Raw genomic sequence first — 57671 nt, 5'->3', positions numbered from 1 at the left:
CCCGGACACCGGTGTGATCATCAACAACGTCGTGATCGGCGCACTGGCCCTCCTCCTCGGAATCGTCTGCGCCGCGACGTCGGCGAAGGCCACCAAGGCCACGAAGAGCACGCCCAGGCCCTAGCGGGGAAGGAAGCACGACGAGGACGCACGAGGAAGGAGCGGATCGTCGAGAACGAGAAAGGGAAGAAGAACACGGAAGGAAGAAGGACGGAGGGCCGGTGCGCCCAGCGGACCGGTCCTCCCTCCTTGCCCCGCGCGGCCTTCTCGTCCGATGACCCGCGGCTCAGCGGCTCAGCAGCTCACGGTGAAGCTCAGCCACAGGTCGGCGGGCAGCGACGGCCGCCCCGGCACCGCCCGCTCGGTACGGCTCCACTCCCCCGGCGCGACCTCCTCCGCGACCCGGTGCCAGAAGGCCGCCCCGCCCGCGTTGTCCCGCTGGAAGGCCACCTCCCACCGGCCCGGATGCCGCCGCAGCACCTCCTGTACGGCGCGGAGCCCCACTCCCCCGCGCCGGGCGCCCCGCACCACGAAGAAGCTGTTCAGCACGCGCACCGGTCCGTCGAGCCCCCGTACGAAGGCGAACCCGGCGAGATGGTCCCCGCGGGTCAGCAGATACGGTGCCCAGCCGTCGCCGGTGAACGCGGACTCCAGCCGCTCGCTGCGGAACGTGCCGTCGGCCGCGGGCAGTCCGCCCTGGTACTCGGACATGTCATGACGGAACATCAGCCACAGCCGCTCCACGGCGGGCCGGTCGTCGATGGTCGCGAGGCGGACACGCAGGTCCACGGTCCCGGTCTCGTTCATGGTCTCGTTCATGTTTTCGCTCACGTCGGTCATGAACGAGAGCCTCCCCGGGCGGACTCTCGTCCGGCCGGGGAGGCTCATCACGCTGCTCGGATCATAGACCCTTGAGGCTCACACGGTCTCGATGTCCCGTCCGGCCGGCCGTTCCTCTTCGGCCTCCTTCGGCCCGAACGGCCAGACCTTCTCCCAGCGCGCCCAGACCGAGAAGGCCGCACAGCCGAGGGCGAGCCAGGCCAGGGACCATTCGATGGGGTGACGGCCCGGTGAGTTGCGGTCAGCGTAGGCGTAGATCACGCACCAGCCGACGAAGGCCACGAGGGACGGCAGCGGGTAGAGCCACATGCGGTACGGGCGGCGCAGATCCGGCCGCCGGGCGCGCAGCACCGTCAGGGCGACGATCTGGGCCAGCGCCTGCACGATCACCATCACGGTGGTGAGCAGCTGGATCAGGGTCGCGAGATCGGTGTGCCGGCCGATCAGGAAGCCGACCGCGGTGATCACACCCATGGTCGCCAGGCCCAGCGTCGGAAAGCGGTGCCGGGGGTGCAGCCTGGCGTACGGCCGGAAGAAGACCCGGTCGCGCGCGGCGTCGTACGGCACCCGGGAACCGCCGAGCAGTCCGGTGAACACGGAGGCGAAGGCGGTGATCAGGATGAGCACGGTGACCGTGTCGGCGGCGCCCCTGCCCCAGGTCCGCTCCAGGACCGCGGAGGCCACCGAGGTGGACGCGATGTCACCGGGGTCGCTCATGCGGTGCCAGTCGACCACGCCGAGCGTGCCGATCTGGAGCAGCAGGTAGATCGCCATGATGCCGAGGATCGAGTAGATGACGGAGCGCGGCAGGACGCGGCCGGGGTCCTTGATCTCGGCGCCCATGTAGGCGGTGGTGTTGTAGCCGAGGTAGTCGTAGACGCCGATGGTCAGGCCCGCCGCGAAGCCGGCCCAGAAGTGGCCGCCGGTCAGATCGAAGGCGCCCGCCGGGTAGGTGAAGGCGAGATGGGGGCTGAAGTCGGTCGCGGCGGCGGCGATCACCAGGAGCACCGAGGCGATCATCACCGTCCACATCACGGCCGTGATCCGCGCGATGTGCTCGATGCCGCGCCACAGCAGCAGCACGACCAGGGCGATGACGCCGAGGCCGGTCAGATCACCGGCCGGGCCGCCGAGGCCGGGGGCGAGATAGCCGAGGTACTGCACGAAGCCGACCACGCCCGTGGACATGATCAGCGGCACGAACAGCATCGCCGTCCACACGAACAGGAACGGCATCAGTCTCCCGGTGCGGTAGCGGAACGCCTGGCGCAGATAGACGTAACTGCCGCCGGAGCCGGGCAGCGCGGCGCCCAGTTCGGCCCAGACCAGCCCGTCGCACAACGCCAGCAGCGCGCCCGCGACGAATCCGATGACCGCCTGGGGCCCGCCGAACGCGGCGACCATCAGCGGGATGGTGACGAACGGGCCGATGCCGCACATCTGGCTCATGTTGATGGCCGTGGCCTGGAACAGCCCGACCCGGCGGACGAAGCCGCCCGGGGGCGGCGGGCTACCGGACATGGGGACTCCTGGAGGCGTCGGGGAGGGGACCCTATGAGAATCCGCGCGCCGGGTGAAGGCGGTTGACGGATATTCAGCGGGCGCTGTGGCGACGGTCGTTGACAGCCCTGGGACGGCGACCTAGCTTAAGCCCGGTTAGTAAAGTTTCCTAACTTTACGAGCCTGGAGACCGTCTGTGTTCCCTCGCCCCGCCCCCGGCCATCGGCTCGCCACGGCCACCGGACTCCTCGCCCTGCTGGGCTACCTCACCACCGGCGCGTGGGCCGACCCCCATGTCCCCGCGCCCCCGCTGCGCCCGGTCGCGGAGCTGAAGGCGCCCACCCGGATCACCCCGGTGCCCTCGGCCGCCGGCACCGCCACCCCGCTCGCCGCCTTCGCCGTCCAGTCCACGGCGAAGGTGGGCGACTCCCCCGTAGCCGTCTCCTCCCCCGGCTACCCGGCACGCGGCTGGTACCCGGCGGGCCCGCGCTCCACGGTGCTGGCCGCGCTGCTGGCCGCCGGGGTGTACGACGACCCGTTCCGCTCCACCAATCTGGCGAAGATCCCGAAGGCCGACTTCGAGGTGCCCTGGTGGTACCGCTCCGACTTCACCGTCGCCGACACCGCGCGGCGCACCCTGCTCGACTTCAGCGGGGTCGTCTCCGCCGCCGACGTCTACGTCAACGGCCGCCGGGTGGCCGCCGCACGGGAGGTGACCGGCGCCTACACCCACCACGAGCTGGATGTCACCGCCCTGGTCCGCCCCGGCGTCAACACGGTCGCCTTCCGCATCCGGCCCAACGAGCCGAGCAAGGAACTGACCATCGGCTGGCTGGACTGGCTGCAGCCGCCGCCCGACCGGAACATGGGCATCGTCCGGGACGTCCTGGTGCGCCGGGGCGGCCCGGTGGCGCTGCGCGACGCGCACGTGGTCACGAAGCTGGCCGTGCCGTCCCTCGCCACCGCCGACCTCACGGTCCGGGCGCGGGCCCGCAACGACTCCGACGCGCCGGTCACCGCCGAGATCACCGGCGCCATCGGCCAGGCGCGCTTCGGCAAGGCGGTCCGGCTCGCCGCGCACGAGACACGGACCGTCACCTTCTCCCCCGCCGAGGTGCCCCGACTGCGCCTGGCCGCGCCGAGGGTGTGGTGGCCGGCCGGGATGGGCGGACAGCCGCTGTACGACCTCGACCTGACCGCGCGGGTCTCGGGCACGGCCTCCGACACCGCGCACGAGTCCTTCGGCATCCGTGACGTCCGGGCACCGCTGAACGCGGCCGGGGCGCGCCAGTACCGGATCAACGGCCAGCCGCTGCTGATCAAGGGCGGCGGCTGGTCCCCGGACGAGTTCCTGCGCTGGGACCGCGGCTACGCCGAGGACCGGCTGCGGTACGCCATCGACCTCGGTCTGAACACCCTGCGCCTGGAAGGCCACTTGGAGCCGGACGAGTTCTTCGGACTGGCCGACCGGTACGGGGTGCTCACGCTGCCGGGCTGGGAGTGCTGCACCAAGTGGGAGGGGCAGGTCAACGGCACGGAGAACGGGGAGAAGTGGACCCCGGCCGACTATCCGGTGGCCAAGGCGTCCATGGCCGCCGAGGCCGCCCGGCTGCGGGACCACCCGAGCGTGATCTCCTTCCTGATCGGCAGCGACTTCGCGCCCGACGCGACGATCGAGAAGAACTACCTGGACGCGCTGCGGGCCGCCGACTGGAACCTCCCGGTCGTCTCCGCCGCCTCCGCCAAGTCCTCGCCGCAGCTGGGCAGTTCGGGCATGAAGATGACCGGGCCCTACGACTGGGTGCCGCCGGACTACTGGTACGCCAAGCGCGAGGGCGGGGCCACCGGCTTCAACTCCGAGACCAGCGCGGGCCCGAGCATCCCCACCCTGGACACCCTGCGCCGGATGCTCACCCCGGCCGAGCTGGACAGCCTCTGGCGGGATCCCGGGGCCAAGCAGTACCACCGCTCGCCGTCCGCCACCTTCGGCACGCTCTCGCTCTACGACGCCGCGCTCGCCGCCCGCTACGGCGCCCCCACCGGCCTGGCCGACTACGTCCGCAAGGCCCAGCTGGCCCAGTACGAGAACGTGCGGGCCCAGTTCGAGGCGTACGGCCGCAACGCGACGGACCCGCAGGAGCCGTCCACCGGGGTGATCCACTGGATGTTCAACAGCGGCTGGACGTCCCTGCACTGGCAGTTGACGGACCGCTATCTCGACCAGAACGGCGCCTACTTCGGCGCGAAGAAGGCCAACGAGCCGCTGCACATCCAGTACGGCTACGACGACCGCTCGGTGACGGTGGTGAACAACCGGCACACGACGCGGCGGGGCCTGTCCGCACGGGCCACGCTCTTCGACCCGGACGGCACCCTGCGCTACGACGGGACGGCCACCGGGCTCTCGGTGGCCGGGGACGGGGCCCACACGAACGCGCTGACCCTGCCGGACGCGGTGCCCGGACTGTCGCGGACGTATCTGCTGCGACTGGTGCTGACCGACGCGGACGGCCGGGAGGTGAGCCGGAACGTGTACTGGCTCTCCGGCAAGCAGGACACGCTCGACTGGCCGCGCACCACCTGGTGGTACACGCCGACGACCGGCTACGCCGACCTCACCGGTCTCGCCTCGATGGCGCCGGTGCCGGTGGCGGCGACGGCCACCACCCGTTCGGACGGCGGCACTTCGACCACCACGGTGACCCTGCGCAACACCACGGACGGGCGGACGCCCTCGCTGCTGACGGATGTGCATCTGGTCGACGGGCGCGGGGCGCCGGTGCTGCCGGTGCGCTGGTCGGACAACGAGGTCGGGCTGTGGCCGGGCGAGTCGGTGACGCTGACCGCCGTCTACCGGACGGCCGATCTGCACGGCGCGGCCCCGCGGGTGCGGGTCTCCGGGTGGAACACCCCGGAGCGGACCGTGCCGGGGGCATGACGAGGGGGGTGGGCCCCGCCGGACCCACCCCCCTCGCGTGCGGAGGCGCTCAGCTCACGTTGAGCGCGGTGTCGTCCACGACGAACGAGGTCTGGTACTTGGAGCCCTCGGTGCCGGTGAACTGAAGGGTGATGTTCTGCCCCGCGTAGCCGCTGAGGTCGAAGCTGCGCTGGGTGTAGCCGGAGCCCGCGTCGAGGTTCGAGTACGTCGCCAGGGTGCCGAGCACCGTGCCGGAGCCGTTCAGCACCTGCACCTTGAGGGTGTCGTAGGCGGTGGTGGTCGAGGTCTCGGCCGTGTCGACGTGCAGGTAGAAGCTCAGCTTGGCCGAGGTGCAGCCCGCCGGGACGGCCACCGACTGGGACAGCGTGTTGGTCGTCGCGGTGCCGTAGCCGTCGAGCCAGGCGTAGTACGAACCCGAGTGGGCCGACTCGGCCGCGGCGTTGCTGATGACCTTGCTGGACGCGCTCCAGGTCGTGTTGCCCGACTCGAAGCCGTTGTTGCCGAGCAGCTGGCCCGCGGTGCAGGTGCCGGTGCCGCCGCCACCCGTGCCACCGCCGCCGGTGCCGCCACCGCCGCCGCTGGTGCCGCCGTCACCGGCGAGCCACGCGGTGGCGTTCAGGGCGAGCGCCGCGTTGGTGGCGCCGGTGTCGTTCCAGCCGTCGTACAGGGTGTTGCCGGAGCTGCCGGTGCCGTCGTCGATCGGGGAGCTGTCGCCCCAGAACGCGATGCGGCCGGAGCCGAAGGTGCTGGTCAGGAAGAAGGCACCGGTGTTGCCCGAGTAACCGCTGCGGTAGACCAGGCCCTTGACGGCCGCGTTGTCGGCGGGCTTGAGGGTGGCGGTCGTACCGTCGGCGAACAGGCTCTTGGTGACCTTGCCGAACGAGCCGTTCAGCACCGGGTCGGTGCTGTCGCTGATCGCGGCCGGGTAACCGGAGCTGATGTCCAGCGAGTCGATGGAGAAGCCGAACGGGTCGGTGTTGTCGACGCCGTTGTTCGTCATCAGGTCGTTGAGGATCTTGACCGCGTCGTTGCCGTCGTTGTTGCGGTCGGCACCGGTGTGGTCGGAGATCATGAACAGACCGCCGCCGTTCTTCACGAAGTTCATGATCGCCGTCTTCTCGGCGGTCGTGAACAGCGTGTTGGGCTCCGGCAGGACCAGCGTGTCGAAGTTCGACAGGTCCTGCGCGGACGAGCCGCCGTAGGTCAGGCTCTGGCCCGAAGGCAGCGTCTTCAGGCTGTAGTCGCCGGTCTTCTGCAGCGCCACGCCCCAGGAGGAGAGCGCCCCGGTCCAGTCCGTCTCGGACTGCGGATTGGCGTTCTGGCCCAGCGGGTCGGGCTGGCTGGTGGAGATGACCCAGTCGGCGTTGCCGGCCGTCTCGGCGTGGGCGTTGTCGAACAGGACCCGGTGCGTGGTCGCCGCCCGGGCGGGGGCGCTCGCACCGACCTGGACGGCCGCTCCGGTCAGGAGCAGGCCGAAACCGGCGAGTGCGGTGGTGACTCTGCGTCGGGATCTCTTGGATCCGAGCATCCGGCGAACCTCCGTTGTGGGGTGTGGGGAGAAGGAGTTGCGGCGCGCCAAATCTGCGCGCGTAGAACCCGCTTGAGGGTTCTACACGCGTTGATGACTTGAAAGGTACATGGCATGAAGCGCCGATGAACAGAAAGTCCCGGCAATAAAGCGCGCCGGACTGTCCGCGCCCGCAGCGGGCACCTTCTCCCAAGACGGGATGTCGCCGTGCGGAGGGGTGGAGATGGAGATTTCAGGCATCATCAGCGCGATCGTCATCGGCCTGATCATCGGGGTGCTGGGCCGGCTGGTCGTACCGGGGAGGCAGCACATCGGGGTGCTGTGGACCATCGTCGTCGGCATCGTGGCCGCGCTGATCGGGTCCGCGATCGCGGCGGGGATCGGGGTCGCGGACACCAAGGGGCCCGACTGGATCGAGTGGCTCATCCAGATCGCCCTGGCGGCCGTGGGGATCAGCGCACTCGATCGGGCGAGGTCACGTCGTTGACGTACCGTCAACTTCCCTTGATCTCATAGAGGTACGGGGTCGTGATGCTCAGCGGGAGGAAGCCGAGCCGTTCCAGGATGGGGCGGCTCATGGGCGAGGCGTCGACCTGGAGGTAGCGGCAGCCGCGGGCGGCGGCGATCCGGGCGCGGTGGGCGACGAGGGCGCGGTACAGGCCCCGGCCCCGCCACGCCTCGGCGGTGCCGCCGCCCCACAGGCCGGCGAACGGGGTGCCGGGCACCAGTTCCATCCGGGCGGCGCTGACGGTCTCGCTCCCGGCCAGCGCGACGACGGCGACCAACGCGCCGGGATCGGTGGCCAGTTGGTCGAGGAGCCGCAGGCGCATCCGGGTGCCGTCGGTGCCGAACGCCTTCTCGTGCATCTCGATGAAGAGGTCGACGCCCGCCTCGTCCACGACCTCCACCAGCCGTACGCCCTCGGGGAGCCGGGCGTCCAGATCGAGCCGGTCGATCTCGCCGATCATCAGCGTCTCGGCCGGCTCGGCCCGGAATCCGGCCGCGGTGAGCCGGTCGCCGAGGTCGGCGGGCCGGTCGTGGCTGTAGAGCTTCCACTCGAAGTCATGGCCGAGGGCGGTGAAGGCGGCGATCTGCTCCTGGATCGCCGCGTCCGCGCCCGCCTCGTCGAGGCCGGTCCACAGCACGCCGTTCCAGCCGTGCGCGTCCGCGCGTTGCCGCACCACCTCCCCGACGCGTTCGATTCGGGCGCCGGGGCCGTCGGGGACGGCGTTCAGGCGCAGGTCACGGTCGTACCGGGCGAGGATCTCGTTCTTCTCCATGGCCGCCCACCCGATCACGCGGGAGGGGGCGCGGCAACGCAATTACCCGGTCAGCCCAGTTCGAGGGTGGTCACGCCGAAGACGCGGTCCTGGGCGTGGGCGCGGACCGGGCCGGTGTACATGCGGGCCGTCTCGAAGGAGGGGGCGAGTCCGGCGGCCTCGGCGAGGGCGATCCCGGCGGCGTTGGGTTCGGGTACGTCGACGGCGAGTTCCCGTCCGGCGGCCTCCCGGGCCAGCGCGGCGAACAGGGCGCGGGCGTCCTCGGCGCCGTCCGCGAACAGCGGGCCGATGCGCAGGCCCTCGCGGCCGGGGCGGATCACGCCGTACCCGGTGAGCCGCCCGTCCTGGTGGCGTACGACGGTGTGGTGGCCCGGGGCGGTGAGCCACTCGGCGAGGAAGCGGGGGCGCTCGGCGGGGTAGCAGGCGCTGTCGTAGGCGGTGATCGCGGCGAGGTCGGCGGGCCCGGCCGGGCGGACTCCGGCGGAGGTGTCCGTCTCGGGGGCGGTGCCGGTGAACCGGATCGTGCGGTAGGCGAGTTGAAAGCCGGACTGGCGGTAGTTGTCCTGCTGGGCGACGACTCCGTCGAGGCCGATGGTGCGGGTGCCGGCGTGGGCCAGGGCGGTCTTCCAGGTGGTGAGGCCGTGGCCGTGGCCGCGCAGGTCGGGGCGGACGAGGTAGCAGCCGAGGAAGGCGTAGTCGGCGCCGTAGTTGACGACGGAGACGGCCGAGACCGGCTCCCCGTCGATCCGGCCGAGGAAGAAGCCCTCGGGGTCCTGGGCGAAGAACGCGGGTCCGTCGGCGAGTCCGGGGTTCCAGCCCTCCGCCGCCGCCCACCCGCTGATCACCGGCCAGTCTTCGAGGCCGGCCCGGGTGACGACGAGGTCGTGGGGGGCGGGAGAAGTCATCGGTGCGCTCCATTGCGTCGAGGGCCGGCCGCCGTACCGGACGGCCCGTGTCCGCAGCATCCTCGCGGATCAACGGCCTTCGCACCACGGGGAGATCAGCCGACCGGCACCGGTCGCGGGGCGGTCGGCGCGCGCGCCGGTGGGATCGCCGAGGCAAGGACGAACAGGGCGAAGAGGGTGAGGGGGAGCATCCCCACCGGGTGCGGCGGCCGGGCCCGGTCGGCGCCCGGCCGGGACCGGTTGACGTACCGGTTGCCGAGGGCGTCGGCGGTCATCACGACGGCCGCGAGCGGAACGCCCACCGGGCGTGCGTACCGCGGCAGGACGGCGACCAGGGGGTCGAGGACGGACAGCGCGATGAAGAGGACCTGGAGCGAGGGCCCGAGGGGGCCGGGGCGCCGCTGTGAAGGTGTCGGCGCCGCGAAGGTGTCGCCGCTGTGCGCGCGTTCGCCGCGAGGCTCCACCGGGCCGGCGTCCGGTCGACTGCTGGACGGTGGGGGCCCGGTGGCCGGTGGAGGCCTGGGACAGGGTGGGGGGTCAGCGCATACGGGTCGGGCGGAAGCGGCGGTAGAGGATGGTGCCGGTGAGCAGCAGCGCCGCGCTGCCGACCGCCGCGGGGGCCGTCATGTCCGTACCGGTGTGGGCCAGCGAGGCGGTCACCGGCTCCGGCGCGGGCCGCGGGGTGTGCGGAACGGCCGGGTGGGACTTGATGGGGGCCGGCGGCTGCGGGGTGGGCGCCACCGGGTGGGTCGGGGTCTCACCGCCGCCGTTGACGGAGGTGTTGCCCATGGCCGGGTTGAGCAGCCCCACCACATTGACGCTGTTGCCGCTGACATTCACCGGCAGGTCGATGGGGAGCTGGATCCCGTTTCCTGAGATCACTCCCGGGGAGTGCTGGGCGGCGCCGTGGGCCGCGGCCCCGCCCGAGGTGGCCGAACCGCCCTGGGCGGCACCGGTCTCGTTGGCGCACCGGTTGCCCATGGCCGGGTTGAGCAGCCCGACCACGTCGACCGTGTTGCCGCACACGTTCACCGGGACGTCCACCGGCAGCTGGATGCCGTTGCCGGAGATCAGTCCGGGCGAGCCGGCCGCGACGCCGTCGGCACTCGCGCCGTCGGCCGCGAACGCGGCGGACACCGGCCACGCCAGGGCCATCGCACCGGAGGCGGCGACGGCGGCGATCACACCGTTTCGGGTAGCCCGTCTCATTGGTTCCTGCCTTCCAGACAAGTTCGCGGGCAGTCGCCCGCACCCGGTAAAACGCGGGCGAACCGGCCGAGTTATGGCCCATCGGGCTTTCACCCCATCGAGTGGCACGGTCGATAAACCGCTTGTAAGGCCGATGAATGATCACCAATCGGGCGCGGAGCATACGGCACCCGGGGCCGTTCCGCTCGCCCGGAGGCGGGCCGAACGGGGCCCACTTATGGTGAGCGAAAAGGCGCCGTCCCGGTCCGCTGCGGGCGCCTCGGGAGGCGATCGATGCTGGCCAAGCTGTGCACGCGGTCCGCGGTGCGGCGCTGTGCGGGTACCGGAGTCCTCGCCCTGGCGCTGCTCGGCTCCGTCCTGCCCACGCCCGCGGCCGCGGCCTTCGCACCGGCCGCGGCGGACCGCCCCGGCCTGTCCCGGTTCTACCGGCAGAAGGTGGCCTGGGGCGCCTGCGCGGGTCCGGGCATGCCGAGGGACATGCAGTGCGGGAAGGTGACGGTCCCGCTCGACTACGGCCGCCCCGCCACCGGCACGCTCGACCTCGCGCTGGCCCGCTATCGCGGCACCGGCAGGTCCCATCACTCGGTGCTGCTGAACTTCGGCGGTCCCGGTGGCGCGGGGGTGAACGAACTGGCGTACGACGGAAAGCAGTTCATGGAGCTGACCAACGGCTATGACGTGGTCAGCTTCGACCCGCGCGGGGTGGGCCGCTCCTCCCCCGTCAGCTGCGGCGACGGCGGCGACCAGGCCGCGGCCGTCACCGGCGCGGACGCCGACCTCGCCCATCCCCAGGCGCTGCTGCGGCAGTTGCGGCAGAGCGCGACCGCCTGCGCGCGCAGTTCCGGTGACGTGCTGCCGTACATAGGGACCGTGAACGCCGCCCGGGACCTGGACGTGATCCGCCAGGCCCTCGGCGAGCAAAAGCTCAACTACCTGGGGTTCTCCTACGGGACACGGCTCGGCTCGGTGTACGCGGCGCAGTTCCCGCACAACGTGGGGCGGATGGCGCTGGACGGCGTGGACACCCTGACCGAGTCGCTCGCCGAGCAGGGCATCGACGGGGCGCGCGGGCAGCAGACCGCGCTGGAGGACTTCCTGGACTGGTGCGCGAGGGACGCGGGCTGCCCGTTCGGGCGGGACCGGCGCACGGCAGGTGACGCGGTGGTCCGGCTGGTGCGTTCGCTGGACCGGCGGCCGGTCACGACGGACGGCGGCGATCCCTTCTCCGGGCAGGACCTGGTGGCCGCCATCGTGCAGGCCCTCTACAGCAAGGATCTGTGGCCGTCGCTGGAGCGGGCGCTGGGCTCGCTGACCCAGGACCGCGATCCCCGGGGGATCATGGGCTTCGCCACCGGCGGCGCCGGTCCTGTCCTGGGCCGTCCGGCGCCCGGGCACGACGGTCTGGTCGACCCCCAGGACGTGCCGGCCGACAACCTCCAGGCCGCCCTGATGGCGATCAACTGCGCGGACGACCCCGACCGGCCGTCCGCGGCCCGGATCGCCGGGGACCTGAAGCGGCTGCGGGCCGCGTACGACGAGGCGTCCCCCGTGTTCGGCCGCTACCGGCTCACCCAGGTGCTGATGTGCTACGGCCGCCCCAAGGGCACCGATTTCATCCGCGCCCGGGTGAAGGACGTCGACACGCCGCGGATGCTGCTCGTGGGCACGCGCGGCGACCCGGCGACGCCGTACCCGTGGGCCGTCAGGACCGCGCAGCGGCTCGGCCCCGCGGCCGTCGTCCTCGACAACAAGGGCGACGGGCACACCGGCTACGGCTCCTCCGTGTGCGTGCACCGCACGGTGGACGACTTCCTGCTCCACGGCTCCCTGCCCGCGTACGGCAGCTCCTGCCCGGCGGACGGGAAGGAGTGGAGCGTCTTCCCGAACCGCATCGACCGATGAAGGCACCGGCCGCCGACCGGCGTCCGTGACCGGAGGGACACCATCATGCGCATGCGCGCCGCCATCGCCGTACCCGCCGCCTCCGCCGCCGCGGCGGCCCTGCTGCTGACCGCGCCGCCGGGACAGGCGGCCCCCCGGGCCCCACGGGTGGCACCCTGCGTCCAGGGGGAGCTGACGCTGCGGGCGGCCACCGTGCCGCACCGGCCCACCGTGGTGCGCGTCAGCGTCACCAACCACAGCGGGCGCGCCTGCGCCATCGACAGGGTGCCGCTAGTGACGTTCGGCGGCCTGGACGGGGCCGCGCTGCCGGTGTCGGGGGACGGCACGGGCCGGCTGCGGCTCGCGGCGGGCGCGACCGTCCACGCCGATGTGCGCACCATCGTCCGCGCGGCGGACCCGCAGGCCCGCAAGGCGGCGTCGGTCACCGTCGGCGACTGGACGGGCCGCTGGGGCCGGGTCTTCGCCCCCGCCCGGCTCGGCACCGGATCCAAGGTGGCGGTCTGGGAGCCGGTGACGACGTCCTGGCAGTCCTCGGCGACGGCCGCGGACCGGGCGCTGGGGCTCGGACCGGCGCCTCGGACGAGCCCGAAGCCGAAGCCGACCAGGGCCACGCCGACCCCGACCAGTACGACACCGAGCCCGAGCCCGACCAGGCGGGCCCCGCACCGGCCGAGCCCGACGCCCCCGGCCAGCCCCAGCCCGGCGCCGACCAGCCCGAGCCCGACCGGCGCCACGCCGACGAGCCCGGTCAGCCCGGCCGTGGGCAGCCCCGGCCCCAGCTGATCGTGAGCAGCCTCGGCCCCTACTGAGAGGGCCGCTCAGCCGAGGACGAGTTCCGGCGCGTACAGGTCCAGCCACTGGGCGAGGTCCAGGGTGCGTTCCAGGCCGCGCCGGGCCGCCTGGTCGGACACCGGGGTCTCGCGTTCGGCGGCCTTGCGGACCCGGTCCCGGTCCACCAGGTCGAAGACGCGGTGCGAGGGCCGGGCGAGCAGGTCCTTGGCCTGGGCCTGGAGGGCGCGGGCGTAGCGCGGGTCCTGGGTGGACGGGTAGGGGCTCTTGACCCTGTCGTACACGCTCTGCGGCAGGACGTCCCTGGACGCCTCGCGCAGCAGGCTCTTCTCCCGGCCGTCGAAGGACTTCAGGGCCCAGGGCGCGTTGAACACGTACTCGACCAGGCGGTGGTCGCAGAACGGCACCCGCACCTCCAGGCCGGTGGCCATGCTCATCCGGTCCTTGCGGTCGAGCAGGATGCGCACGAACCGGGTCAGGTGCAGATGGCAGATCTGCCGCATCCGGAACTCGAAGTCGCTCTCCCCGGCGAGCCGTTCGATGCCCGCGACGGCCGTACGGTAGCCGTCGGCCGTGTACTTCTCCAGGTCGAGCTGCTTGACGAGGTCGGTGCGCAGCACGTCGGAGTCGTCGCCGAAGTCCCGGCCGAAGCGCACCAGCCAGGGGAAGGTGTCGGCGCTGCGGGCGTCCTCGTCGAAGAACTGGAGGTAGCCGCCGAAGACCTCGTCGGCGGACTCGCCGGACAGGGCGACCGTGGACTTCTGCCGGATGGCGCGGAAGAGCAGCAGCAGTGAGGCGTCCATGTCGCCGAAGCCGGCCGGGAGGTCCCGGGCCCGGATGACCTGCTCGCGCACGGCGGGGTCGGCGAGGGCCTCGGCGTCGAGCACGATGTCCTGGTGGTCGGTGCCGGAGCGCCGGGCGACGTCGTGCACGAAGGGGGTGTCGGGGGTGCCGCGCAGTTCGTCGGCGACGAAGTTCTCGGTCTGGCCGACGAAGTCGACGGCGAAGGAGCGCACCGTCTCGCCCTGTTCGGCGAGTTGCCGGGCGGCGATCGCGGTCATGGCGGAGGAGTCGAGGCCGCCGGAGAGCAGGGTGCAGCGGGGCACGTCGGCGACGAGCTGGCGGCGCACGATGTCGTCCAGGAGGGTGCGCACGGTGGCGATGGTGGTGTCGCGGTCGTCCTCGTGCGGACGGGTCTCCAGGCGCCAGTAGACGCGGGTGGACAGCCCGGAGCGGTCGACGGTGACGACGGTGCCGGGCTCCACCTCGCGCATGCCGTCCCAGACGGCGTGCCCCGGGGTCTTGATCATCACGAGCAGTTCGCGCAGTCCGTCGAGGGTCACCCGGGGGCGGGCCAGCGGGTTGGCGAGGATCGCCTTGGGTTCGGAGCCGAACAGGACGCCGTCGGGCGTGCGGTAGTAGTAGAACGGCTTGATGCCCATGCGGTCGCGGATCATCACCAGCTTGTCGCGGCGGCCGTCCCAGATGGCGAACGCGTACATGCCGTTGAGGCGTTCGGCGAACGCGTCGCCCCATTCGACGTAGGCGTGCAGGACCACCTCGGTGTCGGAGTCGGTGGTGAACCGGTGGCCGCGGTCGGTCAGTTCGCGGCGCAGCTCGGTGAAGTTGTAGGTCTCCCCGGAGTAGACCAGCGCGACGGTGCCCTCGGGGGTCGCGAGGGACATCGGCTGGCGGCCGCCGGGCAGGTCGATGATGGCGAGCCGGCGGTGGCCCAGGGCGGCGGGCCCCTCGGTCCAGGTGCCGCGGTCGTCCGGGCCGCGGCAGGCCATCGTCTCGGTCATCGCATGCAATGTGGTGGCCTCGGCGCTGAGGTCACGATCGAAGGACACCCATCCGGTGATGCCGCACATGCGCTGCCTCCTGCCTCCGGTCGGCCGCCGGTGCCGCGCTCACCTGTGCTTTCGCGGGGCCGCGGCACCGGCCGACGAACCAGTTGTATCCAGCACCTATATGACGAGGGTCCGCCTGCGCCCGGCGCCGGTCAACGCGGACGTAACACGGCCGACATCGTTCGCCCGATGGTTTCGGCCGCGTTTTGCCTCCGCGAGATCGGGAATCGCGACGCCGGGAGCGCCACAGGCGCCGGGAACCGGCCATGGGCAAAAAATTTCCCAAGCGGGGGCGCGCCGCATGGCGTCCCGGTCGGAAACCGTCCCGGGTGCCCGAGCGGCCCGGCCACCGGGGTACCCGCGGGCGCGTCCCGGCACACGGCCATAAGTCCGGAATACCCCGAATGCCGTACGTGTGAATCAGCCCTATGGTTCTGTCATGGAGCACGCACTGAGTCCCGCAACCCTTGCCGAACTGCGGCGTCCGCGGCCCTATCCGGCGGTGTCGGTGCTGACCCCGACGCACCGCAGGGGATCCGGCAGCGACCAGGATCCGGTCCGGCTGCGCAATGTGCTGGCCGAGGCCCGCAAGCGCCTGGAGGCCGATCCGGCCGTGACCCGGGAGCGGCGGGCGGACGTGGACGCCCAGCTCGACCGGGCGCTCGCCGAGGTGGATCTCGCGCATGCCGAGGACGGTCTGGTGATCTTCGCCGCGCCGGGTGAGCACCAGGTCTGGTCGCTGGCCCGCAGCGTCCCCGAGCGCGTGGTGCTCGCGGACACCTTCCTCACCCGCAATCTGGTCGCCGCGCAGGCGGCGGAGCGGCCCTTCTGGGTGCTGTCGGTCTCGGCCGACCAGGTCACCCTGTGGAGCGGCGGCACGGACCGGGTGGTGGAGGACCATTCCGGGGGCTTCCCGCTGACCCGCAGCCGGCCGAACTTCGACGCCGAGCGGCAGGAGCGCATCGGCGATCTGCCGAGCACCTTCCGTGACGAGGGCACCCGCCAGTTCCTGCGCGAGGCGGACAACGCGATGGCCGCGGTCCTGCGCGAGCAGCCCCGCCCGCTGTACGTCACCGGCGAACGCGCGGCGCTCTCCCTGCTGGACGAGGCCGGCACGGTCGCCAGGGGCGCGGTGCACGTCGGGCACGGCGGGCTCGCCCACTCCGGTCCCGAGGCGGTATGGGGGGCCATCCGGCCGGTCCTGGAGGCGGAGGAGTCCAAGGACGCCCACTCCGTCGTCGAGGAACTGACCTCGGCGCGCGGCCACCGCACCTTCGCGGCGGGCCTGGACGAGCTGTGGCTCAGCGCCCGGGAGGGCCGGGTGCGGCTGCTCGCCGTGGAGGACGGCTTCCGGGCCGTGGTCCGCGACGACGGCGACCACCTGGTACCGGCCGAGGCCGGCGACCTGGACGCCCGCGACGACATCGTGGACGAGATCGTGGAGCAGTGCCTGGAGACCGGCGCCGCCGTCCGCTTCGTGCCCGACGGCACGCTGGGCGAGGAGGACGGGATCGCGGGGGTGCTGCGATTCTGATCCGCGCCTCGCGCCTGCGGCCCGCGCGTGTCCGATCCCGCGGACCGTGAGCACTCGGCCCTGCGGACTCTGAGCGGCCCGTCCCCGCAGACCGTGAGCACTCGACCCAGCGGACCCTGAGCGACCCGTCCCCACGGCCCGTGAGCACTCGACCCAGCGGACCCTGAGCGACCCGTCCCCGCAGACCGTGAGCACTTGACTCTGCGGACCGTGTCTACGGGCCCCCGCGGCCCCTGAGTACGCGCTCCCCCGTCGACGTACGCTACGCGGGAATCGTCGACGTGAGGGAGCGCGCGCATGGGTGAGCCGCTGGGTGTGGCGGTGCTGGGGGCCGGGAGCATGGGGGCCGATCATGTGCGGCGCCTGGACCGGGTGGTCAGCGGCGCCCGGGTCGCGGCCGTCGCCGATCCCGACATCGAGCGGGCGCGGGCGGCCGGCGCGGGCATCACCGGGGTGCGCGTGCACACGGACCCCGAGGCCGCGCTGGACGCGCCGGGCGTGGCCGCCGTGCTGATCGCCTCCCCGGGGCCCGCGCACGAGGCCGCGCTGCTCGCCGCGTTCGCCCGGAATCTGCCGGTGCTGTGCGAGAAGCCGATGGTGCCGGACTCCGCCGGGGCGCTGCGGATCGTGGCGGCCGAGGCACGGCTCGGGCGGCGGCTGGCGCAGGTCGGGTTCATGCGCCGGTACGACGCCGAGTACCTGCGCCTGAAGGCGCTGCTGGACGGCGGTGGCCTGGGCCGGCCGCTGATGCTGCACTGCGTCCACCGCAATGTCTCCTCGCCGCCCGGCTTCACCAGCGCCCAGCTGATCAACAGCTCGGTCTCGCACGAGATCGACGCGGCCCGCTGGCTGCTGGGCGAGGAGCTGACGGCGGTGACGGTACGGCGCCCGGTGTCCTCCGGCGGCGCGCCCGAGGGGCTGATCGACCCGCAGTTCGTGCTCTTCGAGACCGAGCGGGGGGTCCTGGTGGACGTCGAGGTGTTCGTCAACTGCGGGTTCGGCTACCAGGTGCGCTGCGAGGCGGTGTGCGAGGCGGGCAGCGCGCGCATCGGCGAGGAGCACGCCATGGTGGTCACCCGCGCGGACGGCGCCCGGCGGGAGGTGGCGCCGGACTACCTCGTGCGGTTCGCCGACGCCTACGACCGCGAGGTGCAGGACTGGGTGGACGCCGTCCGGGCGGGCCGGGTGACCGGGCCGAGCGCCTGGGACGGCTATGCCGCCTCGGTCGTCGCCGAGGCGGGGGTCCGGGCGCTGGCGGGCGGTGGCCGGGTGGCCGTCGAACTCGCCCCGCGCCCGGACCTGTACGCGGCGGTCAGCCGCTGACGCTGGCGGCGCCCGTCTCCAGGTGCCCGGTGAACCGGCGCGACCAGGTCGAGTCGGAGTCCACGGTGATCGTGAAGTCGTACCAGCCGTTGTTGTACGCGACCGCGTTGAAGAAGTCCTCCGTGGAGGCGCCGGCGGCGACGGTGTACGTCCAGGGGCCGTCGGAGCGGTAGTGGTTGGAGGTGATGGTGAACTTCACCGACGACGCACCGGAGTTGGTCATCTTGAAGTAGAGGGCGAGCTTCCCGGTGCCCGGCTCGACCGCGTAACGGGTGCTCACCTCCGCGGACTTGCCCGCCTTGGTGGCGTCGCCCTGGAAGCGGCGCAGGAAGCGGTTGGGGCCGGCCATCGACAGGTCGTACTTGCCGTCGCCGTAGCCCGAGCCGATGTTGAAGTAGTCGGTGGCGGTGCCGCCCGCGGTCACGGTGTACTGCCAGGGGGTGGTGTCCCGGTAGGCGTTGGGGTGGATGGAGAAGTGGGCCGCGCGGGAGGCGGGGGCGCCCTGGTTGGTCATGACGAACCAGGCGAGCGTCTTGCCGCCCGCGTCGAACTCCAGGCGGTCCAGATAGCCGCCCGGCTGGTACGGCAGCGCGCGGGCCGGGCGGGTGCCGGACTCCTGGGCGGGCAGCGCGTTGTCGGTCGGCACCGGGTTGGGCAGCAGGGTGCAGTTGTCGATGCCGATGACGCTGGTCGCGGGCAGTGCGACGGCGCCCTTGACCGGGTGGGCGAAGTCGAACACACCGGTGAGGTCGCCGCTCACCGTGCGCCGCCAGTCGCTGATGTTGGGGCACTTCGCGGGCGTGCCGAGGGCGGCCGTCCAGGTCTCCAGGAAGCGCAGCACCGAGGTGTGTTCGAAGACCTCCGAGGAGACCCAACCGCCGCGTGTCCAGGGCGAGATGACGATCATCGGCACCCGGAAGCCGAAGCCGAACGGCACCCCGTTGAGGAACTCGCCGGCCGTTCCGGCGGGCGGGGACGGCGGGGGCACGTGGTCGAAGAAGCCGTCGTTCTCGTCGTAGTTGAGGAACATGACGGTGGAGTCGAAGACGTCCTCGTCGGCGGCCAGGGCCTGGTAGACGAGGTTGACGAAGTGGGCGCCGTCGCCGGGCGGGGCGTAGGGGTGCTCGGAGAACGCCTGGTTGGCCACCACCCAGGAGACCTGCGGGAGGGTGCCCGCCTGGACATCGGCCTTGATGGCGGCGGCGATGTCGTCCGGGGTGGAGCCAGTCGCCTTCGGCACCGAGGACATGCCCCGGTCGTACAGCGGGTCGCCCGCCTTGGCGTTCGCGAACGTGCTGAAGTACGCGCAGGCGTTGTCGCCGTAGTTGTCCGCGGCGTTCTGGTAGACCTTCCAGCTCACTCCCGCGGCCTGGAGCGACTCGGCGTAGGTCCCCCAGGTGAGGCCGGACTCGTCGCCGCCGTCGTTGCTGGAGGAGTCGACCTTGCCGCTCCACAGGTAGGTGCGGTTGGGGCCGGTGGCGCTCAGCGTGGAGCAGAAGTAGGCGTCGCAGATGGTGTAGTTGTCGGCGAGCGCGTAGTGGAAGGGGATGTCGGAGCGGTCCAGGTAGCCGAGCGAGCGGACGTTGCCGACGCCCAGGACCCAGTTGTCCAGGCGGCCCTTGTTCCAGGCGGAGTGCTGCGAGGACCAGGAGTGCGGCAGGTCGCCGTTGCACTGCGCGAGGGTCTCGCCGTCCTTGCCGGCCGCCGAGGGGGTGGAGCTGAGCTTCCACGGGTACTGGCGGGAGAGCAGGTTCGGCTGGTTGAAGACGGAGTAGTTGCCGCTGAGGGTGATGCCGCTGCGGTCGTCGAAGCCGCGCACGCCCTTGAGGCGGCCGAAGTAGTGGTCGAAGCTGCGGTTCTCCTGCATCAGGATCACCACATGCTTGACGTCCTTGATCGTGCCGGTCGCCGTGGTGGCGGCCGCCGCGGTGGTGCGCGTGGTGGCGCCCAGCGCCACTCCCGCCGCCACGGATGCGCCCAGCCCCACGAAGCCCCTTCGGCTGATCGGTGTCATTCGTCCGTCCTCGGTCACGGGAGTGCCCCTGCGGCACACCGCGGGCCAGGGTGCCCGCGCCGGTCGTCGGGGTCCATACCCGTGCGGTGAGGCGAAGGTGAACAATATTCAAAACCGGCCGGGGTGCACCGGGACAACTCCGGCGGACGCCTCACACCCCTCCGAACAGCGCGTTCAGCCCGCGCTCCACCACCGTCGCCATGTCCTCCTGGCCGGCCGCGACCACCTCGTAGCTGCGCATCAGGAAGCGGCGCAGGGTCGAGGTGGGGAACTGGAGCAGGGCGAGACCGAAGGGCGAGTGGAACTCCAGGACGGTCCGGGTGCGACCGTAGGGCCAGATCTGCACATCGCCGTGTCCGGCCGGGGTGCGCAGCCCCTGGTCGAGCAGGGAGCGCGCGAAGGTCCAGCTGACGTCCTCGCCCTCCAGCGCCGCCTCGGCCGGGAAGTCCACGAAGACGGCGAGCGGGTCGCCCGTGGTGTAGCGCAGGGTGGCCGTGAGCGGGATCTCCTGGTCCTCGGCGGTCACGAGCCGGGCGAGGGCGGGCAGTTCGATGGTGGTCTCCATGCCTTTATGGAGTCCGGAGAGGCCCTTCGCATGCCGCCAAATCCGGTCAGAGTTCGATGGGTACAGGCCGGTCCCGAACAGCCGGGAACGCGGGGCCGTCGAACAGACGGTTGACTGCCTGGTCCGGGGGTCTTGTCGAGGGACCGCCGGGTCCGTCAACTCCCGTAGATTGTCTACGACTTGATCGCCCCACCGGGCATTCCGGAGCGCTCGGGGATCGCTTCGGGAAGACTCTGGCATATGCCGGAAGCACCACCGTATCGTGTGTTGCCAAATCCCTTACGGCGCGCCCCGCGCTGTGCGAGAGTCGTTACGGTCCCCGTCCCGCCCGGCCCTGCCGTCCCCTTTTCGTTCGGAGTGCGAAATGCCGTCATCGGTCTCCGCGGACCGCCCAGCCGCCCAGCCACCCGGGCACGACCCGGTCGAGGCGCTGATCACGCAGGCGCGGCGGCTCAAGGGCGACGTGGACGCGGTACGGCGGGACGTCCGCTGCGACGACACGGACCCCGAGGAACGCTGGCAGCGCGCCCTGTACGATCTGGCGCTGCATCAACTGGACGATTTAGACGCCCACTTGGCCCAACTGCGCGACGGACCCGCGCCCCTGCCCCCGGCCGTCGAGCCCCCGGAGCCCGCCGAGGCCCCCGCCGTCCGCCCGGCCCCCGTCGGCGCCCCGCGCGGCGCGCTGCTCAGCCGGGTCGGCAGCGCGGAGTGGAACCTGCTCACCGACGAGGCGTCCTGGTCCGGGGAGCTGTACCGGATACTCGGCCGCGACCCCGCCCGGCCCGCCCTCACCCTGGACGAACTGCCCTCGCTGGTCGTGGAGGAGGACCGTCCGAAACTGACCTCGATGGTCACGGACTGTCTGATCGACGGCCGCCCGATCGACGGCGAGTTCCGGGTGTGCCGCCCCGACGGCTCCGTGCGCAGCGTGCACATGATGGGCGAGCCGGTGCTCGGCGCCGACGGCGGCACCGTCTCGATGTGGGCCGTGCTGCGCGATGTCAGCACGCTGCGGCGCAGCCGGCGCACGGTGCGCGAGACGCATGACTCGCTGCACCGGCACCGCCAGCGGGAGCAGACCGAGCACCGGGTCGCCACCGAACTCCAGGAGGCCGTGCTGCCGCCCTGGCGCGGCTCCCTGCGCCCCCCGCACCAGGGCCCGCGGACCCTGGACCTCGCCGCGCACCGGCTGCCCGCGGACGGCGGGGCACCGATCGGCGGGGACTGGTACGACGCGCTGGAGCTGGCCGACGGCGAGACGCTGCTCAGCGTCGGCGACCTCACCGGGCACGGGGTGGCCGTCGCCTCCGGCATGGCGACCCTGCTCGGCGCGGTGCGCGGCATGGCCATGACCGGCACCCAGCCCGGCCAACTCCTCTCCTTGCTCAACCAGTTGCTCGACGCCACGGTGCAGCCCGCCCTCGGCAGCGCCGTCTGCGCCCGCTACCGGCCCGCCACCCGGACCCTGGTCTGGGGGCAGGCAGGACACCCCGCCCCGCTGCTGTTCCGCGACGGGACGGGGTGCGCGCTCGACGCCCCCGCGGGAGTGCTGCTCGGCGCCACCTCGGGTGCCGTCTACGGGCAGGCCGAGGTGAACCTCGTACCGGGCGATCTGCTCCTGCTGCACACCGAGGGGCTGGTACCCGGGCAGGGCCGGGCGGCGGCCGTGGACCGGCTGCTGGGCCTCGCCCCACGGTTCGACGATGCCCGGGGCGCACAGGACTGCGTGCGGGCGCTCGTGGAGGAGTTCGGCGGGGCCGGGCGGGTGGACGACGCGTGTGTGCTCGTCGCCAGGGTCACCGCCTGAGCCGACACCGGTGGACAGTGGATACGACCGGACGCCGGATACGCCGACCGGTATGAGGGAATACGGTGCGCGGGCCCTTACGCCTGCGCGCTGTTCGCGCCCTTGCTCCTCGGCTTGGGCAGGGCGAGCCTGATCTCCTCCCGCAGTTCATGGATCCTCGGGTATCCGGCGTACTCGGCGGTGAGCCGGTACATCTGGCGCAGCCGGTCCCAGGTGCGGCGCGAGGAGTTCGCGCCCATCGACATCAGGGCGAGCCGTGCGTAGCGGTCGGCCTGTTCGGGGTCGTCGGCGATGAAGCAGGCCGACGCCATGGAGAGATGGTCGAAGATCTTCGAGCGTTCCCGGCCGTCGATGCGCAGTGCCAGGGCCCGGTCCGCGAAGTGCTGGGCGTGCACGGCCGCGTCCGGGTCGAACTCGGCCAGGGTGCGGTAGGCCAGGGCCTGCATGCCGTACAGGTCCTCGGCCTTGAAGGTCTGCATCCAGTCGAGGGGTTCGCCGTCGCCCCGGTCGGCCACGAACAGGTCCTCCGCCTGTCCGAGGGTGCGGCGCATCGCCTGGCCCTTGCCCATCGCCGCCTGCGCCCAGGCCTCGATGGTGTGGAACATCGCCTTCGTGCGCGGCTGGAGGCGCTCGCCCGCGCCGGACTGGGCGAGCTTCATCAGGTCCAGCGCGTCGTCGGGCCGGCCCAGATGGACCATCTGGCGGGCCGCCCGGGACAGCGCCTCCCCGGCGCGCGGCCGGTCACCGCCCTCTCTGGCGGCGTGCGCCGCGATGACGAAGTACTTCTGCGCCGTGGGCTCCAGGCCGACGTCATGGGACATCCAGCCCGCGAGGACGGCCAGATTGGCGGCGACGCCCCACAGGCGCCGCTGGAGGTGGGGTGGATGACGGTAGGCGAGCATGCCGCCCACCTCGTTGAGCTGACCCACCACCGCCTTGCGCTGGAGGCCGCCGCCGCGGGCCGCGTCCCAGGCCCGGAAGACCTCGACGGAGCGCTCCAGCTCCGCGACCTCCTCCGAGCCGATGGGGGCGGCCTCGTAGCGGTCGAAACCGGCGGGGTCGGCGTGCAGGGGGTCGTCCAGGGCGGGGCCGTCCGCCTTGAGGACCGGGTCGGTGTGCAGCCAGTCGTGCATGGCGCTGCTGAGTGTGGATCCCGCGGCGAGCGCGGCACCCGCGCCCACCAAGCCGCGTCGGTTGAGCATGAGGTCCATTCCCGTGAATTCGGTGAGGACCGCGGCGGTCCGCTCGGGCGCCCACGGCACTCCGTCGGGATGTTCCTCGATCCCGTCGCCCTGCCGTTTCCCTGCCCGCCCGTGGCGCACCAGACCGAGGTCCTCGATGGTCACGACACGGCCGAGACGCTCGGTGAACAGAGCCGCCAGCACCCGCGGCACGGGATCGCGCGGGATCTCTCCCATGTCGATCCAGCGCCGGACCCGGGAGGTGTCGGTCGCCAGTTGGGGGTGGCCCATGGCCGCCGCCTGCCTGTTGACCAGTCTCGCGAGTTCGCCCTTCGACCAGCCGGCCAGGCCGAACAGATCGGAAAGGCGGGTGTTGGGTCGTCCGCTCACGTCAAGCCCCCAGGTTCTCGGCTGAGTTGACAGTAGCCCGGTGAGAGTTGCCGGGCGACTATTCGCCAGGGTTCGCCAGGGTGCGCCAGATGGTGTGCCACGGGCCATCGGGTGTCAGGTAGGAAAGCGCCACCCCGACCCGGTCCCCCCGGGGACATTCCCCAGGGTGTACCCGGGGACCGGGCCGGGTTGACGCAAGGACCTCACAGGCAGGCACCGCAGGCAACGAAGGGATCTGTATCTCCCATGTACGCGGCATCGTCCTCCGTGTCCGCCCCGCTTCGGCCGTTGCGCCCCCGCCCGGCGGGCGGCGGACCGTACCTCGACCCGGCGGTGCGTCCGGGCGGCTCCGTGCTGGGCGCGCCCCGCTCCCGGCGGGTTCAGGGGCAGCCTTTCCCGCCGCTCAGCGGGAGACTGGACCTCTCCGGCCCCCAGGGCGCCCCGCTGCGCACCGCGCTCGCCGCGGTGCAGCGGATCTGCCCGGAGTTCGCGCCGGTCCAGGTGCTGCGGCGCAGCGCGCGCTCCGTGCTGTTCGTGGGCACCACCGGGCGCAGCACGGCCGTCGCCAAGTGCCTGCTGGACCACGCGCCGGCATGGGCGGAGCGGAGCCGCCACGAAATAGCCGTATACCGCTCGTTCGTCCGGCACCGGCCCCCGGTCCGGGCGCCCCGGCTGATCGCGGCGGATCCGGACAACTGCACCCTGGTGATCGAGCGGATGCCCGGCCGGGTGGCGGCACTTCAGCGGCATCCGATGGAGGCGCCGCCCCGCGCCGACATCCGCGCGGCGCTGGGCGCGATCTGCCGGGTGAACGCCTGGCGGCCGGCCGCCGGTCTGTTCGACATGCCCCTGGACTATGTCGAACAGATGTCCCGCTACCACGAGTTGGGGCTGCTCACCGACCGGGATCTCGGCGATCTCCAGAAGCTGCTGCACGGCATCGCGCAGGAGGTGGGCCGGGGCGCCATGCTCCAGTTCTGCCACGGCGACGCCCTGCTGTCGAACATCCTGGTGTCCCCGGCGGGTCCGGTGCTGGTGGACTGGGAGCACGCCGGCTGGTACCTGCCGGGCCATGACCTGGCCACGCTGTGGCTGGTGCTCGGTCAGGCCCCGGCGGCGCGGCGGCAGATCAGCCAGATCGCCCAGTCGGCGGGCCCGGCCTCCCGGGACGCCTTCCTGGTGAATCTGATGCTGCTGCTGACCCGGGAGATCCGCCGGTACGAGACGGCCGTCCAGCGCTCGATGCAGGACCCGCCCCCGGTGGCGCCCGGTATGCCCCACCCGGGCGCCGTGCCCTCCGGCGAGGAGCAGCGGCTGCTGCTGCGGCGGCTGCACGACGACTGCCAGATGGCCCGCAGGGCGGTGCGTGCGGCGGTCGGCACGCGCTGAAGAAGCGAGGGCCCGCGGTGCGCCAGGAGTGGCGGCGCACCGCGGGCCCTCGTGCGTACGGACGCCACTGCCCGGGGGAATCGTTTCGGCCGGGCGCCGGCGAGCACCTGGCGCCGTACGGCCCGCGCCGCACCACGACCGTACGGCCGCGACCAGCGACGCGGCCCATTGGTCTACGCCACTGACGCCCCGCAGGCCCGCCCACCGCCGTCGCGAAACTCGCCGAAACCCGTCGTGACGTGGGAAATCTCCTTGGCGACTGCATCATTGACGGATCGTCGGCCAGCCGATACCACTGACCCAGTTCGGCGCCGCACGCCCCGCCACGCCCGCCCGTCACAGGAGGCCGCATTGCGAGGTTCCGCCCCTGATTCCCCGTCCACGCCCGGCCACAGACATCTGAGGCGGGCCGCCGTACCGCTCGCCGCGGCGGCCCTGCTGCTGCCGCTGTTCGGCGCGGCCCCCGCCCAGAGCGCCCCGGACTCCTCCCCCGACCGGCTGCAGTCGGCGTTCGCCTCCGCGTCCGCCGAGTACCACGTGCCGGGGAGTGTGCTGCTGGCCGTCTCCTACCTCCAGTCCCGCTGGGACTACCACGGCGGCGCGCCCAGCGTGTCCGGCGGCTACGGCCCGATGCACCTCACGGACGCCCGTACGGCGATCGCCGCCACGGAGCACTTCGCCGACGGTACCGAGGACGCTCGCGGCGACAGCTCCCGCCCCGCCCTGCACCCCGAGGCGAAGCTGCCGGCCGACTCGGCGCTGCCGGACCGGCTGAAGACCCTGCCCCAGGCGGCGAAGCTGACCGGCATCCCGGCCGCGAAGCTGCGCACCGACCCGGCGGCGAACATCTCCGGCGGCGCCGCCCTGCTGGCCGCCGCGCAGCAGCGGCTGGGCGAGCCGCTGAGTGCCGACCCGGCCGACTGGTACGGCGCGGTGGCCCGCTTCTCCGGCGCCGACGACACGGCGACGGCGGCGGCGTACGCCAACGATGTGTACGACGTGCTGCACACGGGTGAGCGGCGCACCACGGACGCCGGGCAGCGGGTCGCCCTGGCCGCCGAGCCGGGGCTCGCCCCGGACACCGCGCAGCTGTCCCGGACCGGGCTGCGCACCGTCAAGGACGACGGCGCGGAGTGCCCGAAGTCGGTGTCCTGCGAGTGGCTCCCGGCGGCGTACGCGCAGTTCGGCGACGACGACTACGGCAACCACGACCTCGGCGACCGGCCCGCGTCGCAGGCGATCAAGTACATCGTCATCCATGACACCGAGGGCGCCTGGGACGGGGTCCTGAACCTGATCCAGGATCCGACCTATGTGTCCTGGAACTACACCATCCGCTCCACCGACGGGCTGATCGCCCAGCACGTCAAGGCGAAGGACGTGGCCTGGCACGCGGGCAACTGGGACGTCAACGCGCGCTCGATCGGCATCGAGCACGAGGGATTCCTGACCGACCCGGACGCCTGGTTCACCGAGGCGATGTACCGGTCCTCGGCGCGGCTGGTGAAGTACCTGTCCGCGCGGTACGGCATTCCGCTGGACCGGCAGCACATCCTGGGCCATGACAATGTGCCCGGACCGACCGCGTCCACCATCTCCGGGATGCACACCGACCCCGGGCCGTACTGGGACTGGGCGCACTACTTCCAGCTGCTCGGCCACCCGTTCAAGAAGACCGCGGGCAGGCAGGGCGGGCTGGTGACCATCCGGCCGGACTACGCCGCCAACCAGCCGGCCTACACGGGCTGCACCACGGCGGGCGAGCCCTGCGCGGCGCACGCCTCCAGCGAGGTGCGGCTGTACTCGGACCATGATGTGAACGCGCCGCTGATCAAGGACATCGGGCTCGGTACGACGCCGACGATCGATGTCAACGATGTGTCCTCGCGGGCCTCCACCGGCCAGCAGTACGCGGTCGCCGATCACTGGGGCGACTGGACGGCCATCTGGTACCTCGGCCAGAAGGCGTGGTTCCGGAACCCGGCGAAGCAGCCGACGGCCGTCTCCGCCAAGGGAATGGTGATCACTCCGAAGGAGGGGCTGACCAGCATTCCGGTCTACGGCCGCGCCTACCCGGAGAAGTCCGCCTACCCGGCGGGGGTGCCCGCCCAGTCGGTGGTGGCGCTGCCGTACACCGTTCCGGCCGGGCAGAAGTACGTGGTCGGTGACGAGATGCCGGGCGAGTACTACTACTCGGTCACCTTCACCCCGGACTCGCACCAGGTGGTGCGGGGCAACGATCTCTACTACGAGATCCAGTACGGCCACCGGGTCGAGTTCGTCCGTGCGGCGGACGTGACCGTGGAGAACTCGGCGAGCTGACCGCTGCCGGGCCTCAGCCCTGCTGGAAAAGCTCCGCCGGGAGCGGCTTCAGCAGGGCGTACAGGTCGTCGGTGATGGGTCGGTCCCAGGCGGCGATGGTCACGAGGACGCCGTCGCTGCGGTCGAACTGCACACAGGAGATCCGGCCCTCGGAGAGCTTCAGCCGGCGCACGATGAGGAGGTTGTCGCCCTGGAGCACCGGGGTGTCCTCGGTGCCGACGACGGTGACCTCCTCGTCGTTCTCCAGCGCCAGCAGCAGCTGGCCCACCTCGAAGGGGATCTCCTCCTCGGCCACCTCACGGGCCGGGGAGCCCTGCGGCAGATTGCCGATGATCATCGCGGGGCCGCGGCCGCCGAAGAGGTCGTAGCGCAGGAAGACACCCTGACAGGTGCCGTCGGGCGCGGGCAGCAGACCCGCACCGAGATTGCCCGGCCAGTCGCCCGGGTCCATGGCCAGCACGTCGAAGTCGGGTCCGGCGGGAGTGGCGCTGCGGCGGCGGAGGAACGACATGCCGCCATGGTACGTGCCCCGACAGAACTGAGTGACCTGCGGGCACCCGAGTGGTGGGGCGGCCAAAGGCGTGCCGGGGAGGGGCGGAAGGTGGTGTGCGGGGCAGCTGACGGGGAGGGCCGGACGGGGGTGACCGGCTGTGTGGGGCCGCGGGGTCGAGGGGGCCGCGACGCGGGGGCGGACAGAGGCACGAAGGCCGCGGGGGGGGGCGCCCTCATCGGGGGAGGCGGTCGGCTGTGCGGGGCCTGCGGGGTCGAGGGGGCCGGGGTGCGGGGGCCGCTGGGCGCCGTCGTATGGGGGGGCGGGCGCGGTGGCGGGGTGTGGGGAGGCGCCGGCCCGACGGGGCGTGGGGGCCGGGGTCGTACCGGCGCCTGCCGTACGAGGCGGACCGCCGACGGACCGGAAGCGGACCGGCGAACCGCGCGGGGCCTTCCCGGCGCCCTGCGCGGCCCGTGGCCCACGCTCACCGCACCGACCGGCGCACTCCTGAGCGCCCCGGCACGGGCCGGGTCGGCGATCGCGCGCCGCATGCCGGGCGACCGACCCCCGCAACCCACCGGCCCCGCACTCAAACACACGCACCCGAACGGCGAAACGGGTCGCTGCCGACAAGCAGCACGGCTCTTGCTGCGGCACCGCGCGGACCGCCCACGCTCGCCAGGCACCGCACCCACCGGCACGGGACGCGGACCGCACGCCGCACGTCCGCCAGCCCGCCCCCGCGACCCATCGCCCCCACGCACCCGAACGGCGACACGGGCCCCTGACGGCGAACAGCGCGGCGCTGCCCACCACCCGCGCGCACCACCACCGCACGGGCGACCCGCGCCGCCCCGGCGGACCGGCGCGTCTCCACCACCGCCCTCACCTCATCCGCTCATCCCTCCCCCGGCGTCGGCGGAAGGACCGCGACCGGGGCGGCCGCGTGCAGCAGGACGGCCTGGGTCACGGAGCCCATCATGCGGGCCGGGGCCAGCAGACGGCGGCGATGGCGGCCGACGACGACCAGTTCGGCGTCGCGGGAGGCGGCCACGAGGTTGCCCGCCGCGTCGCCCGGCAGCGCCTGCGAGTCCGCGCGGACGCCCGGGTGGCGCTCGCGGTGCGGGGCGAGGAAGCCCTCGGCGAGCGCCCGGGTCTCGTTCGCGATGGCCTCCTCGTCGGGCATGGGCGGCACCAGCTGGCCCGGCGCCGACCAGGTCTGCAGGGGCCATGGGTAGGCGGCGATCACCTGGACCCGGGCGCCGCGCAGGGCCGCCTCGGTGAAGGCGAAGGCGAGCGTGGCCTCGTCGGGGCTGTCGACGTTCACGCCGACCACCACCCGGGCTCCGGGCTCGGCCGCTCCCTCACCGTGCACCTCCCGGTCGGGCGGGGGTACGACGACCACCGGGCACTCGGCGTCCCGCGCGGCGGCGAGGCTGTTGGAGCCGAGCAGCAGGCTGGCGAAGCCGCCGCGCCCCCGGGAGCCGAGCACCATCAGCTGGGCGTCGACGCCCAGTTCGGGCAGCACCGCGCCGGGCGCCCCCTCCAGCGCGATGTACTCCACGGTCTCGGGCGCGTGACCCGCGAGCCGGGCGCGCACCTCGTCGAGGACGGGATCGCCCTCCTCCTCGGGCGGCCCGGCCACCAGGACGTCGGTCTGCCCCCAGGCGGCGTACTGGCGGACATGGACCACCCGCAGCGGTGCCGCACGGCGACGGGCGGCGTCCGCCGCCCACTCCATCGCGCGCAGACTGTCCTCGGAACCGTCCACCGCGGCGATGACCGGCGCAGCGCTCATGCTTCCTCACCTCCGGAACACGACCTTCTCCCTTGCTGGGGCCAGCCTCCATCAGGCATCGGCCCCGGCAGGGCGCTGTAGGTCGCGTGTCCGGAAATCGGCGCGCAACACCCCCGGTTCAGATCAGGCCCGCGGTCCGGCCCGTCCTCAGGTGAGGTCGAACTCCCCTTCCCGCGCGCCGGAGACGAAGGCGCCCCACTCCGCGGGGGTGAAGATCAGGGAGGGGCTCTCCGGTCGCTCGCTGTTGCGCATCGCGATGAAGCCCTCGACGAAGGCGATCTGGACATCGCCCCTGCCTCGGCTGCTGGACTGCCACTCGGCCTCGCTGAGGTCCAGGTCCGGCTTGTCCCATCCCTTGAGCGGCATGTGCTGGGTGGTGCTCTCGGCCACGTCCGTGCTCCTCCCGGTGTCGTCGTCCGCGGGTCAGCCTAGCGACCGCTCACGGTGCCCAACAGCCCACGTGGGGAGGACGTTCAGCGCTCCGGCGGTTCGGCGCCGACCAGCCACATGGCGAAGAACTGCGATCCGCCGCCGTACGCGTGCCCGAGCACCTTCCTGGCCCCCGGCACCTGGTGCTCCCCGGCCTGGCCGCGTACCTGGAGGGCGGCCTCGGCGAAGCGGAGCATGCCGGAGGCGCCGATGGGGTTGGTGGACAGCACCCCGCCCGACATGTTGACGGGGAGGTCGCCGTCGAGCGCGGTCACCCCGGCCTCGGTGAGCTTCCAGCCCTCGCCCTCCTCGGCGAAGCCCAGGTTCTCCAGCCACATGGGCTCGTACCAGGAGAACGGCACATACATCTCGACGGCGTCGATGTCCCGGCGCGGATCGGTGATCCCGGCCTGCCGGTAGACATCGGCGGCGCAGTCCCGGCCGGCCCGCGGGGAGACGAAGTCCTTGCCCGCGAACAGGGTGGGTTCGCTGCGCATGGCGCCGCCGAGCAGCCAGGCGGGCGGCCGGGGCGCGCGGGCCGCTCCGGCGCGGTCGGTGAGCACCATGGCGCAGGCGCCGTCGGAGGAGGGGCAGGTCTCGGAGTAGCGGACGGGGTCCCAGAGCATCGGCGCCGCCATCACCTTCTCCAGGGTGATGTCGTGTTCGTGCAGATGCGCGTACGGGTTCTTCAGCGCGTTGCGCCGGTCCTTGTGGGCGACCAGCGCGCCGACGGTGTCGGGGGCGCCGCTGCGCCGCATGTAGGCGCGCACATGCGGGGCGAAGAAGCCGCCCGCCCCGGCGAGCAGGGGCTGCTGGAAGGGGATGGGCAGGGACAGTCCCCACATGGCGTTGGACTCGGACTGCTTCTCGAAGGCGACGGTGAGGACGGTGCCGTGCAGCCGGGCGGCCACGAGGTTGGCGGCGACCAGCGCGGTGGAGCCGCCGACGGAGCCCGCGGTGTGCACGCGCAGCAGGGGTTTCCCCACGGCGCCGAGGGCGTCGGCGAGGTACAGCTCAGGCATCATCACGCCCTCGAAGAAGTCGGGCGCCTTGCCGATGACCACGGCGTCGATGTCGGCCCAGCCCAACTCGGCGTCGTCCAGCGCGCGTTGGGCCGCCTCGCGGACGAGCCCGGCGAGCGAGACATCGCGGCGGGCGGCCGCGTGCTTGCTCTGGCCGATGCCGGTGACGGCCACGGGCTCCTTGCTCATCGCGGATCCCCTTCGAGTACGGCGACCAGGTTCTGCTGGAGGCAGGGGCCGGAGGTGGCGTGCGCGAGGGCGCGGTCACAGGCGCCCCGGTGGATGCGGGCGGCGGCCTCGCCGATGCGGATGAGTCCGGCGGCCATGACGGGGTTGGCGGCGAGGGCCCCGCCGGAGGGGTTGACGCACACCTCCTCGCCGAGCCGCAGCGCCTTGCGCAGGACCACCTCCTGGGAGCTGAAGGGGGCGTGCAACTCGGCGGTGTCCACGGGCCGTTCGAAGGCGCCGGCTCGTTCGGCGGCGAGCCGCGTGGAGGGTGAGTCGGTGAGGTCGCGGGCGCCGAGCGAGTGGGGCTCGATGCGGTGGTCCAGGCCCCGGATCCAGGCGGGTCGCGGGCACAGCCGCCGGGCCCGGTCGCCGGCGGCGAGGATCACCGCGGCGGCGCCGTCGCCGATGGGCGGGCAGTCGCCGGTGCGCAGGGGCCGTACGAGGTGATCGCCCCGCGGTACCGGGCCGCGCAGCTGGGCGTGCGGGTTGGCGGTAGCGGCGGCGCGGCTGCGGGCGCCGATGGCGGCGAGCGCGGGTTCGTCGGTGTCCCCGGCGTCGAGCAGGGCCTGTGCCTGGAGCGCGGCGAGGGCCACGGAGTCGGGCCACAGCGGGGCGAGGTAGTAGGGGTCGAGCTGCCGGGTGAGCACATCGCGCAGCGAGCCGGGCGAGGACTTGCCGTAGGCGTAGACGAGGGCGGTGTCGGCGTCCCCGGTGAGCAGCTTGGACCAGGCCTCGTACAGGGCGAAGGCGCCGTCCATCTCCACATGGGACTCGGAGATCGGCGGCCAGGCGCCCACGCCGTCGAGGGTCATGGTGAAGGAGAAGGCGCGCCCGGCGAGGTAGTCGCTGGAGCCGGAGCAGGTGAAGCCGATGTCGGCGGTCTTCAGGCCGGTGCGCGCGAGGACCTCGTGCAGGACCGGCATCAGCATCTCGACCTCGGACAGTTCGTCCGTGCTGCGCCGGTGGTCGCTCTGCGCGAAGGCGACGACCGCGATCTGCCGGGTCACAGCAGCTCCCTGTAGGTGACGACCGCGATCTGCCGGGTCACAGCAGCTCCTTGTAGGTGTCGTAGTCGGCGTCGGGTTCGCCGGTGGGGCGGTAGTGGTCGGGGTGCGGGGCGCCCGCGGTCCACACCGGTTCCACCCGCAGGCCCATGCGCACCCGGTCGTAGGGGATGCCGCCGATCCGGGCGTGCAGGGCGAGGTCGGCGCCGTCGAGCGCGATGTGCGCGTAGACGTAGGGCACGTCGATGTCGAGGTTGCGCGCCTTGATGTTGACGACGCAGAAGGTGGTGACGGTGCCGCGCGGGCCCACCTCGACGTGTTCGGTGGTGGCGATGCCGCAGGTGGGGCAGGCGCCGCGGGGCGGGACGTAGACCTTGCGGCAGCCGGGGCAGCGCTCGCCGACGATCTTCCGCTCGGCCAGCGCGTCGAGGTGCTCGGACTGGGCGCGGCCGGGTGTGTAGGTGTAGTCGAGCCGGGCGGGGGCGACGATTCCGGTGACCGGGTTCTCGAACTCGCCCGGGTGCGGGGCGGGTTGCTCCGGGGGGCCGTCGTACGGCTCGAAGCAGGCGATGTCGGTGATGGCGCCGGTGCGTTCGGCGGCCCAGCGGACGCGTACCCGCATGCCGGTGCGTACGGCGTCGGGGCCGGGGGCGTCGAGGGCGCCCAGCAGGGCGGTGTCGGCGCCGTCGAGGCGGACCAGGGCCCAGGCGAAGGGGCCGGTGAGGGGCCGGCCGGGGCGGGGGGCGTGGTTCCAGGCCCAGGTGGTGACGGTGCCGGTGGCGGCGACGGGCACCAGGTCGTGGAGTTCCTCGGCGGTGTCGGGGTCGTACTCGGCGGGCGGCACGAGGACGCGTCCGGCGGTGGTGCGCACGCCGAGGACGACGCGTTCGCGCAGTCCGGTGAGGAAGGCGCGCTGGACGGGGCCGAGGGAGCGGGTGAAGGGGAATTCGAGGACGAGGGGCGCTTTGCGGACGTCGGGCATCGGGGGCTCCTCGGGTCAGGCGCGTTGTTCGAGGGCGTCGGGCATCGGGACTCCGCCGGTCAGGCGCGCCGGAAGTCGGGGGGCCGTTTCTCCGCGAAGGCGCGGGCGCCTTCCTTGGCGTCGGCAGTGGCGAAGACGGGCAGGCCGCGGGCGAGTTCGGCGGCGAGCCCCTCGGTCTCGGTCAGCTCGGCGCTCTCGTACACGCTCGCCTTCACGGCCTCGACGGCGAGCGGGCCGCACGCGTTGATCAGCTCGGCGATCTCCAGCGCCTTGCCGAGGGCGGTGCCGTCGGGCACGACATGGCCGATCAGTCCGATGTCCGCGGCCTCCCGGGCGCTGTAGGGGCGGCCGGTGAGCAGCATCTCCAGGGCATGGGTGCGCGGGATCTGGCGTGGCAGGCGGACGGTGGAGCCGCCGATCGGGAAGAGTCCGCGCCGGACCTCGAACAGGCCGAAGGTGGCGGACTCGGCCGCGACCCGGATGTCGGTGCCCTGGAGGATCTCGGTGCCGCCCGCGACGCAGGGGCCCTCGACGGCGGCGATCACCGGTTTGCGGGGGCGATGGTGGCGCAGCATCGCCTTCCAGTGCAGGTCGGGGTCGTCCTTGAGCCGGTCGTGGTGTGCCTGGTCGCGCATGCCGTCGCCGGCCAGTGCCTTCAGGTCCATGCCGGAGCAGAAGGAGCCGCCGGCCCCGGTGAGCACGATCGAGCGGACCGTGTCGTCCGCGTCGGCTTCCAGCCAGCCGTCGTAGAGGCCGACGAGCATCGGCAGCGACAGCGCGTTCCTGGCTTCGGGCCGGTCGAGCGTGAGCACCAGCGTGGCGCCCTCGCGTCGCACGGTGAGGTGTTCCGTCCCGCCCATGGGCCTCTCCCCTCGGTTCGGTGAGAACGAGAACAGGTTGCAGGAGTCGGGCGGGCACTTCAAGAGTTTTCTGACGCTCAGTCAGTTTCTTTTGTTCCGGGGCCTTCCCAGTTGCGGCGGGCTTTGCTCTGCTGATGTCCGGACGGACCGACGGGGTCAGGAGGAGCGGTGGAGTACAACCTTGCCGACCTGTTCGAGTCGGTGGTCGACGCGGTGCCGGACCGCGAGGCGCTCGTATATCTCGACCATCCCGGCACGGGGGCGGAACGCCGGTTGACGTACGCCGGGTTGGACGCGGCGGCCAACCGTCTCGCGCATCACCTCGCCGACAGCGGGATCCGTCCCGGGGAGCATCTGGGCCTGCATCTGTACAACGGCGTCGAGTACGTGCAGACGGTACTGGCCTGCCTGAAGGCCCGGATCGTCCCGGTGAACGTCAACTACCGCTATGTCGAAGAGGAGTTGGTGTACCTCTACCGGGACGCGGATCTGGTGGCGCTGGTCTATGACGCGGAGTTCGAGGACCGGGTGGGCGCGGCGGTCCCGCGCGCGCCGGGGCTGCGGCATCTGCTGCGGGTCGGGCCGGGCCCGGCCGGGATCGGTACGGCGCGGGACTTCGCGCGCGCCGAGGCGTCGGGTTCGCCGGAGCGCGGCTTCCAGGCCCGTTCCGGGGACGACCAGTTCATCATCTACACGGGCGGTACGACCGGTATGCCGAAGGGTGTGATGTGGCGCCAGGAGGACCTGTTCTTCGCGGGGCTCGGCGGTGGCGCGCCGACGGGTGAGCCGGTGAAGACGCCCGAGGAGCTGGCCGAGCGGGTCGCCGCGGGCGGCTCCGGCATCACCTTCTTCCCCACTCCCCCGCTGATGCACGGCACCTCGACGCTCACCGCCTTCATCGGCTTCAACTTCGGCCAACGCGTCGTGCTGCACCGCAGGTTCGTGCCCGAGGAGGTGCTGCGCACGGTCGAGCGGGAGAAGGTCACCAGCATGTCCCTGGTCGGCGACGCGATGCTGCGCCCGCTGATCGACGCGCTGAACGGGCCCATGAAGAACACCGACTGCTCGGCGCTGTTCAGCGTCTCCTCGTCCGGCGCGATCATGTCGGAGACGGTGCGCAGGCAGTTCGCCGCACTCGTCCCGAACGCCGTGCTGCTGAACAACTTCGGTTCCTCCGAGTCCGGCTTCAACGGCACGGCGACGGCGGACTCCGGGCCCGAGCGCGGCTTCCGCCTGCGGGTCAACTCCCGTACCCGGGTGGTCGATCCGGTATCCCATGAGCCGGTCGCCCCGGGGGATACCGGCCGGGTCGCGCAGTGCGGGCATGTCCCGCTCGGCTACTACAACGACCCCCGCAAGACCGCCGAGACCTTCTTCGAACGGGACGGGGTGCGCTGGGTGCTGCTCGGCGACATGGCCACCGTCGACGCGGACGGCGTCCTCACCGTGCTCGGCCGGGGCTCCCAGTGCATCAACACCGGCGGCGAGAAGGTCTACCCGGAGGAGGTCGAACAGGCCCTCAAGGCGCATCCGGACGTGTACGACGCGCTGGTCGCCGGGGTGCCGGACGCCGTCTGGGGCAACCATGTGGCGGCCGTGGTGCAGCTCCGCGCGGGCGCGCCCCGCCTCTCCCTGTCGGAGCTGCGGACCCACTGCCGTACCCGGCTGGCCGGCTACAAGATCCCCCGCCAGCTCGTCCTCACCGACACGATCCACCGCTCACCGAGCGGCAAGGCGGACTACCGGTGGGCACGGGAGGTGGCGACGGCGGACCACCCGGCGCGCTCCTGATCGAGGAACGCGGTCAGCGCTTGAACGACCGCGCCGGGCTGCTCGTCGGGAATGAAGTGGCCGGCCTCCGGGATGACGACACCGGTCGTGTTCTCCGCCCAGGGGCCGAGGGAGGCGGCCATGTCCGGGATCGAGCCGTGGGAGCCGGAGATGCCGAGGACCGGGACGGTCAGACGTCCCCGCTCAAGAGCGTCACGGTTCGCACGCGCCGACCTCGGGGCGTCACGGTAGTAGGCGAGCGAGGCACGAAGCCCGCCCTCGGCCGCGATGGCGGCGGCGTACTGGTCGACCTCGGCGTCGTCGAACGTGTCCGGGGACAGCGTCTTGGCCCGCAGGAACCAGTCCACGTAGGCGCGCTCGCGACCGGTGAGGAGTGTCTCGGGCAGTTCGGGTACCAGGTGGAACGCGAAGTGCCAGGTCTTCCAGGCTCGTTCGGGATCGAGCGGGACGGATTCCGGGAGGGTGATGCCGGGGATGCCGGCGTCGAGCAGCGCGACGCCGTGCAGGTGCTCCTCGTACTTCAGGGCCAGCGAGAAGGCGACCCAGGCCCCGATGTCATGGGCGACGAGCCAGTACGTCGGCACGTCGAGCGCGCTCAGCGCCGCCTGGACATGCGCGGCGACGGTGTGCGTGTCGTAACTGCCGTGCGGGCGCTCGGAGTGGCCCTGTCCGGGGAGGTCGACCGCGATCACATGGAAGCGCTCGGCGAGGGCGGGCATCACCGTGCGCCAGGCCCACCAGGTCTGCGGGAATCCGGCGAGCAGGACGACGGTGGGGCCCGCCGACCGGTCGCCTTCCACGACGTGCAGCCGGACGCCGTCCCCCTCGACCCAACGATGGGTGAAGCCCGCCAGGTCGTGCAGTGGCAACCCGGGGACCGGGTTCTGGCCGTCGAAGGAGTCGGTCATGTCCGGAGCGTATCAATCCTGAGATATTCGGCTCGGACAGCGGGACCGGGCCGGAGGTGGGGCCCGGCTCACCGCTCACCGGTCGAGGAACCCGGCGACCCGCCCCCGGAACTCCGCCGGATCGTCCAGCCACGGATAGTGCCCGGCACCCGGCTGGACGACGACCTCCGCGTTCGGGAAGCACTCCGCTGTCCGGCGGGCGAGGTCCGGGCGCGGCCCGCCGTCCAGTGCGCCCGCGTACACGAGGACCGGGGCCCCCAGGGCCGCGAGGGCGGCGCGGGTCGCGTCCGGGGTGAAGGCGCCCTCGGCGAAGTACCGGTCGGCGGCCTCCTCGTTGGTCTGCTCCAGCTCCGCGTCCGCGTGCGCCCGCGCGGTGTCGTCCCAGCGGCCGTGGAAGAAGGGCAGGAACACCTCGTCGAAGTCCGCCTCGCCCGCGAGCCAGGCACGAAGGGCGGGGTACGCCTCGGGGAACCACGGCTCGTGCGCCCGGGCCGCGGCCGCGGCGAGCCGGTCCTCGGGGGTGGCGCGCAGGCCGAGGGCGGACGGGTTCGGGGTGATCAGCAGCAGGCGCCTGATCCGGTGCGGGTGGCGGGCCGCGTAGAGCATGGCCAGGGCGGCGCCCGCGGAGTGGGCGAGCAGGTCGAAACGGTCCAGACCGAGATGGTCGCGCCAGGCCTCCACGTCCTCGGTCATCCGGTCGCAGCGGTACGTCGCCGGGTCGGCCGGAGCCGCCGAGTCACCGGTGCCCCGCAGATCCAGCAGGGCCAGGCGGCGGTGCGCGGTGAGCCCGCCGAGATCCTCCAGATAGGCGGAGGCGCGCAGGGGGCCGCCGGGCAGTACGGCGAGAGGTTCGCCCGCGCCCCGCAGATGGTGGGCGAGGCGGGTGCCGTCGGGCGTGGTGAAGGTCGGCATGGACATGATGCTGTCGGCCCGGCGCGCCCGGCCGCAAGGTATTTCCGCAGGCGGCACGACAAATCTCCGCAGCCCCCTTGTCCCGAACCCCTTCGGCCTGAATTACTGACCCCGAACAGTTCGACCGAATGATCGGTCGTCCGGATTGTCACGGTCCGGACCGACTTGGTGAGGAGACGTGCCGATGGCGGACGCGCGAGAGCTGCTGGACGCGGGCGAACGGCTCGGCCCCGAGGAACTGCGGACGCTCCAGCTGGAGCGGCTGCGCGCCTCGCTGCGGCACGCCTATGAGCGGGTGCCGTTCTACCGGGAGTCCTTCGACAAGGCGGGGATCCGCCCGGAGGACTGCCGTTCGCTGGAGGATCTCGCCCGCTTCCCCTTCACCACCAAGGCGGACCTGCGGGAGAACTACCCGTTCGGGATGTTCGCGGTGCCCAGGGAGCAAATCCGCCGGCTGCACGCCTCCAGCGGCACCACAGGGCGCCCCACGGTGGTCGGCTACACCGAGAACGATCTGTCCATGTGGGCCGACATGGTCGCGCGCTCCATCCGGGCGGCGGGCGGGCGCGCCGGTGACGTGGTGCATGTGGCGTACGGGTACGGGCTGTTCACCGGCGGGCTCGGCGCCCACTACGGCGCGGAGCGGCTCGGCTGTACGGTCGTCCCCGCGTCCGGTGGCATGACGGCGCGGCAGGTCCAGCTGATCCAGGACCTGGAACCGGCCGTGATCATGGTGACGCCCTCGTACATGCTGACGCTCCTCGACGAGTTCGAGCGGCAGGGCGTGGACCCCCGTACGACCTCGCTGCGGGTCGGGATCTTCGGGGCCGAGCCGTGGACCGAGCAGATGCGGCGGGAGATCGAGGAGCGGTTCGCGATCGACGCCGTGGACATCTACGGGCTGTCGGAGGTGGTCGGTCCCGGGGTGGCGCAGGAGTGCGTGGAGACCAAGGACGGGCTGACCGTGTGGGAGGACCACTTCTATCCGGAGGTGATCGATCCCCTCACCGGCGAGGTGCTGCCGGAGGGCGAGCGGGGCGAGCTGGTGTTCACCTCGCTGACCAAGGAGGCCATGCCGATCGTCCGGTACCGGACCCGGGATCTGACCCGGCTGCTGCCCGGCACGGCGCGGGTGTTCCGGCGGATGGAGAAGATCTCCGGGCGCAGCGACGATCTGGTGATCCTGCGCGGGGTGAATCTGTTTCCCACCCAGATCGAGGAGATCGTGCTGCGCACGCCGGGGGTGGCGCCGCACTTCCAGCTGCGGCTGACCCGTACGGGCCGGATGGACTCGCTCACCGTGCGCGCCGAGGCGCGCGCCGGTGCCACCCCGGAGGTGCGGGAGGCGGCGGCCCGGTCCATCGTGACCGCGGTGAAGAACGGCATCGGGGTGTCGGTGGACGTGGAGATCGTGGAGCCGGAGTCACTGGAGCGCTCGGTCGGCAAGATCCGCCGGATCGTGGACCTGCGCCCGCGCGACACCGGACAGGGCTGAGCGGCGAAGGTGCCGTACGTCATCGCCCGACGACCCGCGGGCGATGGCCTCACCCCTGTGTGAAGCGGTCCCGCAGTTCGCGCTTGAGGATCTTCCCGCTGGCGTTGCGCGGCAGCGTGTCCACGAACAGCACCCGCTTGGGTGCCTTGAAGGACGGCAGCTTCTCCCGTACGTGCGCGACGAGTTGCTCCTCGGTCACCTCGCCGCGCCGTACGACGATCGCCGTGACGGCCTCGATCCAGCGGGTGTCGGGCAGGCCGACCACGGCGGCCTCGGCGACCGCCTCATGGGTGTAGAGGGCGTCCTCGACCTGCCGTGAAGCGACCAGCACACCACCGGAGTTGATGACGTCCTTCACCCGGTCCACGATCGTGAAGCAGCCCTCGGCGTCCCGGACCGCGAGGTCGCCGGAGTGGAACCAGCCGTCGCGGAACGCCTCCGCGCTCTCCTCGGGCTTGTCCCAGTAGCCCTCGCACAGCTGGGGCGAGCGGTAGACGATCTCGCCGGTCGTGCCGTCGGGCACCTCTCGGCCCTCCGGGTCCACGATCCGGGCCTCCACGAACAGCACGGGCCGCCCGCAGGAGGCGGGGCGCTCCGCGTGCTCGGCCGGGCCGAGGACCGCGGCGAGGGGGCCGATCTCGCTCTGCCCGAAGCAGTTGTAGAGGGCGAGGTCCGGCAGGCGCTCGCGCAGCCGCTCCAGGACCGGCACGGGCATGATGGAGGCGCCGTAGTACGCCTTGCGGAGCCCGTCGAGGTCGCGGGTGGCGAAGTCGGGCCGGTTCGCCAGGGCGATCCATACGGTGGGCGGCGCGAACACGCTGTCCACGCGGCCCGCCTCGATCAGGTCGAACAGCAGGTCCCCGTCCGGCGCGTCCAGGATGACGCTGGTGGCGCCGACCGCGAGATAGGGCAGCAGGAAGACGTGCAGCTGCGCCGAGTGGTACAGCGGCAGCGCGTGCGCGGGGCGGTCCTGCGCGCGCAGGTCCAGGGCGGTGATCGCGCTCAAGTACTCGTGCACCAGGGCCCGGTGCGTCATCATCGCGCCCTTGGGGAGCGCCGTCGTACCGGAGGTGTAGAGCAGTTGCGCCAGGTCCTCGGAGCGCGGTCCCGGGCCGTCGTACGGCGCGGTGTCCGCGAGCCGTGTCAGGAGCGAGTCCCCGGCATCGCGCAGCGGCAGCGACCGCACCCCCTCGGGGAGCCGGTCCGTGAGATCGGGGTCGGTGAGCACCAGGGTGCTGCCGGACTGCCCGACGAGGTAGGCCAGGTCGTCGCCGGTGAGGTGGTGGTTGACCGGGACATGGACCAGGCCCGCGCGGGCGCAGCCGAGGAAGGCGATCAGGTAGGCGTCCGAGTTGTGGCCGAAGGCGCCGACCCGGTCGCCGGGAACGAGGCCCTCGGCGAGCAGCAGGGCGGCCGCGCGGGAGACCGCGTCGTCCAGTTCGCCGTACGTCCAGGAGCGCTCGCCGTACTCCACCGCGATCCGCGTGGGGGTGCGGCGGGCGCTGCGCCGCAGCATCGCGTCGACCGTGCTGTCGCCCTGTCCGCCGGCCGTGCCGCCCTGTGCCTTGCTCATGACCGCAGATCTTGCGGCCGCCGGACGCGCAGGTCAAGGGCTGTGGCAGGACCGGATTGCGGCCGGGCGCGCGCCGCCGTCGAGCGGGTGCCGGATCAGACCGGGCGGGTGCGCCCCTGCCAGTAGGGGTCGCGCAGCCGTCGTTTGTAGAGCTTGCCGTTGGGGTCGCGGGGCAGTTCGGCGACGAAGTCGATGCTGCGGGGCCGCTTGAACCCGGCGAGCCGGTCCGCGCAGTGGCCGAGGATCGACGCGGCCAGCTCGGGGCCCGGCCGGTGCCCGGGGGCCGGTTCCACGACGGCCTTGACCGCCTCGCCCCAGTCGTCGTGCGGGATCCCGAAGGCGGCGGCGTCGGCGACGGCGGGGTGGGCGAGCAGCACGGACTCGATCTCGGCCGGGTAGATGTTGACCCCGCCGGAGATGATCATGTCGATCTTGCGGTCGCGGAGGAACAGGCAGCCGTCCTCGTCCAGGTAGCCGAGGTCGCCGACGGTGAAGAAGTCGCCGACCCGGTTCCTGCGGGTCTTGTCCTCGTCCTTGTGATACGCGAAGCCGCCGGTGTTCATCTTCATGTACACGGTGCCCAGTCGACCGGGCGGCAGCCGGTTGCCGTCGTCGTCGAGGACCGCGAGTTCGCTGATCGGCCAGGCCCTGCCGACCGTGCCGGGTTTCTTCAGCCAGTCCTCGGCGGTGGCGAAGGCGCCGCCGCCCTCGCTGGCCGCGTAGTACTCCTCCACGCAGGTCCCCCACCAGTCGATCATGGCCCGCTTGATGTGCTCCGGGCAGGGCGCGGCGCCATGGATGGCGTGCCGCATGGCGGAGACGTCGTAGCGGGCCCTGGTCTCCTCGGGGAGGGCCAGCAGCCGGTGGAACTGGGTCGGGACCATATGGGTGTGGGTGCACCGGTGGGTGTCGATCAGGCGCAGCATCTCCTCCGGGGTCCAGCCGTCCATCACCACCAGCCGGTGGCCGATGTGCAGGGAGGCGCCCGCGAACTGGAGGACGGCCGTGTGGTAGAGCGGCGAGCAGACCAGGTGCACATGGCCGTCGTACGGCGTGATGCCGAAGATGCCGAGGAAGCCGCCCAGGTACGCCTCCTCGGGGGGCTTGCCGGGCAGCGGACGGCGGATGCCGCGCGGGCGTCCGGTCGTACCGGAGGTGTAGTTCATGACCCAGCCGAGTTCGCGTCCGGTGGGCGCCGACTCCGGTTGCCCTTCGAGGAGTCGGGCGTACGGCCGAAAGCCCGGGGCGGTGCCGACCGCGTAGCGTGCCGTGTCCGGGAGGCCGGCCTCGTCGGCGGCGGCGCGTGCGGTGTCGGCGTAGCGCTCGTGCGCGATGAGCACCTTGGCACCGGAGTCGGCGACGATCCAGGCGATCTCGGGGCCGACCAGATGGTGGTTGACCGGGACGAGGTACAACCCGGCCTGGGTGGCGGCGAGATAGGCGGTGAGGAACTCGACGCCGTTGGGGAGGACGACGGCGAAGGCGTCGCCGCGCTCCAGGCCCGCCGCACGCAGCCCGTGGACCAGCCGGTTGGCGGCGCCGGCGAGGCGGCCGGCGGTCCACTCCGCGCCGTCGGGGGCGATCAGGACGGTGCGGCCGGGGTCCTGGGCGGCCTGGGCCCAGAAGCCGGCGGGGGGCGTCACCGGTGCGCTCATGATGTGCCGCTCCTTCTGGCGATGCGGTTGATCCGGTCCACGGCCCGCTCGAAGCCACGGGTGAGGTCGTCCAGGACGTCCTGGACGCGGCGTTCTTCGGTCATCCGGCCGACGATCTGCCCGACGGGCGTGCCGAGCAGGGGTTCGACCTCGTGCTTCTGGATGCGGGAGACCGCCTCGGCGACCAGCAGTCCCTGGAGCGGCATGGGCAGCGGTCCGGGCCCCGCCGGGTCGTCCCAGGCGTCGGTCCAGGCGGTGCGCAGCTGGCGGGCGGGTTTTCCGGTCAGGGCGCGGGAGCGGACGGTGTCCCCGGATCCGGCGGCGAGCAGTTTGCGGGTCAGGGCGGGCGAGTGCAGCTCGGCCTCGGTGGTGGTCAGCCAGAGGGAGCCGAGCCAGGCGCCCTGGGCGCCGAGGGCGAGGGCGGCGGCGATCTGCGCTCCGCTGCCGATGCCGCCTGCGGCCAGCACGGGCAGCGGGGCGACGGCCTCCACCACCTCGGGGGTGAGCACCATGGTGGCGATCTCCCCGGTGTGCCCGCCGGCCTCGTAGCCCTGGGCCACCACGATGTCGATGCCCGCGTCCCGGTGCTTGCGGGCGTGCCGGGCGCTGCCCGCGAGCGCGGCGACGGGCACGCCCCGCTCATGGGCGCGGGTGACGACGTCGGCGGGCGGTGAGCCGAGGGCGCTCGCGAGCAGCCGGATCGGGTAGTCGAAGGCGACGTCCAGCTGGTTCCGGGCGACCTGTTCCATCCAGCCGGTGATCCGCCAGCCGGCCGCCTCGCCGTCGGGCAGTTCGGGGACCCCGTGCGCGGCGAGGGTGTCGCGCACGAACCGCCGGTGCTCCTCGGGGATCATCGCCTCGACGTCGGCCTCGGTGACGCCCTCGACCTTGCGGGCGGGCAGGACGACGTCCAGTCCGTAGGGGCGGCCCTCGGTGTGTGCGTCGAGCCAGTCGAGGTCGCGTCTGAGGTCGTCGGGCGCGGTGTAGCGAACGGCGCCGAGCACGCCGAAGCCACCGGCGCGGCTGATGGCCGCGGCGACGGCGGGGAACGGCGTGAAGCCGAAGACGGCGTGCTCGATGCCCAGTTGGTCGCTCAGCTCCGTCTGCATGGGCGCAGGATGCCGCACCGGCCCGTACGACGGAAGGCTTTTTCTGACGTACCGTCAGTTCTGTTCGCTAGGCTCCCTGTTCCAGTACCGCCATCGCCGCGTTGTGTCCGGGTACGCCGCTCACCCCTCCCCCGCGCACCGCTCCCGCCCCGCACAGCAGGACGCGCGGATGCGGGGTCTCCACGCCCCAACGGCCGGTGTCCGCCTGGGAGTAGGGCCAGGACAGGGCGCGGTGGAAGATGTTGCCGCCGGGCAGCCGCAGGTCCCGCTCCAGGTCGAGCGGGGTCTTCGCCTCGATGCAGGGGCGGCCGTCGGCGTCGGTGGCCAGGCAGTCGGCGAGGGGCTCGGCGAGATGGGCGTCCAGCTCGGCGAGGGTGGCGTCCAGCAGTTCCTCGCGGGCGCCGTCGTTGTCCCGGTCGAAGAGCCGGGCCGGGGTGTGCAGGCCGAAGAGGGTGAGGGTCTGGTAGCCGCGCCCGGCGAGTTCGGGGCCGAGGATGGTGGGGTCGGTCAGCGAGTGGCAGTAGATCTCGGAGGGCGGCGCGGCGGGCAGCCGGCCCGCGGCGGCCTGGGCGTGGGCGGTGGCCAACTGGCCGTATCCCTCGGCGATGTGGAAGGTGCCGGCGAACGCCTCGCGCGGGTCGACATCGGGGTCGCGGAGCTTCGGCAGCCGGGTGAGCAGCATGTTGACCTTGAGCTGGGCGCCCTCGGCGGGCTCCGGGGGTGTGTCCCCGGTGAGGGCGGCCAGCTCCCGCGGTGCGGCGTTGACCAGGACGTGGCGGGCGGCGGCGACGCCCTCGCCGTCGGCGGTGCGATAGGTGACCTCGGCGCCGTGCTCGTCGCCGGTGATGCGGACCGCCTCGTGTCCGGTCACGATCTCCGCGCCCGCCGCACGGGCCGCCGTCGCGAGGGCGTCGGTGAGGGCGCCCATGCCGCCCACGGGCACGTCCCAGGCGCCGGTGCCGCCGCCGATCACGTGGTAGAGGAAGCAGCGGTTCTGGGCCAGCGAGGGGTCATGGGCATCGGCGAAGGTGCCGATCAGGGCGTCGGTGAGGACCACGCCCCGGACCAGGTCGTCCTCGAAGTACTCCTCGACGGCGGCCCCGATCGGCTCCTCGAACAGGGCCCGCCAGGCATTCTCGTCGTCGATACGGCGGCGCAGCTCGTCCCGGGTGGGCAGCGGCTCGGTGAGGGTCGGGAAGACACGCTCGGCGACCCGGCCGGTCATGCCGTAGAAGCGCTGCCAGGCGGCGTACTCGCGCGCGCCGCCGGTCAGCCGGGCGAACGCGTCCCGGGTCCGTGCCTCGCCGCCGCCGACGAGGAGTCCGGTGGGGCGGCCCGCGCGTTCCACGGGGGTGTACGAGGAGATGGTGCGCGAGCGCAGCCGGAAGTCGAGGCCGAGGTCGGCCACGATCTTCTGCGGCAGCAGGCTGACCAGGTAGGAGTAGCGCGACAGCCTGGCCTCCACCCCGGCGAACGGCGTACTGGACACGGCGGCCCCGCCGGTGTGTCCGAGCCGCTCCAGCACCAGCACGGAGCGCCCGGCCCGGGCCAGATAGGCGGCGGCGACCAGACCGTTGTGGCCTGCCCCGACGATGACGGCGTCGTACGCGCGGGTTCCCTGGTTCACGGACATGGTCCTTCGTAACACGGGGTGATCCGGTGGGCCAGAGGGGCGCTAGGGGATCTTGTGCGGGGCCGGGCACGCGGCGGGGCCCAGGCGGGAGATCGCGCGCAGGATGTGTTTCGGGGGGCGTTGCCAGCGCAGGTGGGGCGGGATGCGGCGCAGCAGGGTGCCGGTGGTGCGGAGGCGGTGGGTGACGGCAGCGGGGGCGGGGGCCGGTCTGCCGTACAGGTCGTGGGCGTACGGGGGCAGCGCGGCGTAGGCGAGGGCGGCCACCCGGCGCCACAGCAGGTCGCGCGCCGGGATCAACAGGGGGTGCACCGGCGGGCGTCGGAGGAAGTCGTCGACCTCCCGGGCCTCGGGTCCTGCCGTGAGCCGGGGGCGCATCTCCGCGAAGTACGCGGCCAGTTCGGCGCGGTTCGCCGGGACCTCCTGCGGGTCGAGGCCCACCAGGCGGGCGCTGACGCGGCGTTCGGCGATGTAGCGGTCGGCCTGGGCGTCGGTGAGCGGGTAGCCGGAGCGGCGCAGCACCTGGAGATAGGAGTCGGCCTCCGCGCAGTGCACCCAGCGCAGCAGCCCGGGTTCGCCGACGCCGTACCGCTCGCCGCTCACGGGGTCGGTGACCATGAGCCTGCGGTGGATACCGCGGACCCGGGCACCGGCGCGCTCGGCGTCCTCCGTCGAACCGTACGTCGTCACGCCGACGAAGTCCGCGGTGCGCCCGAGGCGGCCCCACGCGTCGCGCCGGAAGTCGGAGTTCTGGAGCACGCCGCGTACCGCGCGCGGGAGCAGGGCCTGGAGGTAGAGGGCGCGGACGCCGGCCACCCACATCATGGGGTCGCCGTGCAGCTGCCAGGTCACGGAGCGCGGGGTGTAGAGACCGGGGTCACCCATGTCCACCAGTATGACCGCCTCCGCTTGCAAGAATCAGCAGCAAGTTTCATCAACTTCTTGCAGACGTGCTCGATCACCTGTTTAACTCAAGCCCTGTTGATCGCAGTTGACGGCCAGCCGGTGGTGAATCCGGCCGATTCGAGGAGTGTCGTGACGGCGCAGACATCCGCCGCCGAATCCGGGGTCCGAGGCGATGACAACGGGTTCACCCTCCGCGCACCGGACGGGACCTCGTACCGCGTCGATCTCACCCGCGAGGTGTTCTCTCCCGCCAACCCGCTGCTCGCCGAGTGCTGCGAGGGGCGCCGGGTGGTGGCCTTCACCGGGCCGACCGTCGACCGGCTGTACGGACGCCGGCTGCGCGCCTATCTGGACGCGCGGTTCGCCCCGGGCACCTGGAGCGTGCACGTCCTGGCCGGCGGCGAGGACCGCAAGCGCATGGAGACCGTCGAGGAGATCTGCGCGCTGGCCAAGTCGGCCGGTCTGGACCGGGGCGGTGTGATGCTCGCCGTCGGCGGGGGCGTCACCTGCGACCTGGTCGGGTTCGCGGCGGCGATCTACTGCCGGGGCGTGCGCTATGTGAAGGTCAACACCACCCTGGTCGGCCAGATCGACGTGGGCGTCGGCGTCAAGACCGGCATCAACGCCCTGGGCACCAAGAACATGCTCGGCGCCTACCACCCGCCGCACGCCTCCCTCAACGACCCCGCGTTCCTGCGGTCGTTGGCCCCCCGCGACATCCGCTGCGGGCTCGGCGAGACGGCCAAGATGGCGATCATCAAGGACGCCCGGCTGTTCCAGGCCCTGGAGGAGTGCCCCCAGGTCTTCCAGCGGCCGTACGCCGTCCCGGCGTCGCTCGCCGAGGACGGGCTCGGGCGGCACGGCGTCGAGGACTATGTGCTGCGCACCTCGATGCGGCTCATGATGGAGGAGCTGTGCCCGAATCTGCGCGAGCACGACCTGGCCCGGCTCGTGGACTTCGGGCACACCTTCGGGCCCGTGATGGAGACGGCCAGCGAGTACCGGATCGCGCACGGCGAGTCCGTCGCGATCGACATGGCCCTCTCCAGTGAACTCGCCCGGGTGCTGGGCCTGCTGGACGCCGGGGACTGCGAGCGGATCGTCGCCCTGATCGACGCGCTCGGGCTGCCCGTCTTCGACCCGGAGACCTGCACGCCCGAGCTGATGGACCGGGCCCTGAAGGCGTCCTGGGAGCGCCGGGGCCGCCGGCTGCACCTTGTGGTGCCGGACGGGATCGGCTCGGCGGTCTTCGTGGACGACCTGGACGACATCCCCGGCACCGCGCTCCAGGAGGCGCTGGACGCTCTGGCCGCCCGTGCCGCCCGTGCCGGGAACGCCGCCGCGCCGCTCACGGCCGCCTGCTGAACGGCCCCCCGCCGCGAACCACCTTTCCCCGCAAGCGCCTTGGAGCCGTACCGCGATGAGTCCTGCCCTGCCGGAGCCGGGAGCCCCGACGCCCGAACCCGTCCGCACCCGTGTCACCAACCTGTACGAGGGGCTGCTGCGTGAGGTGACCGGCGACCACGGCGGCACCGGCACGATCCGCGCCCACCGGGCCTACCTCGGCGCCGGGGCCAGGGCGCCGATCGCGTTCATCGACCTGGTCGTGCTGCCCCCGGGCACCTCCATCGGACTGCACCGGCACGCGGACGACGAGGAGACGTACGTGATCCTCTCCGGCCGGGGCCGGATGACGCTGGACGGCGAGGAGTTCACGGTGCGCGCGGGCGACCTCGTCCCCAACCGCCCCTACGGTGAGCACGGGCTCGCCAACGACGGCGACGAGGACATCACCCTGCTGGTCTTCGAGGTCGGCCCGCTGGGCGGTGCCGGATGACCGGCCCGCGCCAACGGGAGCTGCTGGAGCGGGAGTCGGCGCATCTGGCGCCGGGTGCCTCGGAGGAGTCCGCGCTGGGCCGCCGGGTCTTCGTGGAGGGCCGCGGCGCGGTCCTGACCGACCTGGACGGCAACCAGTACATCGACCTCGCGGCCGGCACCCTCACCCAGTCGCTGGGCCACGGCCACCCCGAGGTCGTCGCCGCGCTCACCGAGCAGGCCGGGCGGCTGTGGAACGTGCACGACTTCGCCACCGCCGACCGCGCCGCCCTGTGCGAGCTGCTCGCCGAGCTGCTGCCGGAGGAGCTGGACACCTACGCCTTCTTCTCCACCGGCGCCGAGGTGGTGGAGGCCGCGCTGCGCGCCGTGGCGGCCGTCGCCGAACCGGGCCGCAACCGGATCGGGGCACTGCGCCACGGCTTCCACGGCAAGACACAGGGGGCCAGGATGCTGGTCCACTGGGACATCGGCCACCAGGCGTTCTCGGGCAACAGCGTGCTGGGCTACTCCCCTTACTGCTACCGGTGCCCGCTGGAGCTGGAATACCCCTCCTGCGGGGTGCGCTGCGCCTCGCTGGTGCGCCGGCACATCGCGGAGAAGCCGAACATCTCCGCGCTGGTCTTCGAACCGGTCCTCGGCGCGGCCGGGGTGATCGTGCCGCCGCCCGGCTACTGGGAGCAGATCGCCGACAGCTGCCGGGAGAACGGGGTGCTGCTCGTCGCCGACGAGGTGCTCACCGGCGGCGGCCGCACCGGCACCTTCCTGGCCAGTGAGCGGTTCGGCGTCGAGCCCGATCTCGTGACCCTCGCCAAGGGCCTGGCCTCGGGATTCCCGTTCGCCGCGCTGGCCGGCCGGTCCGCGGTGCTGCGGCACCCCGAGGCGGGCCGCGCCGGATCCACCGCCTCGACGTACGCGAACAATCCGCTGGGCATCGCCGCGGCCAAGGCCACGCTGGAGGTCGTACGACGGGACACGCTGCTCGCCCGGGTGACCGAGCTGGGCGCCGTACTGGATGCGCGGCTGGCAGAACTGCACGCCAAGTACGAGGTGTTGGGCGAGGTGCGCGGGCTCGGGCTGCTGCACGGGCTGGAGTTCGTGCACGACCGTACGAGCCGGCGGCCCGCGCCCGAGATCGCCCAGGCCGTGTACCGGCACGCGCTGGACCTCGGGCTGCGTACCGCGATCGGCGGTCATGTGCTGCGCCTGGCACCGCCGTTCACCATCGACCGCGCGCTCCTCGAAGAGGGCGTGACACTGCTCGACCGCGCCCTGGAGCGGGCCACGGGGGACACCCGGTGATCGTCGCGGAGAACCTGGTCAAGGAGTTCAAGGTCGCCGAGCGGGAGCCCGGTCTGCTGGGCAGCCTGAGCACGCTGTTCAGCCGGAAGCACCGGCTGGTGCGGGCCGTTGCCGGGGTGTCCTTCGAGATCCCGGCCGGGACGAAGGCCGCGTACATCGGGGCGAACGGCGCGGGCAAGTCGACCACGGTGAAGATGCTCACCGGGATCATGACCCCGACCTCGGGCCGGGCCCTGGTCGCGGGCCTGGAGCCGTACCGGGAGCGGCGGCGCAACGCGGCCAACATCGGGGTGGTGTTCGGGCAGCGCAGCCAGCTGTGGTGGGACCTGCCGGTGCCGGACTCGTTCCGCATCCTGCGCCGGATCCATGAGATCCCGGACGCCGTCTACCGGCGCAACATGGCCCTCTTCCAGGAGCTGCTGGACCTCGACGCACTGGGCAACACCCCGGTGCGGCAGCTCAGTCTGGGCCAGCGGATGCGGGCCGAGGTCGCGGCGAGCCTGGTGCACGACCCCAAGGTGGTCTTCCTGGACGAGCCGACGGTCGGCCTCGACCTGGTGCTCAAGGAGGCCGTGCGCAGGCTGGTCAACCATGTCAACGCCGAACTCGGCACCACCGTGCTTCTCACCAGCCACGACATGGGCGACATCACCGCCATCTGCGACCGGGTGCTGGTCGTCAACCACGGCGAGGTCGTGCACCGCGGGACCATGCACGAACTGCTGCGCACCGCCGACACCAGGGCGGTGGTCTTCGAGCAGCACGGCACCGCCGACGAGGCGATCGGCCTGATCGAGAAGGGACTCGACGGTGCGTCGGCGACGCTGACCGAGGACGGACGGGTCAAGGTCGAGTATCCGGTGGCCCGTTGGACCGCCCGCCAGGTGATGGGCTTCCTGCTCGACCACTTCGACGTCACCGACTGCGTCGCCCCCGAACCCGACGTGGAGATGGTGCTGCGGCGCATCTACGCCGGCCGGGCGGCCGCGTGAACGCCCCCGCCCTGCGCCGCTACACCCCGTTCGCGGCCTCCAGCCTCCAGTCGCTGCTCCAGTACCGCTCCACCTTCCTGATCAACGCCCTGACCGCCACCACCGCCGTCGGCGTCCAGGTCTTCCTGTGGCGCGCGGTGTACGGAGGTCAGCCGGGCGGGCTGCCCGGCGGCTACGACCTGCCGCGCCTGACGACGTATGTGCTGCTCGCCCAGGTGCTCGGCCTGATGCAGGCCAGCCGGGTGGACGAGGAGGTCTCCGGGGAGGTCCAGCGCGGGGACATCGCCGTCTCGCTGCTGCGCCCGGTCAGCTATCCGCTGTCCCGGTTCGCCACCGGGCTGCCGGTCTCGCTCACCAACGCCACTCTGGTCGCCGTGCCCGTCGTCGCGCTGTACGCGCTGCTGCTGCCGCTGACCACGCCGACCTGGGGCGGCCTGCTGCTCTTCGCGTTCTCCGCCGCGCTGTCCCTGGTCATCGGCTTCGGGGTGAATCTGCTGGTCGGGCTCGCCGGGTTCGTGACCACCAACATCTGGGGCGTGCGCGTCGTCAAGGACAGCGTGGTCGCGTTCTTCGCCGGGCAGGTGGTGCCGCTCGCGCTGATGCCGGGGCCGCTCGCGGCGGTGGCCCGGGTGCTGCCGTTCCAGGGCATGGTCGACGGCCCGCTGCGGCTGCTGCTCGGCCGCTACGACGGGGCGGCGGGCGCGGCCGGGATCCTCGCGGTGCAGCTCGGCTGGGCACTGGCCCTGTGCGCACTGGCCGCGCTGGCCTGGCGCGGTGCCGTACGACGGGTGGAGGTGCTGGGCGGATGACCGCACCCGGCCCCTTCTCGACGGCCGCCCGCTACGCCCGGCTGACCTGGCATCTCAGCGCCGTCAGCGTGCACCGGCTGACCGAGTACCGGATGGACTTCCTGCTCGGCGCGGGCGGTCTGGTGCTGCGGGTGGTGTGCCAGGTGGCCGTGGTCGGCATGGTGTTCCGGCAGACCCCCCGGATCGCCGGCTGGGACTACCACGAGGTGCTGTTCCTGCTCGGCTTCTCGCTGCTGCCGCGCGGCCTGGACCGGATGTTCACCGACCAGCTGTGGGTGATGGCCCGCAAACTGGTGCAGAACGGCGACTTCTTCCGCTATCTGATCCGCCCGGTGCATCCGCTGTTCTCGCTGCTGTCCGAGCGCTTCCTGTACCCGGACGGCTTCGGCGAGCTGTTCACCGGCGCCGCCCTGACCTGGTACGCGGCCGACCGGCTCGATCTGCGCCTCAGTGTCGTGCAGTGGCTGCTGCTGCCGCTGCTCGTGCTGTGCGGGACGCTGGTCCTCGCCTCGATCAAGACGCTGTTCGCGTCCCTGGCGTTCTGGACGACGAACAGCTTCCCGGCCCTGTACGCGGCCAACCAGCTGGGCGACTTCTCCGGCTACCCCCTCGATCTGTACCACCCCTCCCTGCGGTGGCTGCTGACCTGGCTGCTGCCCTACGCCTTCACCGCCTACGTCCCCGCGACCTATCTGCTCTTCGGGCGCACCGGGATGCTGCCCTGGCTGTTCGTGGTGACCGCGGGTGCGGTGACGCTCGCCCTGGTCGTCTGGCACCGGGGCGTGGACCGTTACGAGATGACCGGGAGCTGACCCTTGGACACCCTGTTGCCCGGCGCCCCCGCGCCCGCGACCGCCGCCCTGCTGCGCGCGGCCTCCTGGATGGACGAGGCCGGGCGCCACGGCCCCTTCGAGCTGTACGACCAGGCCGTGCTCGGCGAGGTCCGGCTGCTGCTGGTCGGGGCCGGCGCCACCCGCTGGTTCGTACCGGTCCTCGACGCGGACCCCGGGCAACCGGCCGCCGGTACGACGGCGTTCGACCGCTCGGTGGTGGACGCGCTGCGCGCGGGGCTGCGGCTGCCGACCCTGCGCGGCAACGCGATCGAGTTCCGGGGCGCGCCCGCCGCCTACCGGGGCCCGCTGCCCTTCGACCCGGGCTGGTGCTCCAACGCGCTGTCCCTGATCGACCTGGGCGGCATCGCGCACACCCACAAGAGCTACCGGCGGATCGGCACCGGCAACCGGGAGGCCGAGCTGCTGCGCCTGATGGCGGACGGCGGGCGCACCCAGCAGCCGGTCGGCGACTACACATACGTGGATACGGCGACCGGGGCGCGGGAGCCGCTCGGGGTGCTGTACCGGTTCGCCGAGGGCGAGGGGCTCAATGTGCCCCTGCGGGCGGGGATCCGGGCGCTGTGGCCCCTGCTCGCGGACGGCGTGGAGCCGGGCGCGGCCGTCGACGCCTCCCAGCGGGAGCTGGTCGCGCCGCTGCGGGAGACCGGGCACTTCCTGCGCGACTTCCACCGGGAGCTGGCCGAACGGCTGGGCCCGCACCCGGAGTTCCCCGCCGGGGCGGTCCTCGACGAGACCGCCGAGCGGCTCGCCCGGCTCACCCCGCAGATCCTCGCCGACACCCGCTACCCGGTGCCGGTGCGCGAGGCGGCGGCGACCGGTCTGTCCCGTGAGCTGACCCGCACGGCCGGTCTCCCGGCGCGGCCCTGGCCCGCCGGTCCCTGCCACGGCGATCTGCATCTGTCCCATGTGCTGCGCGGCGAACGCGCCGACGGCAGCTGGGAGTTGTGCGTGATCGACCTGTCGACCCCGCGCGCCGACCCGGCCGACCCGGCCACCGCGCAGTCACCGTGGCAGGATCTGGCCGCCCTCACCCGGGGGCTGGAGATCTTCACGGCCGACGAGTTCTCCGATCACGCGGCCGGCGTCCTCGGCATGGACCCGGAGGACACCTGCCGTACCGCGCTGCTCCAGGCGGCGGGCGCCCGCCCCGACACGCCCGGCTGGACCGAGGGGCGGCTGGCCGGTCTCGCCCGGCTGCGGCGGGCGGCGGGGCTGTGGGCCGCGCGGGCCGGGAACCTGCTGGCCGACGCGGGCCCGGACCGGGACGCGCACCCGGCCTGGCGGCTGCTGAGGCTGCGTCGGCTGATCCATGAGCTCGACTACGCCTACGCCCACGACCGCGCCTACCACGCGGCGATCAACCTGCGGCACGCCGTGGAGGCCCCCGGTCTCCCGGCCGGCGGATGAGGACACCCGTGCACATCATCGAGACGTACTTCGAGTGCGGGGGCTTCGACCACCGCTTCCTCCAGGGCGGGATATCCGTCTACCTCTGGAATCTCTCCACCTCGCTGGCCGAGGCGGGCCACCGCGTCTCGGTCGTCACCCCGGCCCACGGCCGACTGGCCGAACTGCGGGCCTCCTACGACCTGGAGACCCTCGACCACGAGGACACCTACGAGCTGCCGCTCGTCCTCGACCCGGACGTCTGGGGCGAGCGCTTCCCGGCCGAGGTGGGCGTCCCGCTCACCACCACCGCGCACCGGCTGCGGCTGGACGGCGTCGATCTGTACTTCCTGTCCAACGAGTTGCTGGACGCGCTCCCTGACCGTTTCTACCCGCCGTACGACAGCAAGGGCCACGATCTGGTCTTCTTCAAGTCGCTCGCCTACCAGGTCGACACGATCCGCTTCGTGCGCGCCCGGTTCGGGGACGAGAAGGCGCTCGTGCACGCCCATGAGCCGTACTACCACTATCTGATGCCGGCGGCGTTCCGCGCCGACCCCTCGAAGCTGGTCGTCGGGACCGTGCAGAGCAATATGCCGATCACCAAGAAGGTGTACCGGCCGGAGGTCGAACGGCTCCTGGAGTTCCTGGACGCGCCGCTCGCGCTGCCCGCCGAGCGGCCGTCCCCCGCATCCGTGCGCGGCGCCTACCAGCAACGCACCCATCTGCACTACGAGTACGGCCCCGGGCACATCGGCGTCTACGACCTGGTCGCCGACCACGCCGACCTGGTGGACTTCCTCTCGCCGGGGCATCTGGAGTTCTACACCGATTTCGCCGGGACCCCCTTCGAGGAGCCGTTCCGCACGCTGCCGGTGTACGAGACGGTGCGCCGCAACGCGCACAAGAGCTTCGTCGGCGGCTGTGCGATCGGCGCCCGCTGGACCGCGCCGGAGCGGCCCGCCGTGGACCGCGCGGCCGTCCTCGGCGGCCTCGGTCTCGACCCGGCGCTGCCCACGTTCTTCCACAACGCGCGCTACGCGGTGAACCACAAGGGGCAGTTGGAGCTGTTCCGCGCGGTCGACCGCGTCCTCGCCGAGGGTCTGGCGGCCAACTTCGTGCTGCGCTGCCTCAGCGACGACGGGATCGGGGATCCGTACATCCGCGAGGTGGTCGAGCGCCACAAGGACCGGATCCACCTGGAGTGCGAACGGGTCGCCGAGGAACGGATCATGGCGTACGCGGCCTCCTCGGACTTCTGTCTCTTCCCGTCCAAGTTCGAGATGGACACCTTCCTGATCGCGCAGGGCGAGGCGATGGCCGTCGGCGCCGTCCCGATCGCCACGGCCCAGCTGGGCATGGCCCACTTCGGCCATGTCGCCGACCCGCTGGACACTCCCGGGGCCACCGGTTTCGCCGTCAACCGCTCTTTCGCCGAGGACGATTCGCTGCTCGCCGACGCGCTGGCCCGCCGTATCCAGGAGGCCGCCGCCCTGCTGCGCGAGCGACCCGAGGAGTACGCGCGGCTGCGGGCCGACTCCATGGCCAACGCACGGCAGTTCACCTGGGCGAACACGGCACGGCAGCATCTGGCCGCCTTCACCCCGCTGTGGGAGGGGAAGCGGCCCGCGCGGGATGTGCAACTCCTTCTGAGACACGGCTGGTTCGATCTGCTGCCCGAGGAGGCGTACGGCTCGCACGCGGACGCGATCGCCGAGGCCGCCGTCCGGTTCGGGGACGCCGACGCCTACGCCCGCTGCCGTCCCCTGGACGCCGGGGCGCGCCGCGCCCTGTTCGACGCGGCCTGGGCGCGCGCCGACTTCGCGCGCTGTGCCCGCGCCGCCGGTTGCGACCCGGAGCTGCGGGCCCGCCTGGACGCCCGCCACTCGCTCACCGACGACCGGCTGGTCTACCGGCTGCCGCATGCCGCCCGCGTCGAGGCGGTCCTGTGGGCCGAGCCCGCCGGTGCGGGGCGCCGGGGCACGGTGGTGCACCGGGCGGTCGCGACCGGGCCGGGCGAGTTCACCATAGGACTCGACGAACTGCCGTACACCGGAGGGGAATTGAACCTGCTGCTGACCCTGGCCGACGGGCGCTCCGCCTGGGACGTGGTGCGCCGTGGCTGACGGGGTGCGCGCCGCGCTGCTCGCGGGTGGCGAGGGCCGCCGGATGGGTCCGCTGGGACACGGCCGGCTCAAGCCGCTGGTGCCGTTCGGGGGAGCCGGCCGCCTGATCGACTTCTCGCTCGCCAACGCCGAGGCGTCCGGGCTCGGCGAGGTGCTGCTGCTGTCCCAGTACGAGGAGCGGCAGTTGATGGACGACCTGTACCGCACCTGGTGGCGGCCCGGATTCCGGGTGCACTTCGGACCGTACGACCGCGCGTACCGCGAGGGCACCGGCTATCTGCCCCCGCCGCCCGGCGGCACCCCCGAGCGGGGCACCGCGGACGCGCTGATCCGCAAGGCGCCGTACCTGTTCGGACCGGACACCTCCGAGGTGCTGGTGCTGCACGCGGACCATGTGTACCGCTTCGACTACGGGCCGCTGATCGCCGCCCACCGGCGCTCCGGCGCCGCGCTCACCCTCGCCTACCAGCGGATCGAACGCCGCTACGTCCATCTGTTCGGGATGGTCGACTTCGATCCGGCCGGGCGGCTGACGGCGTTCGTGGAGAAGCCCGCCGAGCCGACCAGCGATCTGGTCTTCGCGGCGTTCTGCGTCTTCGACGCGGCCCGGCTGCACCACTGTCTGGAGCGGCTGGACGGCACCGACTGGCAGCACGACATCAGCCGGGACGTCATCCCGGCGATGCTGGCGGACGGTGAGCTGATCCTCGGCCACGAGGTGCCGGGGCACTGGGAGGACATCGGCACCGTCGACCGCTACCACCGGGCCCATCTGGCGCTGGTCGCGGAGCGGCCGTCGCTGACGGTCGGTCAACTTCCGTGCACGATAAGGCCCGAGGTGCCGCGCGCGGTCGTCGGGTCCGCTCCCGGGGTGACCCGCAGTCTGGTTCCGGCCGATCTCGTCAACGGCGGGCTGCTGGAGCACAGCGTCGCCTTCCCCGGTGCCAGGATCGGTGCCGGGGCGCGGGTGCGGCGCAGTGTGCTGCTGCCGGGCGCCGAGGTGCCGGACGGCGCCGACATCGATTCCGCGATCGTCCTGGAGGACGGCACGGTGCAGTCCGTCGCGCCCGCCTCCCCCCGAGGAGGAGCCCATGTCTGAACCCGCCTGCACGGTGGTCGATCTGGGCGGCACCACCCTGCGCACCGCCCGCTACGACCTCACCACCGGCGCCCTGTCCGATGTGCGCCGCACCCCGACCGAGGGCCTGGACCGGCACCCCGGCGCGCCCGTCGCGGTCCTCCAGGAACGCGTGCGCGAACAGCTCGCCGCGCGGTGCGCCGAGGCGGTGCGGCGACACGGCAGCGGCGCGCTGGCCGTGGCCTTCGCCGGTCCCGTCACCGCCGACGGCCGGGCGCTGGCCGCGCCCACCATCTGGGGCGGGCCCGGCGAGCCGCTGGCCGTGCGGCAGTCGCTGGAGGACCGCCTGGGCCTGCCCGTGGTCGTCGTCAACGATCTGACGGCCGCCGCCTGGCGCTATGTGCACGGCCCCGACGAGCCGCCGTTCTGCCTGATCACGGTGAGTTCCGGGATCGGCAGCAAGGTGTACCGGGCGGGCGAGGTGCTGCTCGACGCGGAGGGCCACGGCGGCGAACTCGGCCACTGGCCCTGCGATCCCTCCCCCGACGCGCCCCGCTGCGACTGCGGCGGCCGGGGCCATCTCGGCGGCATCGCCTCCGGGCGCGGCACCCTCGCCGCCGCGCGCCGCGCCGCCCACGCCGACCCCCTCGGCTACGCCCGCTCGGCCCTCGGCGCCGTCACGCCCGATCCGGACCGGCTGGACAACCCGGCGCTGGTCGCCGCGATCCGGTCCGGCGACCCGTTCGCGACCGGTGTCCTGCGCTCGGTCCTGCCCCATCTCGCCTCCGCGATCATCTCCGTGTTCACCTCCATCGGCATCCGCCGCTACATCCTGATGGGCGGCTTCGCGCTCGCCGTCGGACCCCGCTATGTCCAGCTGCTCACCGAGGAGTTGGAGCGGCTCGGCTGCTTCGGTCTGGACGCCGAGGGCATCCGGCGCATGGTGACGCTCGGCGCCCCGGACGACGACCACGGTCTGATCGGCGCCGGGCGGCTGCTGGCGGCGCGGGGCGCTGGACTCGGGGCGGTGACGGCCGTATGAGCACGACCACGCTGATCGTCGGCAGCGGCTTCGTCGGACGCGCCGTGGCCGTCCGGCTGGCCGCGCGGGGCGGCACCCCCGTGCTCGCCTCCCGCACCCCGCCGCCCGAGGGCCCCGCGCCCTGGGTGCGGCTCGACGCCACCGACGCGGACGCCTGCGCACAGGTGGTCGAGTCGGTACGGCCGGAC

Annotated in this window: 48 protein-coding genes (2 of these 48 running past the window's edge); 23 read left to right on the top strand and 25 right to left on the bottom strand. The window is 72.6% G+C overall.

The window, feature by feature from the left end; genetic code table 11:
* Positions 1–124: the 3' portion of an SPW repeat protein gene (locus AB0N90_RS02145; protein ID WP_361670150.1), read on the top strand. It extends 332 nt beyond the left edge of the window; the window shows 124 of its 456 coding nt (coding positions 333–456); the start codon falls outside the window, past its left edge; it ends in the stop codon at positions 122–124.
* 170 nt (positions 125–294) lie between these two features.
* Here the strand turns inward: AB0N90_RS02145 and AB0N90_RS02140 are convergent, their stop codons facing one another.
* Together AB0N90_RS02140 and AB0N90_RS02135 are read right to left on the bottom strand one after the other, a co-directional pair.
* Complete coding sequence (locus AB0N90_RS02140) at positions 295–840, bottom strand: GNAT family N-acetyltransferase (protein ID WP_365192314.1); 546 nt, start codon at positions 838–840, stop codon at positions 295–297.
* A 78-nt stretch (positions 841–918) separates the two neighbouring features.
* A complete protein-coding gene (locus AB0N90_RS02135; RefSeq protein ID WP_365192312.1) occupies positions 919–2361 on the bottom strand; it encodes an APC family permease in 1443 nt (480 codons plus the stop codon).
* A 175-nt stretch (positions 2362–2536) separates the two neighbouring features.
* Between AB0N90_RS02135 and AB0N90_RS02130 the strand changes: the two genes are divergently transcribed.
* Positions 2537–5278, top strand: a complete 2742-nt coding sequence (locus AB0N90_RS02130; protein ID WP_365192310.1) for an exo-beta-D-glucosaminidase — start codon at positions 2537–2539, stop codon at positions 5276–5278.
* A gap of 49 nt (positions 5279–5327) precedes the next feature.
* Here the strand turns inward: AB0N90_RS02130 and AB0N90_RS02125 are convergent, their stop codons facing one another.
* Positions 5328–6806, bottom strand: coding sequence for a hydrolase (locus AB0N90_RS02125; protein ID WP_365192308.1), 1479 nt, complete (start codon positions 6804–6806; stop codon positions 5328–5330).
* Between the two features lie 223 nt (positions 6807–7029).
* On the opposite strand from AB0N90_RS02125, the gene AB0N90_RS02120 reads away from it, so the two are divergent.
* Positions 7030–7293: a GlsB/YeaQ/YmgE family stress response membrane protein gene (locus AB0N90_RS02120; protein ID WP_085563207.1), complete on the top strand. Its 264-nt coding sequence runs from the start codon at positions 7030–7032 to the stop codon at positions 7291–7293.
* Between the two features lie 7 nt (positions 7294–7300).
* On the opposite strand, the gene AB0N90_RS02115 is transcribed toward AB0N90_RS02120, so the two are convergent.
* The 4 genes from AB0N90_RS02115 to AB0N90_RS02100 all read right to left on the bottom strand — a co-directional run bounded on the left by AB0N90_RS02115 (position 7301) and on the right by AB0N90_RS02100 (position 10176).
* The gene (locus AB0N90_RS02115; protein ID WP_361670136.1) at positions 7301–8086 is read right to left on the bottom strand and encodes a GNAT family N-acetyltransferase; all 786 of its coding nucleotides are present in this window, start codon (positions 8084–8086) and stop codon (positions 7301–7303) included.
* A 50-nt stretch (positions 8087–8136) separates the two neighbouring features.
* Positions 8137–8991 (bottom strand): GNAT family N-acetyltransferase, encoded by an 855-nt coding sequence (locus AB0N90_RS02110; protein WP_365192305.1) that lies wholly within the window; start codon positions 8989–8991, stop codon positions 8137–8139.
* A gap of 95 nt (positions 8992–9086) precedes the next feature.
* Complete coding sequence (locus AB0N90_RS02105) at positions 9087–9455, bottom strand: hypothetical protein (protein ID WP_365192303.1); 369 nt, start codon at positions 9453–9455, stop codon at positions 9087–9089.
* Between the two features lie 73 nt (positions 9456–9528).
* Positions 9529–10176: a chaplin gene (locus tag AB0N90_RS02100; RefSeq protein ID WP_361670127.1), complete on the bottom strand. Its 648-nt coding sequence runs from the start codon at positions 10174–10176 to the stop codon at positions 9529–9531.
* 297 nt (positions 10177–10473) lie between these two features.
* On the opposite strand from AB0N90_RS02100, the gene AB0N90_RS02095 reads away from it, so the two are divergent.
* Positions 10474–12102 carry an alpha/beta hydrolase gene (locus AB0N90_RS02095; protein ID WP_365192302.1) on the top strand — a complete coding sequence of 543 codons (1629 nt, stop codon included), beginning with the start codon at positions 10474–10476 and terminating at the stop codon, positions 12100–12102.
* A gap of 51 nt (positions 12103–12153) precedes the next feature.
* Positions 12154–12885, top strand: a complete 732-nt coding sequence (locus AB0N90_RS02090) for a DUF4232 domain-containing protein (protein ID WP_365192300.1) — start codon at positions 12154–12156, stop codon at positions 12883–12885.
* A 35-nt stretch (positions 12886–12920) separates the two neighbouring features.
* On the opposite strand, the gene asnB is transcribed toward AB0N90_RS02090, so the two are convergent.
* Complete coding sequence (gene asnB / locus AB0N90_RS02085; protein ID WP_365192298.1) at positions 12921–14762, bottom strand: asparagine synthase (glutamine-hydrolyzing); 1842 nt, start codon at positions 14760–14762, stop codon at positions 12921–12923.
* 418 nt (positions 14763–15180) lie between these two features.
* On the opposite strand from asnB, the gene AB0N90_RS02080 reads away from it, so the two are divergent.
* Both AB0N90_RS02080 and AB0N90_RS02075 read left to right on the top strand, forming a co-directional pair.
* Entirely contained in the window at positions 15181–16275 is a 1095-nt protein-coding gene (locus AB0N90_RS02080) for a chemotaxis protein (protein WP_365192297.1), read from the top strand.
* Positions 16276–16572: 297 nt separating this feature from the next.
* A complete protein-coding gene (locus tag AB0N90_RS02075; RefSeq protein WP_361670112.1) occupies positions 16573–17598 on the top strand; it encodes a Gfo/Idh/MocA family oxidoreductase in 1026 nt (341 codons plus the stop codon).
* On the opposite strand, the gene AB0N90_RS02070 is transcribed toward AB0N90_RS02075, so the two are convergent.
* Positions 17588–19612 carry a phosphocholine-specific phospholipase C gene (locus AB0N90_RS02070; RefSeq protein WP_365192296.1) on the bottom strand — a complete coding sequence of 675 codons (2025 nt, stop codon included), beginning with the start codon at positions 19610–19612 and terminating at the stop codon, positions 17588–17590. The genes AB0N90_RS02075 and AB0N90_RS02070 overlap by 11 nt on opposite strands.
* A gap of 151 nt (positions 19613–19763) precedes the next feature.
* Positions 19764–20177 carry an SsgA family sporulation/cell division regulator gene (locus tag AB0N90_RS02065; protein ID WP_361670106.1) on the bottom strand — a complete coding sequence of 138 codons (414 nt, stop codon included), beginning with the start codon at positions 20175–20177 and terminating at the stop codon, positions 19764–19766.
* A 364-nt stretch (positions 20178–20541) separates the two neighbouring features.
* Here AB0N90_RS02065 and AB0N90_RS02060 point away from each other — a divergent pair, with 364 nt between their 5' ends.
* Positions 20542–21987 carry a SpoIIE family protein phosphatase gene (locus AB0N90_RS02060; protein ID WP_365192295.1) on the top strand — a complete coding sequence of 482 codons (1446 nt, stop codon included), beginning with the start codon at positions 20542–20544 and terminating at the stop codon, positions 21985–21987.
* A 77-nt stretch (positions 21988–22064) separates the two neighbouring features.
* On the opposite strand, the gene AB0N90_RS02055 is transcribed toward AB0N90_RS02060, so the two are convergent.
* Positions 22065–23558 (bottom strand): hypothetical protein, encoded by a 1494-nt coding sequence (locus AB0N90_RS02055; protein WP_361670100.1) that lies wholly within the window; start codon positions 23556–23558, stop codon positions 22065–22067.
* 246 nt (positions 23559–23804) lie between these two features.
* On the opposite strand from AB0N90_RS02055, the gene AB0N90_RS02050 reads away from it, so the two are divergent.
* A complete protein-coding gene (locus AB0N90_RS02050; RefSeq protein WP_365192294.1) occupies positions 23805–24947 on the top strand; it encodes an aminoglycoside phosphotransferase family protein in 1143 nt (380 codons plus the stop codon).
* Between the two features lie 351 nt (positions 24948–25298).
* A complete protein-coding gene (locus AB0N90_RS02045; RefSeq protein ID WP_365192293.1) occupies positions 25299–27269 on the top strand; it encodes a peptidoglycan recognition family protein in 1971 nt (656 codons plus the stop codon).
* Between the two features lie 13 nt (positions 27270–27282).
* Here the strand turns inward: AB0N90_RS02045 and AB0N90_RS02040 are convergent, their stop codons facing one another.
* The 7 genes from AB0N90_RS02040 to AB0N90_RS02010 all read right to left on the bottom strand — a co-directional run bounded on the left by AB0N90_RS02040 (position 27283) and on the right by AB0N90_RS02010 (position 34082).
* Positions 27283–27780, bottom strand: a complete 498-nt coding sequence (locus tag AB0N90_RS02040) for a hypothetical protein (protein ID WP_085563193.1) — start codon at positions 27778–27780, stop codon at positions 27283–27285.
* Positions 27781–28657: 877 nt separating this feature from the next.
* Positions 28658–29557, bottom strand: a complete 900-nt coding sequence (locus tag AB0N90_RS02035) for a universal stress protein (RefSeq protein WP_365192292.1) — start codon at positions 29555–29557, stop codon at positions 28658–28660.
* A 147-nt stretch (positions 29558–29704) separates the two neighbouring features.
* Positions 29705–29947: a DUF397 domain-containing protein gene (locus AB0N90_RS02030; protein ID WP_361670089.1), complete on the bottom strand. Its 243-nt coding sequence runs from the start codon at positions 29945–29947 to the stop codon at positions 29705–29707.
* A gap of 83 nt (positions 29948–30030) precedes the next feature.
* Positions 30031–31197 (bottom strand): thiolase domain-containing protein, encoded by a 1167-nt coding sequence (locus AB0N90_RS02025; RefSeq protein WP_365192291.1) that lies wholly within the window; start codon positions 31195–31197, stop codon positions 30031–30033.
* Positions 31194–32243: a thiolase domain-containing protein gene (locus AB0N90_RS02020; RefSeq protein WP_365192290.1), complete on the bottom strand. Its 1050-nt coding sequence runs from the start codon at positions 32241–32243 to the stop codon at positions 31194–31196. Before AB0N90_RS02020 ends, AB0N90_RS02025 begins: the two co-directional genes overlap by 4 nt.
* A 37-nt stretch (positions 32244–32280) precedes the next feature.
* Positions 32281–33222 (bottom strand): OB-fold domain-containing protein, encoded by a 942-nt coding sequence (locus AB0N90_RS02015; protein ID WP_365192289.1) that lies wholly within the window; start codon positions 33220–33222, stop codon positions 32281–32283.
* Between the two features lie 59 nt (positions 33223–33281).
* Positions 33282–34082, bottom strand: a complete 801-nt coding sequence (locus AB0N90_RS02010; RefSeq protein ID WP_365192288.1) for a crotonase/enoyl-CoA hydratase family protein — start codon at positions 34080–34082, stop codon at positions 33282–33284.
* A 168-nt stretch (positions 34083–34250) separates the two neighbouring features.
* Between AB0N90_RS02010 and AB0N90_RS02005 the strand changes: the two genes are divergently transcribed.
* Positions 34251–35873, top strand: coding sequence for an acyl-CoA synthetase (locus tag AB0N90_RS02005; RefSeq protein ID WP_365192287.1), 1623 nt, complete (start codon positions 34251–34253; stop codon positions 35871–35873).
* Here the strand turns inward: AB0N90_RS02005 and AB0N90_RS02000 are convergent.
* Both AB0N90_RS02000 and AB0N90_RS01995 read right to left on the bottom strand, forming a co-directional pair.
* Positions 35822–36781: an alpha/beta hydrolase gene (locus AB0N90_RS02000; RefSeq protein WP_365192286.1), complete on the bottom strand. Its 960-nt coding sequence runs from the start codon at positions 36779–36781 to the stop codon at positions 35822–35824. The two genes, AB0N90_RS02005 and AB0N90_RS02000, sit on opposite strands and share 52 nt — an antisense overlap.
* A 75-nt stretch (positions 36782–36856) precedes the next feature.
* A complete protein-coding gene (locus AB0N90_RS01995; RefSeq protein WP_365192285.1) occupies positions 36857–37693 on the bottom strand; it encodes an alpha/beta hydrolase in 837 nt (278 codons plus the stop codon).
* A 184-nt stretch (positions 37694–37877) separates the two neighbouring features.
* Here AB0N90_RS01995 and paaK point away from each other — a divergent pair, with 184 nt between their 5' ends.
* Entirely contained in the window at positions 37878–39188 is a 1311-nt protein-coding gene (gene paaK, locus AB0N90_RS01990) for a phenylacetate--CoA ligase PaaK (protein WP_365192284.1), read from the top strand.
* A gap of 49 nt (positions 39189–39237) precedes the next feature.
* Here the strand turns inward: paaK and AB0N90_RS01985 are convergent, their stop codons facing one another.
* From AB0N90_RS01985 to AB0N90_RS01965, 5 genes are all read right to left on the bottom strand, one after another.
* Positions 39238–40761 (bottom strand): acyl-CoA synthetase, encoded by a 1524-nt coding sequence (locus AB0N90_RS01985; RefSeq protein ID WP_365192283.1) that lies wholly within the window; start codon positions 40759–40761, stop codon positions 39238–39240.
* A gap of 95 nt (positions 40762–40856) precedes the next feature.
* The gene (locus AB0N90_RS01980; protein ID WP_365192282.1) at positions 40857–42416 is read right to left on the bottom strand and encodes an acyl-CoA synthetase; all 1560 of its coding nucleotides are present in this window, start codon (positions 42414–42416) and stop codon (positions 40857–40859) included.
* On the bottom strand, positions 42413–43525 hold the full coding sequence (locus AB0N90_RS01975) for a nitronate monooxygenase (protein ID WP_365192281.1): 1113 nt from the start codon (positions 43523–43525) through the stop codon (positions 42413–42415). The genes AB0N90_RS01980 and AB0N90_RS01975 overlap by 4 nt, the downstream gene beginning before the upstream one ends.
* Positions 43526–43592: 67 nt before the next feature.
* Complete coding sequence (locus AB0N90_RS01970; protein WP_365192280.1) at positions 43593–45158, bottom strand: NAD(P)/FAD-dependent oxidoreductase; 1566 nt, start codon at positions 45156–45158, stop codon at positions 43593–43595.
* Positions 45159–45200: 42 nt separating this feature from the next.
* Complete coding sequence (locus AB0N90_RS01965) at positions 45201–46040, bottom strand: oxygenase MpaB family protein (protein WP_365192279.1); 840 nt, start codon at positions 46038–46040, stop codon at positions 45201–45203.
* 150 nt (positions 46041–46190) lie between these two features.
* On the opposite strand from AB0N90_RS01965, the gene AB0N90_RS01960 reads away from it, so the two are divergent.
* The 11 genes in view from AB0N90_RS01960 to AB0N90_RS01910 are tightly spaced (at most 55 nt apart) and all read left to right on the top strand, a layout consistent with a single transcriptional unit that may run on beyond the window.
* Entirely contained in the window at positions 46191–47426 is a 1236-nt protein-coding gene (locus AB0N90_RS01960; protein WP_365192278.1) for a sedoheptulose 7-phosphate cyclase, read from the top strand.
* Positions 47427–47481: 55 nt separating this feature from the next.
* Positions 47482–47898, top strand: a complete 417-nt coding sequence (locus AB0N90_RS01955) for a cupin domain-containing protein (RefSeq protein WP_086809438.1) — start codon at positions 47482–47484, stop codon at positions 47896–47898.
* Entirely contained in the window at positions 47895–49196 is a 1302-nt protein-coding gene (locus AB0N90_RS01950) for an aminotransferase class III-fold pyridoxal phosphate-dependent enzyme (RefSeq protein WP_365192277.1), read from the top strand. Before AB0N90_RS01955 ends, AB0N90_RS01950 begins: the two co-directional genes overlap by 4 nt.
* On the top strand, positions 49193–50188 hold the full coding sequence (locus tag AB0N90_RS01945) for an ATP-binding cassette domain-containing protein (protein WP_365192276.1): 996 nt from the start codon (positions 49193–49195) through the stop codon (positions 50186–50188). The genes AB0N90_RS01950 and AB0N90_RS01945 overlap by 4 nt, the downstream gene beginning before the upstream one ends.
* Complete coding sequence (locus tag AB0N90_RS01940) at positions 50185–50997, top strand: ABC-2 family transporter protein (protein ID WP_365192275.1); 813 nt, start codon at positions 50185–50187, stop codon at positions 50995–50997. Before AB0N90_RS01945 ends, AB0N90_RS01940 begins: the two co-directional genes overlap by 4 nt.
* Positions 50994–51809, top strand: a complete 816-nt coding sequence (locus AB0N90_RS01935) for an ABC-2 family transporter protein (RefSeq protein WP_365192274.1) — start codon at positions 50994–50996, stop codon at positions 51807–51809. Before AB0N90_RS01940 ends, AB0N90_RS01935 begins: the two co-directional genes overlap by 4 nt.
* Positions 51810–51812: 3 nt before the next feature.
* Positions 51813–53258: a hypothetical protein gene (locus tag AB0N90_RS01930; protein WP_365192273.1), complete on the top strand. Its 1446-nt coding sequence runs from the start codon at positions 51813–51815 to the stop codon at positions 53256–53258.
* An 8-nt stretch (positions 53259–53266) separates the two neighbouring features.
* Positions 53267–55363 carry a glycosyltransferase gene (locus AB0N90_RS01925; protein ID WP_365192272.1) on the top strand — a complete coding sequence of 699 codons (2097 nt, stop codon included), beginning with the start codon at positions 53267–53269 and terminating at the stop codon, positions 55361–55363.
* Positions 55356–56462 carry a sugar phosphate nucleotidyltransferase gene (locus tag AB0N90_RS01920; protein WP_365192271.1) on the top strand — a complete coding sequence of 369 codons (1107 nt, stop codon included), beginning with the start codon at positions 55356–55358 and terminating at the stop codon, positions 56460–56462. Before AB0N90_RS01925 ends, AB0N90_RS01920 begins: the two co-directional genes overlap by 8 nt.
* Positions 56455–57483: an ROK family protein gene (locus tag AB0N90_RS01915; RefSeq protein ID WP_365192270.1), complete on the top strand. Its 1029-nt coding sequence runs from the start codon at positions 56455–56457 to the stop codon at positions 57481–57483. The genes AB0N90_RS01920 and AB0N90_RS01915 overlap by 8 nt, the downstream gene beginning before the upstream one ends.
* Positions 57480–57671: the 5' end (the start) of a sugar nucleotide-binding protein gene (locus tag AB0N90_RS01910; RefSeq protein ID WP_365192269.1), read on the top strand. It continues 699 nt past the right edge of the window; 192 of the gene's 891 nt are visible here — the first part of the coding sequence; its start codon is at positions 57480–57482; its stop codon lies beyond the right edge, outside the window. The genes AB0N90_RS01915 and AB0N90_RS01910 overlap by 4 nt, the downstream gene beginning before the upstream one ends.

This window comes from Streptomyces sp. NPDC093018, assembly GCF_040684035.1.
Lineage (GTDB): Bacteria > Actinomycetota > Actinomycetes > Streptomycetales > Streptomycetaceae > Streptomyces > Streptomyces murinus.
The sequence above is the reverse complement of the archived record's forward strand: the minus strand, read 5'-3'. Positions and strand labels throughout refer to the sequence as shown.

Coding starts and splice junctions, on each gene's coding strand:
- AB0N90_RS02140 (WP_365192314.1), bottom strand. CDS start 840: ATGACCGACGTGAGCGAAAACATGAACGAGACCATGAACGAGACCGGG.
- AB0N90_RS02135 (WP_365192312.1), bottom strand. CDS start 2,361: ATGTCCGGTAGCCCGCCGCCCCCGGGCGGCTTCGTCCGCCGGGTCGGG.
- AB0N90_RS02125 (WP_365192308.1), bottom strand. CDS start 6,806: ATGCTCGGATCCAAGAGATCCCGACGCAGAGTCACCACCGCACTCGCC.
- AB0N90_RS02120 (WP_085563207.1), top strand. CDS start 7,030: ATGGAGATTTCAGGCATCATCAGCGCGATCGTCATCGGCCTGATCATC.
- AB0N90_RS02115 (WP_361670136.1), bottom strand. CDS start 8,086: ATGGAGAAGAACGAGATCCTCGCCCGGTACGACCGTGACCTGCGCCTG.
- AB0N90_RS02110 (WP_365192305.1), bottom strand. CDS start 8,991: ATGACTTCTCCCGCCCCCCACGACCTCGTCGTCACCCGGGCCGGCCTC.
- AB0N90_RS02095 (WP_365192302.1), top strand. CDS start 10,474: ATGCTGGCCAAGCTGTGCACGCGGTCCGCGGTGCGGCGCTGTGCGGGT.
- AB0N90_RS02090 (WP_365192300.1), top strand. CDS start 12,154: ATGCGCGCCGCCATCGCCGTACCCGCCGCCTCCGCCGCCGCGGCGGCC.
- asnB (WP_365192298.1), bottom strand. CDS start 14,762: ATGTGCGGCATCACCGGATGGGTGTCCTTCGATCGTGACCTCAGCGCC.
- AB0N90_RS02080 (WP_365192297.1), top strand. CDS start 15,181: ATGGAGCACGCACTGAGTCCCGCAACCCTTGCCGAACTGCGGCGTCCG.
- AB0N90_RS02075 (WP_361670112.1), top strand. CDS start 16,573: ATGGGTGAGCCGCTGGGTGTGGCGGTGCTGGGGGCCGGGAGCATGGGG.
- AB0N90_RS02070 (WP_365192296.1), bottom strand. CDS start 19,612: ATGACACCGATCAGCCGAAGGGGCTTCGTGGGGCTGGGCGCATCCGTG.
- AB0N90_RS02065 (WP_361670106.1), bottom strand. CDS start 20,177: ATGGAGACCACCATCGAACTGCCCGCCCTCGCCCGGCTCGTGACCGCC.
- AB0N90_RS02060 (WP_365192295.1), top strand. CDS start 20,542: ATGCCGTCATCGGTCTCCGCGGACCGCCCAGCCGCCCAGCCACCCGGG.
- AB0N90_RS02050 (WP_365192294.1), top strand. CDS start 23,805: ATGTACGCGGCATCGTCCTCCGTGTCCGCCCCGCTTCGGCCGTTGCGC.
- AB0N90_RS02040 (WP_085563193.1), bottom strand. CDS start 27,780: ATGTCGTTCCTCCGCCGCCGCAGCGCCACTCCCGCCGGACCCGACTTC.
- AB0N90_RS02035 (WP_365192292.1), bottom strand. CDS start 29,557: ATGAGCGCTGCGCCGGTCATCGCCGCGGTGGACGGTTCCGAGGACAGT.
- AB0N90_RS02025 (WP_365192291.1), bottom strand. CDS start 31,197: ATGAGCAAGGAGCCCGTGGCCGTCACCGGCATCGGCCAGAGCAAGCAC.
- AB0N90_RS02015 (WP_365192289.1), bottom strand. CDS start 33,222: ATGCCCGACGTCCGCAAAGCGCCCCTCGTCCTCGAATTCCCCTTCACC.
- AB0N90_RS02010 (WP_365192288.1), bottom strand. CDS start 34,082: ATGGGCGGGACGGAACACCTCACCGTGCGACGCGAGGGCGCCACGCTG.
- AB0N90_RS02000 (WP_365192286.1), bottom strand. CDS start 36,781: ATGACCGACTCCTTCGACGGCCAGAACCCGGTCCCCGGGTTGCCACTG.
- AB0N90_RS01995 (WP_365192285.1), bottom strand. CDS start 37,693: ATGCCGACCTTCACCACGCCCGACGGCACCCGCCTCGCCCACCATCTG.
- paaK (WP_365192284.1), top strand. CDS start 37,878: ATGGCGGACGCGCGAGAGCTGCTGGACGCGGGCGAACGGCTCGGCCCC.
- AB0N90_RS01985 (WP_365192283.1), bottom strand. CDS start 40,761: ATGAGCAAGGCACAGGGCGGCACGGCCGGCGGACAGGGCGACAGCACG.
- AB0N90_RS01980 (WP_365192282.1), bottom strand. CDS start 42,416: ATGAGCGCACCGGTGACGCCCCCCGCCGGCTTCTGGGCCCAGGCCGCC.
- AB0N90_RS01975 (WP_365192281.1), bottom strand. CDS start 43,525: ATGCAGACGGAGCTGAGCGACCAACTGGGCATCGAGCACGCCGTCTTC.
- AB0N90_RS01970 (WP_365192280.1), bottom strand. CDS start 45,158: ATGTCCGTGAACCAGGGAACCCGCGCGTACGACGCCGTCATCGTCGGG.
- AB0N90_RS01965 (WP_365192279.1), bottom strand. CDS start 46,040: ATGGGTGACCCCGGTCTCTACACCCCGCGCTCCGTGACCTGGCAGCTG.
- AB0N90_RS01955 (WP_086809438.1), top strand. CDS start 47,482: ATGAGTCCTGCCCTGCCGGAGCCGGGAGCCCCGACGCCCGAACCCGTC.
- AB0N90_RS01950 (WP_365192277.1), top strand. CDS start 47,895: ATGACCGGCCCGCGCCAACGGGAGCTGCTGGAGCGGGAGTCGGCGCAT.
- AB0N90_RS01935 (WP_365192274.1), top strand. CDS start 50,994: ATGACCGCACCCGGCCCCTTCTCGACGGCCGCCCGCTACGCCCGGCTG.
- AB0N90_RS01915 (WP_365192270.1), top strand. CDS start 56,455: ATGTCTGAACCCGCCTGCACGGTGGTCGATCTGGGCGGCACCACCCTG.